We start from the raw sequence: 56,925 nt of genomic DNA, 5'->3' as shown, positions 1-56,925 counted from the left end.
GAATCCGACGTCGGTGAATATCCAGACCATTATTCTCGGCAATATTCTGGCCATCGCACCGGAGGATATTATCCAGCTGGCGGCGATCGGCTTTATCTCGATGGCGATCCTGCTGCTGAAGTGGAAAGACCTGATGGTGACCTTCTTTGATGAAAACCATGCCCGCTCGATTGGCCTGAACACCCGCGGCCTGAAGCTGCTGTTCTTTACCCTGCTGGCCGCCTGCACCGTGGCGGCGCTGCAGACCGTCGGCGCCTTTCTGGTCATCTGCCTGGTGGTGACTCCCGGGGCCACTGCGTGGCTGTTAACCGACCGCTTTCCGCGCCTGCTGGCCATCGCCGTGGCTATCGGCAGTCTGACCAGTTTCTTCGGCGCCTGGCTCAGCTACTATCTCGACGGCGCCACCGGCGGCATTATCGTGGTCGCGCAAACGCTGTTGTTCCTCATCACCTTTATCTTCGCGCCGAAGCACGGCCTGCTGGCCAGCCGCCGCCGCGCCAGGGAGGCCGCATGCTGAACCTGTTCCTGGCCCCGTTCCAGTTTCCTTTTATGGTCAATGCGATAGCAGTTTCGATCATCGTGGCCGTGCCCTGCGCGCTACTGTCGGTGTTTCTGGTGCTCAAAGGCTGGGCGCTGATGGGCGACGCCATGAGCCACGCGGTCTTTCCGGGCGTGGTGCTGGCCTACATTATCGGCATCCCCTTCGCCATCGGCGCGTTTATCGCCGGGCTGCTGTGCGCCGTGACGACCGGTTTTCTCGACGATAACAGCCGACTCAAGCGCGATACCATTATGGGGATTGTCTTCTCCGGCATGTTTGGCGCCGGGCTGGTGCTGTACGTAGCGATCCAGTCCGATGTTCATCTCGACCATATCCTGTTCGGCGACATGCTGGGGATCTCCCTCAGCGATATTGGACAAACGGCTGCTATCGCGCTGGTGATTGCGCTGATTATCGGTCTCAAATGGCGCGATTTTTTGCTGCACGCCTTTGACCCGACGCAGGCCAAAGCCAGCGGCCTGCGCGGCGGACTATTGCACTACGGCCTGCTGTGCATGATCGCCCTGGCCATCGTCGCGACGCTGCAGTCGGTGGGGATTATTCTGTCGATTTCGCTGCTGATTGCTCCAGGGGCGATCGCGCTCCTGCTGGTGCGGCGCTTTATCCACGCCCTGCTGCTGGCGGTAGCGGTGGCCGTCGGTTGCTCGGCGGGAGGGGTGTGGCTGGCGTTTTATCTCGATAGCGCGCCGGCGCCGACTATCGTGGTGCTCTTTTCCGCGCTGTTTGTGGTCGCCTTTGTGGCCAGCACGATCCGGGATAGTCAAAAACAGAGGGCTTCAGCAACCATCCCCGGTGGCGGCTAACGCCTTACCGGGGCTACAAAAGCACGACTTGTCGCCCGGCTGCGCGCCGCGCTGACCAGGGAAAGGCCGCTATTTTTTCGGTTGGTATTTTTCCGGCAGCGTCGGCACCGGCCGCCTGTCGTCCAGCAGATGGCGAATAGTGAGGATCGGGTGGCGCCAGAGCATCCGCGGCCCGGCCCAGCGCATAATCTGCTTCATCTCTTCGCGCTTCGCCGGCTGGTAGCAGTGCACCGGACACTGCTTGCAGGCCGGTTTATTCTCGCCAAACACGCACTTATCAAGGCGCTTGTCGGCGTAGGCGTTCAGCGCCTGGTAGTGATCATTATTGGCCAGCGCCTCGGGACAGCGCCGCTGGTAGAGGGCAATCATCCGCTGAATCGTCAGTTTTTCCCGTTCGATACGCTTCTCCATCTCCCCGCCTTTCGCCTGTTATTAAGATGCATATATTATACACCTTATTGTTCGTGCCCGACCAGCCTCACTGCTTGAGATGCTGGATCAACTGCAGGGCTGCCCCGGACAGAACCCCGAAATGGCTATAGGCATAGAAATCGCGGATAAAAACGCTGCCCTCCACCGCCAGCGGGCGCAGCAGGCCCAGCGCTTCCTCGTGCCGGTAAACCGGGGCTGGCATCGACGTTAACAGATCGCTCTCGCACAGAAAGGCCTTAATGGCCGAGGAGGATGCGCACTCAATCACCGGCTGCGGACAGGGTAGCTGATGGGCACGAAAGATATCCTCAAGGATGTTCATCGGGGTACTTAACGGTGGCGGCATGATCCACGGATAGTCCAGCATCGCCTCGAGGGATAAGTTCGCCGCCTGATGCAGCGGGTGGTGCTGCCTGGCGACGATGCAGATCCGGTCCTGCCAGTTAATTTTACCGCGCACCACGATTTTCTCATCATGCGCTAAGGGGCCGCAGAGGGCGATATCGATGTCGTGCATCAGCAGGAGTTTAAAGAGTTCAGAGTCAATGCGGTCGACGATCCGCAGATGGATCTTGGGATGACGCTGATGGAAAGCCGCCAGCTTATCGATGAAATGGCTGGTCAGCAGGCTGGAAACACAGCCAATCCGCAGGATACCTTTCCCGGCGCCGCGGATGAGCGCAATCTCCTCGCGGGCTTTTTGTTCGGTATTCAGCATCGTCAGCGCATAGGGTAAAAAGGCGCTGCCATATTCGCTCAACGCCATACCGTGTTTGTGTCTTTCGAATAAGGTCGCACTCAGGTCCGCTTCCAGGCTCAATAACAGCCGGCTCAGTCCCGACTGAGTGATCCCCATCTTCTCCGCGGCCAGGGTCATATTGCCTTCGTGAGCGACAGTAATAAACGCCTGAATCTGCTTAAATTTCATTGGCATGATATTTACTCATTGAACAAACGGTTTTTACATTTCCCCTGCGGCCTGTTTTAGCGAATAAATGTCACTATCAACACGCTCGAAAATAGCTACCGCGCATCAGGCAAAACGGATTTATTGACCTCACCACGCACCGCAAAACGAATTTCTGACCCGAAGATAATTTATAATGAGAATATATCACCATGACACAGAACAATATTCTATTAATTTCAGGCGCTATATTACCGGTTATCATTACCGTCATCATCGGCTATATAAGCGGTAAACGAAAAGACTTTAACTGGCAGCAGGCAGGAGACATCAATAAAATTGTGATGCTCTATGCATTACCGCTGAGTATTTTCAGCAATATGGTGATGACGCCGCGACATATTGTCATGACCATGGGCCCGGTTGCGGTGGCCATTATCCTGGCGCTGATTCTGAGCTTCGTCATTCCCTTACTGGTCGCCCGCTATCTGTTTCGACGCGACCTCGCCCTCAGTACGCTGCAGGCGCTGGCCATCGGCTCGCCGGCAGTCCCGTTTATCGGCACCTCAGTGCTGGCCTTTTTATTTGGCACCGTCAGCGCGTCGCTGATCACCGTGTCCAGCATCACGCAAAACGTCTTCCAGCTGCCGCTGGTAATGATTCTGATGTCGGTCGCCACTGGCGATAAAAGCCAGCATATCTCCTTTGGCACACGGGTGATAAACGCCATTAAACAACCTGTGGTCTGGTCACCGGTGATCGCCCTGATCATCGTGCTGGCGGATATTCATATTCCGCAGACTATCTCGATGTCGCTGGGTCTGCTGGGTAAAGCCTCTGGCGGGCTGGCGCTGTTTGCCGCCGGGATCGTACTCTATACACGCAGCATTGTTATCACCACCGCGACCATTATCACCGTTATCGCCCGCAATATTATGGTGCCCGGCGCCTGCTATCTCCTGTTATTAAAAATGGGCTTCAGCATGGAGCAAATAAAGGAAGTCGTATTGACGATGGCTATCCCGGTAGGCTCCATCGCGATAATTATTGCCATGCAGTATAAAACCGGCGAGCAGGAAATGGCCTCGACGATGGCGCTGAGTATTATTGCCTCCATCATTACGATGGGCGGATTTATTTTCTTAACCTTTTAATTACCGCGATAACATCGCGTGAATACGGAGAGAATATGGCCTCTATCACATTATCGGCTGCAGAATTGTTACTGCATCGGCTACAGGCGCTGGACGTGGCATATATTTTTATTAACTCGGGCACCGATTATCCGCCGGTTATTGAAGCCTGGGCAAAGGCCCGGGCGACCGGGCAAAAGGTACCCGAGCTGGTGATCTGCCCGCATGAAAACGCCGCCATCGGCATGGCGCACGGCTACTACCTCGGCACCGGCAAGGTGCAGGCGGTGATGGTTCACACCAACGTCGGGTTAGCCAACGCCGCCTGCGGCGTCATCAATCTCGCCAACAGCAATATTCCGGTGCTGATTTTTGGCGGCCGCACGCCGATTAGCGAACATTCCCACTTCGGCTGCCGCAATACGCCGATTGGCTACGGCCAGGAGATGCGCGACCAGGCGGCGCTGATCCGTGAATCCGTGAAGTGGGATTTTGAACTGCGGCTGGCCGATCAGATCGGCGAGCATGTTGACCGGGCCTGGGCGATTGCCAGCTCCCTGCCGAAAGGGCCGGTCTACCTGAGCTTACCGCGCGAGCCATTGTGCGAGACCTTTGCCATTGATGAGGCCGCGCTGCAGGCCGGTCCTTCGCAGCAGCCGGTCCGCTATGCGCCAGTCCGGGAAGATATCGCCCGCGCCGCCGAGGCAATCGCCTGCGCCAGGCATCCCGTCATCTTCGCCCAGCGTGGCGCCCGAACGGCGGGTGGCTTTGCGCGCCTCAATAGCCTGGTGCGCGAATGGGCGATCCCATTGGTGGAATACTGGGGTACCGAGGTGACCCTGAGCGCCGATAATCCACTGCTCGCCGGGGCTGATCCCAGCGTCTGGCTCGCCGACGCCGATGTGATTCTGGTGGTCGACTCGCAGGCGCCATGGATGATCGCCGAGGGCGACTGTCGCCAGGACTGCACCGTGATCCAGATGGGCCCCGATCCGCTCTTCTCCCGCTACCCGGTGCGCGGCTATCGCGCGGACATCAACCTGGCGGGCGAGACCGATGAAGTCTTCGGTCTGCTGGAGGAGGCGCTGCACCCACTGCAGGCCGCCCGCCAGCGGCATGTGGCGGAGCGGGCGGCATATACGCAGAACCGCATCCAGCAAAAGAAAAACCAGCGCGACGCGCTTCTCCATGCCAGCCAGACCGGGGTCATTACCAAACCCTGGCTCAGCTACTGCCTCGGCCATCTGGCGAATCAACACCGCGGCCGGATCGTTTCTGAACTGACCACGCTGCCACAATTTGCCGGGCTGATCCATGCCGAGAGCTATTACCAGGAAGCGCTGGCCGGCGGCCTGGGCGAAGCCCTGCCTATCGCACTGGGGCTGCAGCTTGCGCGCCAGGAAGAGCTGATTATTGCCGCCGTCGGCGACGGCTCGTACCTGTTCGCCAACCCTGCGGTCTGCCACCATATTGCGGAGGTAATGAAGCTCCCCGTCCTCGTCGTGGTCGGAAATAACGGCGGATGGGGCGCCGTCGCGGGCGGCACCAAAGCGCTCTACCCGGACGGCTACGCCGCCCGCGCGGAGACCATTCCGGCCACCGCCTTTACCACCTCGCCGGATTTCGCCGCGATCGCCGCCTCCAGCCGCGCGGCGGCCCTGTCGGTTTCCCGGGCCGAGGATCTCCCCGGCGTGCTGGAAGAAGCGGTCACCCTCATACGCACCCGCCGACAAAGCGTGCTGGTTGACGTGCAGTTAGCCCGCTAACGGCTTCTCCTCCGGGCGCTTGTCGCCCGGAGGGGGTTGTCACCCCTTCTGATCACCTTTATCCACATGGCCCAGCGGCTTCTCCGGGAAGCAGACATCGCGCACCCGGCGTTTCAGCTCGGCCGCATCCGGAAAACCGCCATCCTGCTTGCGCTCCCAGATCTGCTGACCGTCGACATCGATCGTGAAGATCCCGCCGGTCCCCGGCACCAGCGTCACCGAGGCGATGTCGGTGCTGAAGGTATGTAACAGCTCCTGCGCCATCCAGCTGGCGCGCAGCATCCAGTTGCACTGGGAACAGTAGGTGATGGTGATGGCCGCTTTTGAGTTCATCGTCGTCTCGCTCAGGCTGAAAGGGCAAATTGTAAACAAAGTGCAGTTTAAATGAAGAACACATGATTATTTTGTTGCAAACGATAATACCTATCATTACCATTCGCAATCAACAAATGGAGTAAGACCCCATCCGCAACGGAAAAGACGGAGCAACCTGCAACTCTGGAAGTAACGCGTGAGCCGATACTAATAACGATCAAGGCGTGGCGACTATGTACAAATCGACTCCGTCAGCAGCATGGTGTAAAAAACGCCTGCTGGTGACCTCTTTGCTTGCAGCAATTTATCAGACTTCTGCCATCGCAGCAGACACTTCCGCCGTTAGCGGCGAGGCGGTGGATGACACCTCGGAACAAATGACCGTTACCGCTCCCGCACCGGTGCAGAAAGCCGGTAGCGAACACAGCATCAGCGCTCGGGAGCTGGAGGATAAAGGCGCTAACGATTTTGGCTCTATCATGCGCTATGAGCCGCTCATCAGCGCCACCGGCGCCAGCGGCGGCTCCGGCAACGGTAAAAGCGGCTTCGACCGCGGGGGCTACACCGGCTACAACATTCGCGGTATGGAGAGCAACCGCGTCGGCATCGACGTGGACGGTATCGCCCAACCCAACGCCACCGGCCGCGGCTACGTCGGCCGCGCCGGGCTCAACACCTTCGGCATTGGCCGCGATTATATCGACCCGTATATGTACGGCAGCGTGGATATCCAGTCCGGCGCCACCTCGACGGAAACGGCCAACAGCGCTATCGGGGGGAATGTCTCCTTCCGCCCGAAATCGGCGGATGATTACCTGCGCCCGGGCAAGACCAGCGCCTTCGGCTACCGCAGCGGTTACGACTCTGCGGATCGCAGCTGGCACAACGGGGTGACCGTCGCCGGCGGCGATGAGTTCCTGCGCGGCATTTTGGTCTACAGCCGCCGTGACGGTCAGGAAACCGAAAACAACAGCGGCACCGTCGACGCCTACCCGGCGAACTGGCATTCCGATGCCTTTCTGGCCTCCGGGATCTGGCAGCCTAACGATGAGCACAAGCTGACCAGCACCTTCGACTATTACCATAAAACCAACCACACCCACTACGATACCTGGGACTCCAGCGGCAACAGCACCATCGGCACCGCCAACCAGACCAGCCAGACCCGGCGCTGGGGCCTGAGCCTGAAGGATGACTGGACGCCGATGAACGACTACCTCGACAGCGTCTCCACGAAAATCTACTACCAGCATACCGAAGCCCATGACTGGACTTATATGCCGGACAGCGTCACCCGCAGAATGCAGACGGTGAACTCCAACTATGACACCGACACCTGGGGCCTGCAGACCGCGCTGGCGAAAACCCTGGGCCGCCACGATCTGAGCGCCGGCTTCAACGCCAGCACCAGCAAAACCCAGCGGCCGTTCAGCCAGTCGCCGATCCCCAGCGTTTACAGCGAAATCATGCAGCCGGAGGCAGACAGCCGCAGCTACACCCTCGGCGGCTTTGTCCAGGATAAGATCAACTTCGATCTCGATAGCCACAACTTCGCCATTATTCCCGGCGTGCGCGTGGTGCATCAATCGACTAAGCCGGAAAATCTGTCCGACCTTGCCGCTAACAGCAGCGTGCTGAGCGAATCATCGGTGGCGAATCTGTACGGCAAAAACAGCGATACCCAGGTTCTGCCGTCGTTGACCTTCCAGTACGACCTCACCCCGCGCCTGATGACCTACCTGCAGTACCAGCGCGGCGCGCAGTTCCCCAACGCCAGCCAGCTGTATGGCTCCTGGAACCTCGGCTCCAGCTACGCCGGTAGCCAGCAATATGCCCTGATCGGCAATACCGATCTGAAGACGGAAACCAGCGATAATCTCGAGTGGGGGCTGAAGGGGGAAGTCACCGAAGGCATCACCGTGCGCACGGCGCTGTTCTACAACAGCTATAAGAACTTTATCGCCTATACCCGCTATACCCGCGCCAATAATCCGGGCCAGTTCACGAATGTGCCGTCGAACATCTACACCATTTATCAGGCGGAAAACCGCGATAAAGCCTATATCTACGGCGGTGAGATCAGCACCAAATTTAACTTTGGCACCTGGTTTGAGCAGGTGAACGGCCTGAGCACCACCCTCGCCCTCGGCTATAGCGAAGGGAAATCGAAATCCAGCTACAGCGGCGATAAATACGTCGACCTCGACAGCGTGGCGCCGATGAAAGCCATCGTCGGCGTGGCATGGGACGATCCGGCGAAACGCTACGGCACCGCCCTGACGGCGACCTTTGTCAAAGGGAAACAGGCGACCGCCACCAACCGCGAAAGCTACAGCAACAGCGGATCCACCATCACCGATGCCAGCAGCGACTATATGCGCGTGCCGGGCTACGGCATGCTGGACTGGACCGCGTACTGGCAGGTGGCGAAAAACGTGCGCCTCAATGGCGGGGTCTACAACCTCACCGATCGTAAATACTGGGATTACCTGAGCAGCCGCAATATCGAGACCGGCACCAACCAGGACGCCAACGATAAAGCGCTGGCGGTGATGCCGGGCCGCACCTGGCAGCTGGGCGTCAACGTCGACTTCTGATTGCCCGAATAATAACGCACCTGCCCCCGGCCCGCCGGCCGGGGATATTCATCGTCGAGAAGGATATGATTATGCCAAATGCACACCCTGACCTGTGGCAGCGCTACCAGGCCACCAAAGCGGCCAGTACCGCGAAATATGCCCGCGATATCGCCGCGGAAATGGGGATCAGCGAAGCCGAGCTGACCGCCGCCCGCCTCGGCCACGATGCCGTGCGCCTGAGCGATGACGCCCGGGCGCTGATTGCCGCCCTGGAGCGCGTCGGCGAAACCAAATGCTTCTGCCGCAACGAGTATGCCGTGCATGAGCAGGTGGGCCAGTTCACGCACCAGCACCTCAGCGGCCACGCCGGGCTGGTGCTGAACCCGCGCGCGCTCGATCTGCGCCTGTTCCTCAGCCAGTGGGCCAGCGCCTTCCATCTGAACGATAATGGTCGTCAGAGCATCCAGTTTTTCGACCACCATGGCGACGCCCTGCTGAAAGTCTATGCGACCACGCAGACCGACATGGCGGCCTGGGACACCCTGATCGCGGAACATCGGGTGGCGGTGCCGGCACCGCTGGCCTTGCGCCCGCTGGAGCCGGTGAAATATGCCGATACCGCCGACGGTGCCGCGCTGGAGAACGACTGGCGCGCGATGACCGACGTTCACCAGTTCTTCGGTCTGCTGCGTAAATATCAGCTTTCCCGCCAGCAGGCCTTCCGTCTGGTGAGCGACGACCTCGCCTGCCGCGTGGATCGCCATGCGCTGCCGTCGCTGCTGGAGACGGTGCGCCAGGAGGGCAATGAAATCATGATCTTCGTCGGCAATCGCGGCTGCGTGCAGATCTTCACCGGCGCCCTGGAAAAGCTGGCCCCCATGCGCGGCTGGCTAAATATCTTCAATACCACTTTTACCCTGCATCTGCGCGAAGAGAGCCTCGATGAAGTGTGGGTGACCCGCAAGCCGACCTCGGACGGACACGTCACCAGCGTCGAACTGTTCGCCAAAGACGGCACCCAGATTGCCCAGCTCTATGGCCAGCGCAGCGAGGGCCACCCCGAGCAGGCGCAATGGCGCCAGCAGGTAGATCGCCTGACTCGTGAAGGGCTGCCCGCATGATGCGCTGGTTACTGCTCTTCATCGCTTTCCCGCTGCTGAGCCACGCCGCCGTTGAGCGGCTCGTCACCCTCGGCGGAGATGTCACTGAGATCGTCTATGCCCTTGACGCAGAACAGAGCCTGGTGGCGCGGGACAGCACCAGCAGCTGGCCCCCGGCGGCGCAAAAGCTGCCGGACGTCGGCTACCTGCGGCAGCTGAACGCCGAGGGGATCCTCGCGTTACGCCCGCAGCTGGTATTAGCGAGCGCCCAGGCGCAGCCCTCGCTGGTCTTACACAAAGTACAGGCGAGCGGGGTGAAGGTGGTTAACGTGCCGGGCGGCGAAAGTCTGTCCGCGATCGATAACAAAGTGGCTGTCATTGCCGAAGCGTTAGGCAAAACGGCGGCAGGCAACGCGCTGCGCCAGCAGCTTCAGCAGCAGATCGCCGCCATTCCAACGCAGCCGGTTGCTAAGCGGGTGCTGTTTATTCTCAGCCACGGCGGAATGAATACCCTGGTGGCCGGACAGCACACCGCGGCCGATGGCGCCATTCGCGCCGCCGGGCTGCAGAACGCGATGCAGGGCTTCGACCACTATCGCGCCATGTCGCAGGAAGGGGTCGCCGCCAGCCAGGCGGATCTGGTGGTGATCTCCGCCGATGGTCTCAAAGGGATGGGCGGCGAAGCTGGGCTGTGGAAACTGCCCGGTCTGGCACAGACCCCGGCGGGGCGTCATAAACAGCTGCTGACGATCGACGATATGGCCCTGCTGGGCTTCGGGCCGCGCACACCGCAGGCGATAATCGCGCTGCGAAACAAAGCGGAGCAGTTGCCCTGATGCGCCCTGCCCTCGCCCGCCGTTTGCTGTTGATGACGCTGCTGCTGGTCTTCCTGACGCTGTTTGCCACCACCCTCGGCGCCATGCGCTTGCCGCTGGTCAACTTGCTGCCTTCCGGGGATGAGATGCTGCGCCACATCTGGCTGAGTATCCGTCTGCCGCGGGTGCTGCTGGCCCTGCTGGTGGGCGCGGCGCTGGCCCTCTCCGGTTGCGTGATGCAGGGGCTGTTTCGCAACCCGCTTGCCGACCCGGGCCTGCTGGGCATCAGCAGCGGCGCCGCGCTGGCGGTGGCCAGCTGGCTGGTGCTTCCGTTCTCCACTACGGGGCTGATCGCCCTGTACATGCCGATGCTGGCGGCGTTTATTGGCAGCCTGGCGGTGATGGTGGTGATTTTCATCCTCAGCCGGGCGGAGGAGGGTTCGCTGTCGCGCCTGCTGCTGGTGGGGATCGCCATCAACGCGCTGTGCGGCGCGCTGGTCGGCGTCCTGTCCTGGCTGAGCAATGACGCCCAGCTGCGCCAGCTGTCGCTGTGGGGCATGGGCAGTCTGGGCCAGGCCGAATGGCCGACGCTGCTGGTGGCCGCGACCTTGATTATCCCGGCGGCGCTGGCGGTGTGGTGGATGGCGTCCCGCCTCAATCTGCTGCAGCTTGGCGATGAAGAGGCACACTATCTCGGGGTCAACGTGCAGGCGCTACAGCGCTGGCTGCTGCTGTGCAGCGCAGTGCTGGTGGCCGCCGCGGTGGCCATCAGCGGAGTCATCGGCTTTATCGGCCTGGTGGTACCGCACCTGATGCGCCTGTGGCTGGGGCCGGACCATCGCGGACTGATCCCCGGCTCGCTGTTGGCCGGCGCGATCCTGCTTCTGCTGGCCGACACCCTGGCTCGCACCGTGGCGGCGCCGGCGGAGATACCGGTCGGTCTGCTCACCAGCCTGCTGGGCGCCCCCTGGTTTCTGTGGCTGGTCTTTCGTCGGGAGAACTCCAGACATGGTTAATGAATACTGCGCCCAGGGGCTGGCGCTTCGCCTCGGCCAGCGGCAGATCATCGACAACGTCTCCGTCGCGCTGCGCGGCGGCGAGATGACGGCGCTTATCGGGCCGAACGGCGCCGGGAAATCCACTCTGCTGCGGCTGTTGACCGGCTATCTGACCCCTGACAGCGGCACCCGCCGCCTTGCAGGCAAGCCGCTGGAGGCATGGTCCCCCGAGGCGCTGTCGCGCCGGCGGGCGGTCATGCTGCAGCGAACGGCCCTGCAGGCCGACTGGACGGTGGAAACGGTCATTGCCATGGGACGCTCACCGTGGGGCGCGACGGCGGATCCGGCGGTGCTGGCGGCGGTGATGGCCGTCACCGGCTGCGATGGCCTTGCCGGTCGCCGCTATCCCGGCCTCTCCGGTGGCGAGCAGCAGCGGGTGCAGCTGGCCCGCTGTCTGGCGCAGCTGTGGCGCGACGGCGCGCCGCAGGGCTGGCTGTTTCTCGATGAGCCCACCTCGGCGCTGGATCTTTACTATCAGCAGCACCTGCTGCGTTTGCTCAAACGGCTCACCGCCGGCGGGCAACTGCACGTCTGCGTAGTGCTGCATGACCTTAACCTCGCCGCCCTGTGGGCCGACCGCATCCTGCTGCTCCACCAGGGACATCTGGTCGCCCAGGGCACGCCGCAGGAGGTGATCCAGCAGCCGGTTATCCATCGCTGGTACGGGGCGGATGTCCGCCTCGGCCATCATCCGGACAACGCGGCCCCCCAGGTTTATCTGGCGCCATAATCCCCGCGCGGCGCAACTGGAATCCGGATCGCGCCGCGCTTACGCTTTCGGGCAATAATTGCCTGCATTATATTATTGAGGGTCATTTATATTTAAAATCTATATCAATGGTGTTATAACCCAATAGAATATTTACGACAGCTATTTTTAAATATAAATCATCATTACAGAGAAGATATTTCCCCCATCAATCCAAAAACGACACATTGATTATTTACTGCGCTTAATCAACTCGATACACTGTTTTTCTTACTAATGACAATAGAGGGAAGAAGAAGCATGGCTATTCCGGGTAATATGTGGATATACGACGACGGTGGGGCACTAATCAAAGGTGGTTGTGATGTGTTATCGCCCGTTATGTTCCGTGGTTAGGTTGGATAGGACTTGTAAACTCAATTTATCAAGCTTCAAGGAAAACTCACGAAAATACAAACCAATAGCTCGCCCCAAAGACCGTATACAATGGACATCCTTTTAATGAAAAGCATTCAAGATCAAGTTTTAGACTTGTTTAAAGATGAGATCTCAACCCGTTTAGATAAAAATTGGAAAGAAATCCCATTGGAACTTGATTATGACTTATTTGATGCTCCCGGCGACGATCTGCATGACGCTTTAAATAAATTTGAACAAAAATTTAATGTTGATCTTTCCAGTGTTAAATGGTCGTGTTATTTCCCTTGGGAGAATACGCCAATGCTAACTCGGTGGTTTAAAGTAAAACGGGAAGATGTAGAAAAAACGCGTAAACCTTTAACCATCAAAATGTTTGCCGAATCAGCAAAAGCAGGTAAATGGCTTTACGACTAGCAACCACAAGCCGTTGTCGTAACGAGGTCTGCGGCCAGAAGGCAGAACAACATCGACGGCGAACGTAATGCATGAAGATGATCGCGTGGCGGTGATTCAATCACTGTGACGGTACCCCGCCCCCTCTGCAACTGGAATCCGGATCGCGCCGCGTGCTTTCGTCGGTTTCCCTCACCTGCCCATCTCCGTTATCATGTCTCATCCATGTGATAACGACGACAACAACAAAATCGCAGCCATTTCAAATCAGGGATCTGGATAACACCCCATGAGCACAATTGACAATCTCGACGCCCACACGCCGATGATGCAGCAGTATCTCAAGCTGAAGGCGCAACATCCTGACATTCTACTGTTTTACCGGATGGGGGATTTTTACGAGCTGTTTTATGACGATGCGAAACGCGCGTCACAGCTGCTCGATATCTCACTGACCAAACGCGGCGCCTCCGCGGGCGAACCCATCCCGATGGCCGGCATCCCCCACCACGCCGTGGAGAACTACCTCGCCAAACTGGTCAATCAGGGCGAGTCGGTGGCCATTTGCGAGCAGATTGGCGACCCGGCCACCACCAAGGGACCGGTCGAGCGTAAAGTGGTGCGTATCGTCACCCCGGGCACCATCAGCGATGAAGCGCTGCTACAGGAGCGTCAGGACAACCTGCTGGCCGCTATCTGGCAGGACAGCAAAGGCTTTGGCTACGCGACGCTGGATATCAGCTCCGGGCGCTTTCGCCTGAGTGAACCGGCCGACCGTGAAACCATGGCGGCAGAGCTGCAGCGTACTAATCCGGCGGAACTGCTATATGCGGAAGATTTTGCCGAATCGTCGCTGATCGAGGGCCGCCGCGGTCTGCGCCGTCGCCCACTGTGGGAATTTGAAATCGACACCGCGCGCCAGCAGCTAAACCTGCAGTTCGGCACCCGCGATCTGGTCGGCTTCGGCGTGGAAAATGCCCCGCGCGGCCTGTGCGCCGCCGGCTGCCTGCTGCAGTATGTCAAAGACACTCAGCGTACCTCGCTGCCGCATATTCGCTCCATCACCATGGAACGCCAGCAGGACAGCATCATTATGGATGCCGCCACCCGCCGTAACCTCGAGATTACCCAAAATCTCGCCGGCGGCACCGACAACACCCTGGCCTCGGTACTCGACTGTACGGTGACGCCGATGGGCAGCCGGATGCTCAAGCGCTGGCTGCATATGCCGGTCCGCGATACCGCCGTGCTGGTTGAACGCCAGCAAACCATCGGCGCGCTACAGGAGCGCTATACCGAGCTGCAGCCGGTACTGCGCCAGGTCGGCGATCTGGAACGTATTCTGGCGCGTCTGGCGCTGCGTACCGCCCGTCCACGCGATCTGGCCCGCATGCGCCATGCCCTGCAGCAGTTGCCGCTGCTGCGCGAGCTGCTGGCCGACGTTGACCGTCAGCCGGTGCAAAAATTGCGTGAGAAAATGGGCGAGTTCACCGAACTGCGCGAACTGCTGGAGCGCGCGGTGATCGACGCGCCGCCGGTGTTGGTCCGCGACGGCGGGGTTATCGCCCCAGGCTACAGCGAAGAGCTGGACGAGTGGCGGGCGCTGGCCGATGGCGCCACCGATTATCTCGATAAGCTGGAGATCCGCGAGCGCGAGCGGCTGGGCCTCGATACCCTGAAAGTCGGCTACAACGCCGTCCACGGCTACTACATCCAGATCAGCCGTGGCCAGAGCCACCTCGCGCCGATCCACTACGTGCGCCGCCAGACGCTGAAAAACGCCGAACGCTACATTATTCCTGAGCTGAAGGAATACGAAGATAAGGTGCTGACCTCCAAGGGCAAAGCGCTGGCGCTGGAAAAACAGCTTTATGACGAGCTGTTCGACCTGCTGCTGCCGCATCTCGCCGACCTGCAAACCAGCGCCAGCGCGCTGGCCGAGCTGGACGTGCTGGTCAACCTGGCGGAACGTGCGGAAACTCTGAACTACTGCTGCCCGACCTTTAGCGATAAGCCAGGTATTCGCATCAGCGAAGGCCGCCATCCGGTGGTCGAGCAGGTGCTGAAAGAGCCGTTTATCGCCAACCCGCTGCAGCTGGCGCCGCAGCGGCGGATGCTGATCATCACCGGGCCGAACATGGGCGGTAAAAGTACCTATATGCGCCAGACCGCGCTGATTGCGCTGCTGGCCTATATCGGCAGCTACGTCCCGGCGCAGAAGGTCGAGATCGGACCCATCGATCGCATCTTTACCCGCGTCGGCGCGGCGGATGACCTGGCCAGTGGCCGCTCGACCTTTATGGTGGAGATGACTGAAACCGCCAATATTCTGCACAACGCCACCGAACACAGCCTGGTGCTGATGGATGAGATTGGCCGCGGCACGTCCACCTACGACGGGCTATCGCTGGCATGGGCCTGTGCGGAAAGTCTGGCCAACAAAATCAAGGCGCTGACGCTGTTCGCCACCCACTACTTCGAGCTCACTCAGCTGCCGGAGAAAATGGAAGGCGTCGCCAACGTTCACCTCGACGCGCTGGAGCACGGTGATACCATCGCCTTTATGCACAGCGTGCAGGACGGCGCGGCCAGCAAGAGCTATGGCCTGGCGGTCGCCGCGCTGGCCGGGGTGCCGAAAGAGGTGATCAAGCGCGCGCGGCAGAAACTGCGCGAGCTGGAGAGCATCTCGCCCAACGCGGCGGCGACCCAGGTCGACGGCACGCAGATGTCGCTGCTCGCCGCCCCGGAAGAGACCTCGCCTGCGGTTGAGGCGCTGGAGAATCTTGATCCGGACTCTCTGACCCCGCGTCAGGCGCTGGAGTGGATCTACCGTCTGAAAAGCCTGGTTTAGCAACCCATTAAGGTGAAAAACGGCAGCGCCGCTCAGCGCTGCCGTTTTAGCAAACCAAAAATGGGTGCAAGAGGATGCGTCCTGACAACCCATACGCGGGGTTGCCCCCGCGCGGATGCTACTTCTTCGATTCGTAAGCGAGAACAGCTTTAAACTCAATATTACGCTCTTTAATACTCAGCTCGCATAGTGAGCTGTGAACCAACAGCGTAAATCCCAGTACCGTAATACAGAGTACGATGATTGCCACAAGGGCATATTTTGCCTCCCTGCAAAGAAGAGACTAACATCTGAATTGTCTATGTTCATTCGCTAGCCTCAGTTGATAGAAATATCTCCTGGGGCTTTCGTCTGTCTGGGGTCCTGGTAATGCTCAAGGCCAGACAGCCTCAAGCACCCGCCACTATTCTATACTCGTCAGGACGTGAAATTTATCTGCAAGGAATTAATCAGACGGATTTTATAATAATCTGGAAGCAGGCTCGCAAAGTTATCCCAGTATATTAACCCTTCACGTAATTTTTTAATTTAATGAAAAAATAGCTTCTATAATTGTACTAAATATAAAAAAGGCCCGACTTAGCGGGCCCCTTTCATTAACGCTTATCTTCCGGCAATAGCGGCGGTACGTGTGGCACCTGCGGTGCCTCATCAATATCTTTCTGCGTCATCCGGAACGCTTCCGGATAGTGCTCGCGGCTGGTGCGGCGCAGCGGCTCGGTATTTCGCCAGGTATAAAGACAGTGCTGGCACTGATACACGGTCCAGACCCCTTTCACCGGCGACGTCGCCATCACTTCAATCTTTTCATCGGCGCAACGTGGACAAATCATCTTTTTCTCCTTATTTACGGTTGGCCAGCATAGCGGTCAGTTTTTCAGCCCAGGCTTTGGTTTCCGGCAGATCCTGCACCGGCTGGCTGTAGTGGCCGCGAAGGTCCGGCGCAACCGGGGTGGTGGCGTCGATAATCAGTTTGTCGGTGATGCCCGCCGGGCTGGAGCCTGGGTCAAGTTCAAGGACCGACATGTTCGGCAACTGCACCAGGTCACCCGCCGGGTTAACCTTCGAGGAGAGCGCCCACATCACCTGCGGCAGGTTGAACGGGTCAACGTCTTCATCAACCATGATCACCATCTTCACATAGCCGAGGCCGTGCGGAGTGGTCATCGCCCGCAGGCCCACCGCGCGGGCAAAACCGCCATAGCGTTTTTTGGTGGATATGATCGCCAGCAGACCATGGGTGTACATGGCGTTGACCGCCTGTACTTCCGGGAACTCGGCCTTCAGTTGCTGATACAGCGGCACGCAGGTCGCCGGCCCCATCAGATAGTCAATTTCGGTCCACGGCATACCGAGATAGAGCGATTCAAAAATCGGTTTGCTGCGATACGAGACTTTGTCGATACGCACTACCGTCATGTTACGACCGCCGGAGTAGTGGCCGGTAAACTCACCGAACGGCCCCTCGATCTCACGCTTACGCCCTTCAATGACCCCTTCGAGGATCACTTCCGAACCCCAGGGTACATCAAAGCCGGTCAGCGGCGCGGTGGCGATGGGATACGGGCTCTCGCGCAGCGCGCCAGCCATTTCATATTCTGACTGATCGTATTTCAGCGGCGTGGCGCCCATCAGGGTAATAATCGGGTCGTTACCGAGGGTGATGGCAATCGGCAGATCTTCCCCACGCTCTTCCGCTTTATGCAGATGCAGCGCGATATCATGCATCGGCACCGGCTGCAGGCCGAGCTTGCGCTTGCCTTTCACTTCCATGCGGTAGATACCGACGTTTTGCTTACCGAAGTTGTCAGGATCAAGCGGGTCGCGTGATACGACACAGGCTTTGTCGAGGTAGAAACCGCCGTCACCATCGTTGAGGCGGAACAGCGGCAGAATATCGAACAGGTTGATATCGTCGCCATCAACGGTGTTTTCCGCCCACGCCGGGTTGGCGCGGCGCTCTGGCGTCACCGGGAATTTATCCCAGCGGCGAATGAATTCATCAATCTGCTTTTTCACCGGCGTGTTAGGCGGCAGGCCCAGCGAGATGGCATGGTTCTGCCACGAGCCGATGGTGTTCATCGTCACGCGGGCGTCAGTAAAGCCACGAATATTATCGAACCACAGTGCCGGGGCGCCGTCGCCGATGCGTCCGGTCGCATTGGCGGCCGCCGCCAGATCGGGCTCGGCGTTTACCTCTTCACTGATTTTCAGCAGTTGTCCCTGGTCATCCAGCGCCTGCAAAAAGCTGCGCAAATCATCAAAAGCCATTATTCGATCTCCTGTGCAAATTGTTCTGCCGTGCGCAAGCCGTTCCAGCGACGCGCTTTGTGATAGTCGAGGCCAAACTGATCCAGCACCCGGGTGACGATATGATTGGTGATATCGTCAACCGTCTCCGGGTGGTTGTAGTAAGCTGGCATCGGCGGCACCATCGCCACGCCCATGCGCGACAGCGCCAGCATGTTCTCCAGATGGATCGTGCTGAGCGGCATTTCCCGCGGGACCAGCACCAGCTTGCGCCCCTCTTTGAGCACCACGTCCGCCGCGCGGCCCACCAGCCCTTCGGCATAGCCCGCGCGGATGCCTGCCAGCGTTTTCATACTGCAGGGAATAACGATCATGCCGTCGGTACGAAATGAACCTGATGAAATGGTGGCGGCCTGGTCAGCCGGGCTGTGGGAAAAGTCCGCCAGCGCGGCCACTTCGCGCGCTGTCCAGGGCGTTTCCAGCTCGATGGTGGTTTTGGCCCATTTCGACATCACCAGGTGGGTTTCCACCTCCGGCATATCACGTAGCGCCTGCAGCAATGCCACCCCAAGCGGAGCCCCGGTGGCCCCCGTCATCCCAATAATCAGTTTCATTCCAGACCTCACTCAACTTGTTCGTACACGAACTTTATATTTAAATTACCCTCTCCGGACTGCGATGACAAGATCGTTCGCATACGTGCGCATTTTTAATCAAAAACGCAGAAAGGGTATAAAATGGCGTACGAACGGCTATCATAGAGGTGACAGTTTTGTTACGGAGTATTCATGGAGTTACGAAACGAAGCATTTCACCTGCTGCGCCAGCTTTTTCAACAACATACCGCCCGCTGGCAGCAAGCGTTACCGGATCTGACTAAACCTCAGTACGCGGTGATGCGCTCGGTAGCGGAGCAGCCGGGTATCGAGCAGGTCGTGCTGATTGAAGCGGCGGTCAGTACCAAGGCCACGCTGGCGGAGATGCTCAGCCGGATGGAGGCACGCGGCCTGGTGCGCCGGGAACACGATCCCGCTGATAAACGCCGCCGTTTTGTCTATCTGACCGAACAAGGCGAGGCGTTGCTTAACCGTTCGATTCCGCAGGGCAATGAGATCGATGACGAGTTTCTCGGCCGCCTGAGCGATGACGAACGCGAACAGTTCTCCCGGCTGGTGCGCAAAATGATGGCGCCCTGAGCGGTCAATTAAACGACCTTCTCACGCAGGAAATCGATAAACGCCCGCACCCGGGTCGGCATGTGCTGCGCATCGGGATAAAGGGCATACACTCCTTGCTGTGGGAAATGGTATTCCGACAGGAGCGGCACCAGCTCCCGCTGCGCCACTTTTTCGGCTACCAGCCATGCCGGCAGCAAGGCGATACCGCACCCGGCCAGGGCAAAGCTCATCAGCGCCGTAGCGCTGTCGGCTGAAAAGCGCGGCGCGCTGGCGATGGCGAAATCCACCTCTGTCTGTTGATCCGTTCGCAGCTGCCAGCGCAGCGGCGCCGACAGACGCTCATGAATAATCCAGTCGGCTTGCGCCAGATCGGACAGCGTCTGCACCGGATGGCTTGCCAGCCAGGCCGGAGAGGCGACGGGCAGGATCGCGAAACTGGCTATCCGCGTCGCCCGATAGCGGGAATCGGCCAGCGTACCGAGGCGTATCGCCACATCAAATCGTTCTGAAATGAGGTCCGCATGATGGGAGGACGAAACGTGGCGCACCCGCAGCGCCGGGTGACGACGGGCAAACGCGGCCAGCGCCGGAATGATAACCTGCGCGCCATACTCCGGCGTGGTGGTGATCCGCAGCTCTCCACTTAATCCAGTATGGCTGGCCCGCACCTCATCCTGCAGATTTTCCGCCGCTTTCAGCAGCGCCACCCCACGCTGATAGAACAACGTCCCGGCGTCGGTGAGGCGCAGACGACGCGTTGAACGCAGCAGCAGGGTCACCCCCAGTTCATTTTCCAGTTGCCGCACGTTAAAGCTGACCACCGCCTTGGTCTGCCCCAGCACCGCAGCGGCCAGGGTGAAGCTGCCGGCATCCACCACGGCGATAAACATGGTCACACGCTGAAGATTAAGCATTGTCGTCCGGATGATTGTCAAAAATATTCAGACAGTATATCCCGATTCACCCCGTTTATCCCCCGCAGAACCGGGTTTACAGTAGCCGCCTGTCTGAGGGAGTGAACCATGACCTATCGCCACCGCGTTGCCACCGTTTTTCTGTTCGGCTTTTTTCTCGATTTAATCAATATGTTTATCGCCAGCATCGCCTTCCCGGCCATCAGCCACGCGCTGACGGTTTCCGTCTCTCAGCTGGCGTGGGTCAGCAATGCTTATATTCTCGGTCTGACGGTCGTCGTACCGTTCAGTGCCTGGCTTAGTCAGCGCTGGGGGGCGAAACGACTGTTTTTACTCTCGCTGGGGCTGTTCAGCCTCGGCGCGCTGGCGGCTGGGCTTGCCAGTAGTCTCGGCGAGCTGATTTTCTGGCGGACGCTGCAGGGGATGGGCGGCGGGCTGTTAATCCCCCTTGGCCAGGCATTGACGTGGCCGCTGTTTCAGCCGCATGAGCGGGCGAAACTGTCGGCGGCGGTGATGCTGGTCGGCCTGCTGGCGCCAGCCTGCTCGCCGGCGATCGGCGGCCTGTTAGTCCAGGCCTTCAGCTGGCGCTGGGTCTTTTTCGCCAGCCTGCCTGTGGCTCTGCTAACCTTTGTGCTGGCGGTGCGATGGCTGAACGACAGCCCCGGCCCGGTTCGCCCAACTCGCTTTCTTCCGCTGTCGTTGCTGGCCGATCCCCTGCTGCGCTTCGCGATGCTGATCTACCTCTGCGTACCGGGGATGTTTATTGGCGTCAACGTGGTCGGGATGTTCTACCTGCAACGCGTCACCGGGATGGCGCCGGGGGCCATCGGTGCCCTGATGGTGCCCTGGTCGCTGGCCTCGTTCGCCGCCATCACTTTTACCGGCAGGTATTTCAACCGCTTCGGGCCACGACCGCTGGTGATGGTTGGCTGCTTGCTACAGGCGGCGGGGATCCTGCTGCTGCTGAAGATCGATGCGCACAGCCCGCTGGCGCTGTTGATTCTGGCCTTTACGCTGATGGGCGGAGGAGGCAGCTTATGCAGCAGCACCGCGCAAAGCAGCGCCTTCCTGCATACGTCTGCCGAAGAGATGCCTGACGCCAGCGCGCTGTGGAATCTGAACCGCCAGCTCAGCTTCTTTGCCGGCAGCGCGCTGCTCGCCGTGCTGCTGAGGGGATTTCCGCCGGCCTACGCCTGGCAAATCGTGTTTATTAGCGCCGCCGCCATCACCCTGTTGCCGCTGCTGTTTTGCCTGCGGCTGAATAATCGGGCGATTATCCATCGCCTGCACACCACTCTGGAGAAGTCATGAACCCTTATCTGCAGGAAGTCCTCGACGCCCATGTCCTTATCGAACGCTGGTTAAGCCAGGGGGAAGGAAGCGCTGAGGCAATGATGACACGTTTTGCCGCCGAATTCACCATGATCCCTCCGGGCGGCGAGAAGATGGACTACCCGGCGGTGAGCCGTTTTTTCCACCATGCGGGCGCAACCCGTCCGGGATTACACATCGTGGTGGATCAGGCGAAAATCATTAGCGAGTGGCACGACGGCGCCGCAGTGCTATACCGTGAAAGCCAAACGCTGGCGGATGGCAGTGAGAACGTACGCTGGTCGACGGCGATTTTTCAGCAAGCGGAAGGAAAAATGATCTGGCGTCATCTGCAGGAAACCCGCCTCGGCTAGCGCAAAGAAAAAGGCCCCGACTGTCGAGGGGGCCTTTTTGAGAGAAAAGATCTTATTCGCGGAAGAGCGCTTCGATATTCAGCCCCTGCCCCTGCAGAATTTCCCGCAGACGACGCAGACCTTCCACCTGGATCTGCCGCACACGCTCGCGGGTGAGGCCAATTTCACGGCCCACATCTTCCAGCGTGGCTGCTTCATAACCCAGCAGACCGAAACGACGCGCCAGAACTTCACGCTGCTTGGCGTTCAGCTCGAACAGCCATTTGACGATGCTTTGCTTCATATCATCGTCCTGCGTGGTGTCTTCCGGGCCGTTCTCTTTCTCATCGGCCAGAATATCCAGCAGCGCTTTTTCTGAATCGCCACCCAGCGGAGTATCCACGGAGGTGATGCGCTCGTTCAGACGCAGCATACGGCTGACGTCATCGACCGGTTTGTCCAGCTGTTCGGCTATCTCTTCCGCACTTGGCTCGTGGTCCAGCTTATGGGACAACTCGCGCGCGGTACGCAGATAGACGTTCAGCTCTTTAACAATATGGATCGGCAAACGGATCGTACGGGTTTGGTTCATGATCGCCCGTTCAATGGTCTGGCGGATCCACCAGGTCGCATAGGTCGAAAAACGGAACCCACGTTCCGGGTCAAACTTCTCAACGGCGCGGATCAGGCCGAGGTTACCTTCTTCAATCAGATCCAGCAGCGCCAGACCACGATTGCTGTAACGACGGGCAATCTTCACCACCAGACGCAGGTTGCTTTCAATCATGCGACGGCGTGAAGCGACATCACCACGCAGTGCGCGACGCGCGAAATAGACTTCCTCTTCCGCGGTCAGCAGTGGGGAATAACCAATCTCTCCAAGATAAAGCTGAGTGGCGTCAAGTACGCGTTGTGTTGCGCCTTGCGACAGTAGCTCTTCCTCAGCCAGATCGCTATCACTGGGTTCCTCTTCTACTAAGGCCTTCTCGTCGAAAACCTCAATTCCGTTCTCATCAAATTCCGCGTCTTCATTTAAATCATGAACTTTCAGCGTATTCTGACTCATAAAGGTGGCTCCTACCCGTGATCCCTGAGCAAAGCACCTTCCACGGCACATCAACAAACGACGCCTGGACGATTTCCCCTGCCCTCTCTGCGAGAGTGGCGTAGACACCGCCCTGGCGCCTGTTAGCTGATGCTTCGCTTATCCGTACTTTGCCAAATTATCGCTGCGGTAAGTACTGCAGCGGGTTGACGGATTTCCCCTTGTAACGAATTTCAAAATGTAATCTTGTTGAGCTGGTTCCGGTGCTACCCATGGTAGCGATTTTCTGCCCCGCTTTGACTTCCTGTTGCTCCCGAACCAGCATGGTATCGTTATGAGCGTAGGCACTCAGGTAATCATCGTTGTGTTTGATGATAATAAGATTACCGTAGCCGCGCAGTGCGTTACCGGCATAGACGACACGCCCATCGGCGGTCGCGACAATAGCCTGTCCCTTACTGCCTGCAATGTCGATACCTTTATTGCCGCCTTCCGCGCCGCTAAAGTTCTCGATAACCTTGCCATCAGTCGGCCAGCGCCATGATGAGATCGGCGAACTGGTTGACGTACTGCTTGCAGTCGGCTGGGTTGTGCTCACCGTTGTTGGTGCCGTCACCGGCGCGACAACCGTTGTGGTCGTGGTCGCTGGTTTATTATTAGGCAACATCTTGGTAGCACTCTGTTCACCTGAAGATTCAGAATACGTAATAGTCGGTTGTGAAGCAACCACCGCGGTCGATTTTTGTGCAGAAGTTGTGGTGGCTGTCGCACCGCCGCTCGCCCTTGCGCTGGCCTGAGAAACGGCGTTTTCACCGGTGATCGGCTGGCCTGAGGCGTTGCCGACCTGCAGCACCTGACCCACGTTCAGGGCGTACGGGGCCGCGACATTGTTGCGTTGCGCCAGGTCGCGGAAATCGTTGCCGGTGACCCACGCGATATAGAACAGCGTGTCTCCCCGTCTTACCGTATAGGTACTGCCGCCGGTATAGCTACCTTTCGGAATATCGCCATATTTGCGGTTGTAAACGATCTTACCGTTCACCGTCTGCACCGGCTCCTGCGCCATCGGCGTCGGCTGCGGCTGAATGGTTTGGGTCTGTACCGGCTGGATCGGCTGGATCGGCTGCGCCTGAGGAGCAGACTTGACGCCGGAGGATGGCGGCGTAATCAGCATGCCGGAGTTGGTGCTGGAAGAGGCGGCACCGCCGGCAGAGCTAACCGGCGCTGGCGGATTATTGGTGTTGGTACACCCGGCCAGCCAGAGTGAAACCAGTGAAAGAGCCGCAATACGGCTGACGGTAAATTTGGTGCTTCCCGCGCTCATTTATCCCCCAGGAATATGTTAACTGCCAATATCTTGCTTACCGGGCGGCGCCCGGCCAGGACACTGAAAAATGTGTCCACCCTACGCCTAAAGTCAGGCAAAAAAAACCTGGAATAATCCGGGTCTCAGGCCAGCTCCCCCTTCACCAGGGGAACAAAGCGAACGGCCTCGACGGTATCAATGATAAATTCGTTGCCCCGGCGACGGATCCGTTTGAGAAACTGATGCTCTTCGCCAACCGGCAGCACCAGCACGCCATCGTCATCCAGCTGCGCCAGCAGCGCGGTTGGAATCTCCGGCGGCGCCGCCGTCACAATAATGGCATCAAACGGCGCCCGTGCCTGCCAACCTTGCCACCCATCGCCATGACGGGTTGAAACATTATGTAAATCAAGTTGTTTCAGGCGACGACGCGCCTGCCACTGTAAACTCTTAATCCGCTCCACCGAGCAAACGTGATGCACCAGGTGCGCCAGGATGGCCGTCTGGTAGCCGGAACCAGTGCCGATCTCCAGCACGCGCGACTCCGGCGTCAGCGTCAGCAGCTCGGTCATCCGCGCCACCATGTAAGGCTGGGAGATGGTCTGCCCCTGGCCAATCGGCAGCGCGGTGTTTTCCCACGCTTTATGTTCAAAGGCTTCATCAACAAATTTTTCGCGCGGGACAAGCGCGATCGCCTCGAGGACACGCTCATCGACGATGCCCTGCGTGCGCAGTTGATTCAACAAACTTTCAACACGTTTACTTACCATTGCCCGTCAACCCCGACACGTTCCAGCCAATCGCTGACTACCTCATGCGCCTGATAGGCGGTTAAATCGACGTGCAATGGCGTCACGGAAACATAGCCTTCATCCACTGCCGCAAAATCGGTGCCCGGCCCGGCATCGCGCTTATCGCCCGGCGGGCCAATCCAGTACAGGGTGTTGCCGCGCGGATCTTTTTGCGGGATCACCTGGTCGGCCGGATGGCGGTTGCCGCAGCGGGTCACGCGAATGCCCTTGATTTGATCAAGCGGGAGATCCGGCACGTTGATGTTAAGGATCCGCCCGGTACGCAGCGGCTCGCGGCTTAAGGCGCGCAGAATGGTGCAGGTTACCGCCGCGGCGGTATCGTAATGCTGATAGCCGTTCAGCGACACGGCCAGCGCGGGGAACCCCAGATGGCGGCCTTCCATCGCTGCGGCCACGGTGCCGGAATAGATGACGTCATCGCCCAGGTTGGGACCCGCGTTAATGCCGGAAACGACGATGTCCGGACGTGGGCGCATCAGCGCGTTCACGCCGAGATAGACGCAGTCGGTCGGGGTGCCCATCTGGACGGCGATGTCGCCATTTTCAAAGGTAAACGTACGCAGGGATGATTCCAGCGTCAGCGAATTCGAGGCTCCGCTGCGGTTACGATCGGGTGCAACAACCTGGACCTCGGCAAACTCCCTTAAGGCCTTTGCCAGGGTCTGTATCCCCGGCGCATGGATCCCGTCATCGTTACTCAGCAATATTCGCATAGTCACCCGTTGTATTGATAAGCTCCCTGACCACGCTGGTGGCGAAGCTGCCCGCCGGCAGCCAGAAACGCAGTTCAACGGTTACGTCATCCCACCAGTTCCAGCTAAGCTGCTGCGGATAGAGGAGCATCGCCCGGCGCGCCGCCTCAACTTTCTCCCGCACCAACAGCGCCTGCAGCGACGTTTCTTCGGCGATGGCGGCCTGCTCGGCGGCCAGAGCGTCGCGCTGGCTTCCCCAGTCGCCGCTGCCCGGCAGCGCAGCCGTGATCATCAGTTCGCGGTTGTTCACCCGCGCCTGCGAAACCTCGAGTTCTTCCGGTGTGACGACAAACCAGCTCCCACGCCCCGCTAATTGTAGCGCATCGCCATCAACAACCTGATTAAATTCCGTTTTTTTTAATCTAATACTGACTTGCTGATTAAACAACGCACTGCGGGCCGCCGACAACCAAAAACTGCGCTTATTGCGATCGCGCACCGGCGCGTCGCTTTCCGCCCAGCGCAACGCGCCCTGCAGATTACTGCCGCCAATGCCAAAGCGCTGCGCGCCGAAATAGTTCGGTACGCCCCGTTCAGCGATGGCCTGCAGACGCGTCTCCACGTCCTGTCGATCGCTAATCTCGCGCAGGATCACGGTAAACTGGTTGCCTTTCAGCGCGCCTAAACGCAGCTTACGCTTATGGCGGGCATATTCCAGTACCTGGCAGCCCTCGAGCTGAAATTTGCTCAGGTCCGGCATCTCTTTGCCGGGCACCCGCGCGCACAGCCACTGCTCGGTGACGGCGTGCTTATCCTTTTGCCCGGCGAAGCTCACTTCACGGGCGTGGATCTTGAGGAATTTCGCCAGCGCGTCGGCGACAAAGCGCGTATTGCAGCCGTTTTTCAGGATCCGCACCAGCACATGTTCGCCTTCGCCGTCCGGCGCAAAGCCCAGATCCTCCACTACCAGAAAATCTTCCGGATTGGCTTTCAGCAGCCCGCTGCTCTGCGGCTTGCCGTGCAGCCAGGTCAGTTGGTCAAAGGCGATCATTTTTCGGCCTTACGCAGCAGCGCGACCGCTTCGCAGGCGATCCCTTCCCCGCGGCCGGTGAAGCCCAGCTTCTCGGTGGTGGTCGCTTTCACGTTGACGTCGTCCATATGGCAGCCGAGATCTTCAGCGATAAAGACGCGCATCTGCGGAATATGCAGCAGCATCTTCGGCGCCTGGGCGATAATGGTGACGTCGACGTTGCCGAGCGCATAGCCTTTGGCCTGAATACGACGCCACGCTTCGCGCAGCAGTTCGCGGCTATCGGCGCCTTTAAACGCCGGATCGGTATCGGGGAACAGTTTGCCGATATCGCCGAGCGCCGCGGCACCCAGCAGCGCGTCGGTCAGCGCATGCAGCGCGACGTCGCCGTCGGAGTGGGCCAGCAGCCCTTTTTCATAAGGAATGCGTACCCCGCCAATAATGATTGGGCCTTCACCGCCAAAAGCGTGTACGTCAAAACCATGTCCAATTCGCATTAAGCTTTCTCCTGGTGTCGGGAACGGGTGAGGTAAAATTCAGCCAGCGCCAGGTCTTCCGGGCGCGTCACTTTAATATTATCCGCGCGACCGGCGACCAGCTGCGGATGGAAGCCGCAGTACTCCAGCGCCGAGGCTTCATCGGTGATGGTCGCCCCCTCGTTCAGCGCCCGGGTGAGGCAATCCACCAGCAGCTCGCGAGGGAAAAATTGCGGGGTCAGCGCATGCCACAGGTCATTGCGATCGACGGTATGGGCGATAGCGGTTTTGCCCGGTTCGGCGCGCTTCATGGTGTCACGAACCGGCGCCGCGAGGATCCCCCCGACACGGCTGGTTTCGCTGAGCGCCAGCAGGCGGCTGAGGTCGTCCTGATGCAGGCAGGGGCGCGCGGCGTCATGCACCAGCACCCACTGCGCCTCCGGCAACGCCTTCAGGCCCGCGAGCACGGAATCGGCGCGCTCGGCGCCGCCATCCACGACGGTAATTTGCGGGTGCTGCGCCAGCGGTAGCTGGCTGAAGCGCCGATCGCCGGGGCTGACGGCAATTACCACGCGCTGGACGCGCGCATCCGCCAGCAGCGCAGCGACCGCATGTTCGAGAATCGTTTTGTTACCGATTGAGAGATATTGTTTCGGGCATTCCGTTTGCATGCGGCGGCCAAAACCGGCTGCCGGCACCACGGCGCAAACGCCCGGAAAAGTGGCTGCCATGTTGTTATCCTGGGCCTGGTTATCGATTGTTCTGCTGTTGCCCCGATGCCTGGTTGCGTTTAGACGCATCCGGTACCAGACGATAGAAGGTTTCGCCCGGGCGGGTCATACTGAGTTCATTGCGCGCGCGCTCCTCGATCGCTTCCTGCCCGCCGTTGAGGTCGTCAATTTCGGCAAATAGCTGATCGTTGCGTGCTTTTAATTTGGCGTTAGTCGCCTGCTGGGCGGTGACGTCGTCGTTAACCCGCGTGTAGTCGTGCAGGCCGTTTTTACCGAACCACAGCGAATACTGTAGCCAGACCAGCAAAGCTAATAATAGCAGCGTTAGTTTACCCATCCTGCCCCCTGACAAACGGCATCATCATCCCAAAACTCGCCCGGGTACGCTACCAGGGCGCGCGGACGATGCCGCGTAACGCGGGGACTGTACCATATTTTTGCTGCCGATACCCATGCTTGATTCATACCAGAAACGGGTTATCCCAACAGCCAGAGGAAGAGTAGCGCAAACATCATCCCGACGGTCAGGATGGTCGCGCTGGCGCTATAGAGCAGCTTGCCATTGAGCAGAGAGTGCAGCGCAATACCGATCACTACCGCCACCGGCATCAACGCCAGGAAGAACGGCCAGGTGTAAAGGAGGAAGAAGAGCGTATTACTGCCATAGAGAAGGAAGGGAATACCCAGCGCCAGCAGCCATGAAATAAAGCCCACGGCAGCGCCCGACAGAGACCAGGTGGTCTCGTCGCCGATCGCCGGAGGCGGTTCTGAACGAATAATACTGAGGTTCTGGGTATTGCGCATATCGAATCCTGTAGACCGGGCAACCGGCACCCCTCGATGCCGCTGCCGTTTCAGGATCTGATAATATCGCTCTGTTGCAGCAGGTCTAATAGTTGGTGCACCAAATTTGTTACCAATTGTTCACCATCCAGATGAATTTCCGCCTTTTCCGGTGCCTCATAGACCGAGTCTATGCCGGTGAAATTGCGTAATTCCCCTGCCCGCGCCTTCTTGTACAACCCTTTCGGATCCCGCGCCTCGCAGATGGCCAGCGGGGTATCGACGAACACTTCGATGAAGCGTCCCTCCCCCAGGCGCTCGCGCACCATCTGCCGTTCCGCGCGGTGTGGTGATATAAATGCCGTCAATACCACCAGACCGGCATCGACCATCAGCCTGGCCACTTCGCCGACGCGGCGAATGTTCTCTTTGCGATCCTCATCACTGAATCCCAGATCGCTGCACAGGCCATGGCGCACATTGTCGCCGTCCAGCAGATAGGTGCTGACGCCGCGCTCATGCAGCGCCTCTTCCAGCGCCCCGGCGACGGTGGATTTACCCGACCCCGAAAGGCCGGTAAACCACAGCACCACGCCGCGATGGCCGTGATGCTGTTCCCGCTGCTGCTGGGTCACAGGATGGGCATGCCAGACGACGTTTTCGTCATGCTGGGCCATTATTGGCCTCCCAGCAGGTCGCGGGCGTCCCAGTGAGGGAAGTGTTTACGGATCAGCTGGTTCAGCTCCAGCTCAAAGGCGCTGTACGGCGATGCCGACGTCGACGCCTGCAGGTGCGGCTCGTTGACCATCCCGGCGCCCACAGTGACGTTGGTCAGGCGATCGATAAAGATAAGCCCGCCGGTCACTGGGTTTTGCTGATACGGATCCAGCACTAAAGGTTCGTCAAAGGTCAGCTCCACCAGCCCAATGCCGTTCAGCGGTAGAGACTCGACTTCACGTTGGGTCAGGTTGTTAATATCGACCTGGTAGCGGATAGCGTCGACGCGAGCGCGAGTCTTCTTCCCGGCGATTTTAATGTCGTAGCTCTGCCCCGGGGTCAGCGGCTGCTCGGCCATCCACACCACGTCGATGCTGGCGCTTTGCACCGCCGGCAGCGAGGCTTGCGCGTCAACCAGCAGGTCGCCGCGGCTGATGTCGATTTCATCTTTCAGCACAATGGTAATGGCTTCGCCGGCGGCAGCTTCCTGCAGGTCGCCGTCGAAGGTGACGATACGCGCCACGCTCGATTCGACGCCCGACGGCAGCACCTTCAGACGCTGGCCAACGGTAACCGTACCGGAGGCGACCGTGCCGGAGAAGCCGCGGAAATCGAGGTTCGGACGGTTAACATACTGCACCGGGAAGCGCAGCGGCTGGCTCTCGACCACCCGCTGGATCTCCACGGTTTCGAGGACTTCCAGCAGGGTCGGACCGCTGTACCACGGGATGTTCGCGCTCTGGCTGGCGACGTTATCGCCTTCCAGCGCCGACAGCGGCACAAAACGGATATCGAGGTTGCCCGGCAGCTGCTCGGCAAAGGTCAGATAATCTTCCCGGATCTCGTTGAAGCGCGCTTCGCTAAACTCGACGAGATCCATTTTGTTGACCGCCACCACCAGGTGTTTAATGCCCAGCAGCGTAGAGATAAAGCTGTGACGGCGGGTCTGGTCGAGCACGCCTTTGCGCGCATCGATCAGCAGGATCGCCAGGTCGCAGGTTGACGCGCCGGTGGCCATATTGCGCGTGTACTGCTCGTGCCCCGGGGTGTCGGCGATGATAAATTTGCGTTTTTCGGTCGAGAAGTAGCGATAGGCGACATCGATGGTGATGCCCTGCTCGCGCTCAGCCTGCAGGCCGTCCACTAGCAGCGCCAGGTCCAGTTTTTCACCCTGGGTACCGTGACGCTTACTGTCGTTGTGCAGAGACGACAGCTGGTCTTCATAGATCTGGCGAGTATCGTGCAGCAAACGGCCAATTAAGGTGCTTTTGCCGTCATCTACGCTGCCGCAGGTCAGAAAACGCAGCAGGCTCTTGTGCTGTTGCGCGTGCAGGTAAGCTTCTACGCCGCCTTCATTAGCAATTTGTTGGGCAATTGTGGTGTTCATGGCGGCTCCTTAGAAATACCCCTGACGTTTCTTCAGCTCCATCGAGCCGGCCTGGTCGCGGTCAATCACGCGGCCCTGACGTTCACTGGTGGTTGATACCAGCATCTCTTCAATAATTTCCGGCAGCGTCTGCGCTTCAGACTCCACTGCGCCGGTCAGCGGCCAGCAGCCAAGGGTACGGAAACGCACCATCCGTTTTTCAATCACCTCGCCCGGCTGCAGATCGATACGGTCATCATCGATCATCATCAGCATACCGTCGCGCTCCAGCACCGGGCGCTCAGCAGCCAGATACAGCGGCACGATTTCAATATTTTCCAGATAGATGTACTGCCAGATATCCAGCTCGGTCCAGTTGGAGAGCGGGAAGACGCGGATGCTTTCGCCTTTGTTAATCTGGCCGTTGTAGTTGTGCCACAGCTCTGGACGCTGATTTTTCGGGTCCCAGCGGTGGAAGCGGTCGCGGAAGGAGTAGATGCGCTCTTTCGCGCGGGATTTCTCTTCGTCGCGACGCGCGCCGCCGAACGCGGCGTCAAAGCCGTATTTGTTCAGCGCCTGCTTCAGGCCTTCCGTTTTCATGATATCGGTATGCTTAGCGCTGCCGTGGACGAACGGGTTGATGCCCATCGCCACCCCTTCCGGGTTTTTATGCACCAGCAGCTCACAGCCGTAGGCTTTGGCGGTATGGTCACGGAACTCATACATCTCACGGAATTTCCAGCCGGTATCGACGTGCAGCAGCGGGAACGGCAGGGTTCCCGGATAAAACGCTTTGCGCGCCAGATGCAGCATTACGCTGGAATCTTTCCCGATGGAGTACATCATCACCGGGTTAGAAAATTCGGCGGCCACCTCACGAATAATATGGATGCTTTCCGCCTCCAGTTGCCGCAGGTGAGTGAGTCGTTTTTGGTCCATAACCGTTCCTTAAGCCAGATTGACCACCGAAGAGTTAAACCCCTCGGCGGATGATGTATGTTGAAACCAGGCGAGCTGCTGATGCAGCTGCACCACTTCGCCCACCACCAGCAGGGCGGGCATCGGGGCGTCTTTCGCCAGGTGTTCGAGTTGTTGCAATGTGCCGGTTATCGTCTGCTGATCGTCGCGGGTACCGCGGGAAATCACCGCGACCGGCGTAGTGCTGTCGCGACCGTGGGCGATCAGCTGCGCGCTGATTTCTGCCGCCTTCATGGTGCCCATGTAGATCGCCAGCGTTTGTTGGCTCTTCGCCAGCAGCGACCAGTCGAAGGGGGCGCTGTCCGGCTTATAGTGGCCGGTGACAAAGACGGCGCTTTGCGCATAATCGCGATGGGTCAGCGGAATACCGGCGTAGGCCGTCGCCCCGGCGGCGGCAGTGACGCCAGGCACCACCTGGAACGGGATCCCCGCTTCGGCGGCAGCCTGCAGCTCTTCTGCGCCGCGGCCAAAAATAAACGGATCCCCGCCCTTCAGACGCACGACGGTTTTCCCTGCCTTCGCCGCCGCCACCAGCAGCTGATTGGTTTCATGCTGCGGCACCGAGTGCTCGCCGGCGCGTTTGCCGACACAGATTAACTCGGCATCGCGGCGCACCAGCTCGAGAACCGGCTGGGTCACCAGATGGTCGTGGAAAACCACGTCCGCCTGCTGGATCGCCTGCAGACCACGAAGGGTCAGCAGCCCGGCATCGCCCGGGCCGGCGCCCACCAGAATAATTTCTCCCGTCTCGCGTTCGGGCTTATCCAGCTCATCCTGCAGCGCCTTTTCCGCCTCCGCATGATTGCCCGCCACCATCAGGCTGGCAAAGCGGCCGGTGAAGACGCGTTCCCAGAAGCGACGACGCGCTTCGGTGGTCGTCAGACGGGTTTTCAGATGGTTACGCCAGTAGCTCGCCGATTCCGCCAGCCGCCCGAGGTTCGTCGGCAGCAGCGCTTCAATTTTCTCGCGCAGAATGCGCGACAGCACTGGCGCTTTGCCGCTGGAGGAGATCGCCACCAGCAACGGCGAACGGTCAACGATAGAAGGGAAGACAAACGAGCACAGCGCCTGGTTATCCACCACATTGACCAACCGGTAGCGCGCGTTAGCCGCCGCAAACACCCGCTGGTTAAGCGTCTCGTCCTCTGTGGCCGCAATCACCAGAAAGACATCATCCACCAGCGACTCGCTAAATTCCGTCGCCCGCCAGCTAAGCGCCTGGCGCGCCGCCAGATCGGCCAGCGCCGGAGAGAGCGTCCCGGCGACCACCTGCACCTGCGCCTGGGCGCGCAGCAGGAATTTAATCTTGCGTTCAGCAATCTCACCGCCGCCGATCACCAGCACGGGCCTTTGTTTCAGTTCGGCAAAAAGGGGCAAGTAATCCACGGCGCAACAACTCTCTTACAATCAGCGATACTGCGACTATAGGGTGCGCCTCAGAGCAAATGAAATTACGAAATGGAATGAGTTGTGACGCAAAGGAATAACGCTGTGGAAATACAAATATCAAAAAGTGCTTAACGCGCTATTTCTCCGCTATTTAAGAGCAATTGAAATTGTTTAACCGCGGTCACAGTTTCATACTGTACGCGTCAAATTGTCTTGTTCGTGTAAGGACCCCTTATGTTTTCCGCGTTGTGCCGCCGTCTGCTTCCTCTGGCGCTCGGCACCGGTTTTGTTTTCGCCGCCGCCCCCGCATTCAGCGCGCTGGGCGACACCGCCAGTAGCCAGGCCCGTCATATCGCCACCGTCTTCCCGGGACGAATGACCGGAACACCAGCCGAGATGTTGTCAGCCGAGTACCTCCGCCAGCAGTTCGCCCAGATGGGTTATCAGAGCGACGTGCGCAGCTTCAATACCCGCTACATCTATACCGATAACAATCAGCGTAAGAACTGGCATAACGCCACCGGCAGTACGGTGATCGCCGCCCATGAAGGCCAGTCCCGCCAGCAAATCATTATTATGGCGCATCTCGATACCTACGCGCCGCAGAGCGATAAAGACGTGGAGAACAACCTTGGCGGCCTGACGCTGCAGGGAATCGACGACAACGCGATGGGGCTCGGCGTGATGCTGGAGCTGGCGGATCATTTAAAGAATATCCCCACCCGCTATGGCATTCGCTTTATCGCCACCAGCGGTGAAGAGGAAGGTCGTCTCGGGGCGCAAAATCTGCTGCAGCGCATGAGTGAGGCGGAAAAGAAAAATACCCTGCTGGTGATCAACCTCGATAATCTGGTGGTGGGCGATAAGCTTTACTTCAACAGTGGCCGCCGCACGCCGGCCTCGGTGCGCAAGCTTACCCGCGACCGCGCGCTGGCTATCGCCCGCATTAAAGGGATTGTCGCAGCGACCAATCCAGGACTGAACCCAGAATTCCCGAAAGGCACTGCCTGCTGTAACGACGCCAGCGTCTTCGACAGCGCGGGGATCCCGGTGCTGTCGGTCGAGGCAACCAACTGGTCACTCGGCAAAAAGGATGGCTATCAGCAGCGCCAGAAATCCCGCGCCTTCCCGGACGGCACCAGCTGGCATAGCGTGCAGATTGATAATCAGCAGTATCTCGACCACGCGCTGCCGGGACGCATAGAACACCGCAGCCGCGAGGTAGTGAAAGTGATGCTGCCGCTGGTGAAAGAGCTGGCGAAGGTGGAGAAGAAAAGCTGATACGCACAAAAGAACGCGCGGTATCACCCGCGTGTTCTTCTTGAATTATCACCCAAAGAAAGCGCTAACAGCTTATCCCTCGTGCAATCCGCACTCGCGTTTAAGCCCGAAGAACCGGGTCTCTTCTTCTGCCATGCCTGGCTCCCATTTGCGGGTGGTGTGGGTATCGCCTACCGACAGATAGCCCTGATCCCACAGCGGGTGGTATTTCAGCCCGTGCTTTTGCAGGTACTGATATACCGTCCGGTTATCCCAGTCGATAATCGGCAGCACCTTGAACACCCCGCGCTGGATAGCCAGCACCGGTAAGGTCGCCCGGCTACCGGACTGCTCGCGGCGCAGACCAGCGAACCAGGTCTGGGTATTGAGCTCTTTCAGCGCCCGGTTCATCGGCTCGACTTTGTTGATCTCATTGTATTTCTCAATGCCCTCAACGCCCTGCTCCCACAGCTTACCGTAACGCGCCTCCTGCCAGGCGGCGCTCTCCTGCGCCCGATAGACCTTCAGGTTCAGCTTGAGCTTGTCGGTTAACTCATCGATAAACTGATAGGTTTCCGGAAACAGATAGCCGGTATCCGTGAGGATCACCGGAATATCCGGGCGCAGCTGATTCACCAGGTGCAGACTCACCGCCGCCTGAATGCCAAAGCTGGAAGACAAAGCATACTCGCCAGGCAGATTTTCCAGCGCCCACGCTACGCGTTCTTCGGCGCTGAGCTTCTCCAGCTTAGCATTGGTCTCCGCCAGCGCCAGGATACGTTCCACTTTCGGCAATGCATTAAGCGCGTTTAGATCGAGTACGGACATATAAACCTCGTTTGCCTGTTATGCCGGGCGGCACTGCGTTTGCCCGGCCTACGGGTTTTGTAAGCCCGGACGCTACGCGCCACCGGGCACCAGGATGTTATTCCCAGAAATCGCGGGCTGGGTCGAGCACCGGGCGAATGATGCCCGCACGCACCGTAAAGTCGCCGAAGCCTTCACCCGCTTCACGCTCTTTCGCCCAGCGCCCTACCAGTTCGTCTAGCGAGTCGAGAATTTCCGACTCGGTAATATTTTCACGGTACATCCGCGGGATGCGGGTGCCGCTGCGGTTACCGCCAAGGTGCAGGTTGTAGCGGCCTGGCGCTTTGCCCACCAGCCCCACTTCCGCCAGCATCGCGCGACCACAGCCGTTCGGGCAGCCGGTGACGCGGGTGACGATATGCTCATCGCTCACGCCGTGCTTGTTCATCACCCCTTCCACCTTGTCGATAAACGACGGCAGGAAACGTTCGGCTTCCGCCATTGCCAGCGGGCAGGTCGGGAAGGAGACGCAGGCCATCGAGTTTTCGCGCTGCGGAGTAACGGCATTCATCAGACCATGATCCCGCGCCAGCTTCTCGATCCGCGCCTTCTGATCTTCCGGTACGCTGGCGATGATCAGGTTCTGGTTGGCGGTGATGCGGAATTCGCCTTTATGGATCTTAGCAATCTCCAGCAGGCCAGTCTTCAGCGGGCGTCCCGGATAATCGAGAATGCGGCCGTTTTCAATAAACAGCGTCAGGTGCCATTTGTCATCAATCCCTTTCACCCAGCCGATGCGGTCGCCGCGGCCGGTGAATTCGTACGGACGGATCGGCTCAAACTTAATGCCAGCCCGGCGCTCCACTTCCGCCTTGAAGGTTTCGACGCCAACGCGCTCAAGGGTGTACTTGGTTTTCGCATTCTTACGGTCGGTACGGTTGCCCCAGTCGCGCTGGGTAGTCACGACCGCTTCCGCCACCGCCAGAGTATGCTCCAGTGGCAGATAGCCGAATTCGCTCGCCGTGCGGGCGTAGGTTTTCTTGTTGCCGTGTTCGATAGAGAGACCGCCGCCCACCAGCAGGTTAAAGCCCACCAGCTTGCCGTTTTCGGCGATCGCCACGAAGTTCATGTCATTAGCGTGCAGATCGATATCGTTCTGCGGCGGGATCACCACCGTCGTTTTAAACTTACGCGGCAGATAGGTCTGACCGAGGATCGGCTCTTCGTCGGTAGTCGCGACCTTTTTCTGATCCAGCCAGATCTCGGCATAAGCGCGGGTACGCGGCAGCAGATGCTCGGAGATCTTTTTCGCCCACTCGTAGGCCTCAGCGTGCAGCTGCGACTCATGCGGGTTGGAGGTGCACAGCACGTTACGGTTCATATCGTTGGCGGTGGCCAGCGCGTCCAGCCCTACCGAGTGCAGCATCTGATGCACCGGCTTCACGTTCTTTTTCAGAATACCGTGGAACTGGAACGTCTGCCGGTTGGTCAGGCGAATACTGCCGTAAATGGTGTTGTCAGCGGCAAACTTATCGATCGCCTTCCACTGGGTAGTGGTGATCACCCCGCCCGGCAGACGGCAGCGCAGCAGCATCGCATGACGCGGCTCCAGCTTCTGGGCGGCGCGTTCCGCGCGGATATCGCGATCGTCCTGCTGGTACATGCCGTGGAAACGGATCAGCAGGAAGTTATCACCTTTAAAACCGCCGGTCAGACCGTCGTTTAAATCTTCCGCAATGGTGCCGCGCAGGTAGTTGCTCTCAAGCTTCATGCGCTCGGCATCGGTCAGTTTACCTTCGACCACTAAAGGCCCCGGATGTTTTTCGCTCATTAGTAGACATCTCGCTGATAACGGCGCTCAACGCGCAGCTCACTTAAAAATTCGTCCGCCGCTTCGGCGTCCATCGCGCCGTATTCGGCAATCACTTCCAGTAAAGTATGTTCCACGTCTTTCGCCATACGATTGGCGTCGCCGCAGACATAAATGTGGGCGCCATCATTGATCCAGCGCCACAGCTCGGCTCCCTGCTCGCGCAGTTTGTCCTGCACGTAGACTTTTTGTTGTTGATCGCGGGACCAGGCCAGATCGATACGGGTCAGCAGACCTTCCTTCACATAGCTCTGCCACTCCACCTGATAGAGGAAATCTTCAGTGAAGTGCGGGTTGCCGAAGAATAACCAGTTCTTGCCTTGCGCCCCGTCCGCTGCGCGCTGCTGCATAAAGGCGCGGAACGGCGCAATACCGGTGCCCGGGCCAATCATGATCACCGGCGTCTCCGGGTTAGCCGGCAGACGGAAGTTGTCGTTGTGTTCAATAAAGACGCGGACTTCGCCATCTTCTTCCACGCGGTCGGCGAGGAAGCTGGAGGCACCGCCAGCGCGGGCGCGACCTTCAATTTCATAGCGCACTACGCCTACGGTGACATGTACTTCGCTTTCCGCTTCCGCCTGCGAGGAGGCAATCGAGTACAGGCGCGGCGTCAGCGGACGCAGCAGACCGATTAACGCCTCGGCGTCCAGCTGTGCCGGGGAGAAACGGACCATATCGATGATCGGCGTCGCAGCAGCATACTGCTGCAGCTGAGCTTTATCTCCCACCAGCGGCAGCAGCGATTCGCTGCGGGTCAGGGTGGCGTAGTTTTCGACGATAGTCGCGGTGTTAACCGTCAGCTCAAAATGCCACTCCAGCGCTTCCGCCAGCGGCAGAGTTTTGCCATCAACGGTTACCGGCTCGTCACCTTTCAGCCACAGCAGCTCCACCAGCTCTTTGACCAGCTGAGGATCGTTTTGATACCAGACGCCCAGCGCGTCGCCCGGCTGATAGCGCAGACCGGAATCACCGAGGTCAATTTCAATATGGCGCACATCTTTTTCGGAATCGCGGCCAGTGATTTTCTGGTTGACCGACAGGGTCGCCGACAGTGGAGCCTCTTTGGTGTACGGGCTGGTATGGATGTCGTTCACCGCGCCGCTGGTGGCCAGCTGAGCGGGCGCGGCAACTGGCGCACGGGCTTTCAGCACCTCAACGACGCGCGCGCGCCATTCCGCAGCCGCGGTCTGATATTCGACGTCGGCATCGACGCGATCGAGCAGGCGTTCCGCGCCGAGCTCGGCCAGCTTGCTGTCGAAATCTTTGCCGGACTGGCAGAAGAATTCATAAGAAGTATCGCCGAGGCCAAAGACAGCGAACGCGGTCCCGTCCAGCTTCGGCGCTTTTTTCGAGAACAGGAACTTATGCAATGCGACCGCTTCTTCCGGCGGCTCACCTTCCCCCTGGGTGGACGTCACGACCACCAGCAGTTTTTCCGCAGCAATTTGTTTGAATTTATAATCGCCTGCATTCACCAGCTTCACGTTCAGCTTCGCTGCCAGCAGATCGTCGCGCAGCGCTTCGGCGACGCGACGGGCGTTGCCGGTTTGCGAGGCGGAAATCAGCGTGATCGAGGGCACCTCAGCGGCCTGGACAGGAACGGCCACAGCCGCGCCGGACTGCTGATTCAGCACGCCCCAGAAATAGCCAGACACCCAGGCAAGCTGGGTAGGCGTGAAGTCAGTGGTGGCCGCCTGAAGGCGCGCCAGTTGCTCCGGGTTGAGCGGCAGCAAGTTGGAAGGTGAGGCCTGTGTCGTCATGCGTCGTTTGTTCCAGTAAGCAAAGCTGTTATTCGCACCCTGTCAGCGCGACAAAAACAGAAGAGAATAGAAGGGTAACGGTGCTGATAGTAACAATTAAAGAAGGGATGGAAATAATAAATAACCAAATGGACTAACCTGTTTTAGTTGTAGTTATTAACAACAAAATCGATTAAATAACCACATGAAATATAACCATTTAATCCAGATAACCCAGATAAATGTGTCCATTTTCTGTTCAGGGCCGTTTTAGTTAATGCGAAAAAATGTGCTTTCCGGTACCCTACGGCGGTTTTTTTCGTCCTGTTGAGAGTCAATGATGTCCACCACGCTGTTTAAAGATTTCACCTTCGAAGCCGCCCACCACCTGCCGCACGTTCCGGAAGGACACAAATGCGGTCGCCTGCATGGCCACTCCTTTATGGTGCGTCTGGAGATCACCGGTGAAGTCGATCCCCATACCGGGTGGATCATGGATTTTGCCGAGCTGAAGGCCGCCTTCAAGCCGACATACGATCGCCTGGACCACTATTATCTGAACGATATCCCCGGTCTGGAAAACCCCACCAGCGAAGTGCTGGCGAAATGGATCTGGGATGAGATGAAACCGCGGGTACCGCTGCTGAGCGCCGTGATGGTCAAAGAGACCTGCACCGCTGGCTGCATCTATCGCGGCGAGTAAGCGAAAAAAAAGCCCGGTCAGTACGCTGCCGGGCTTTTTTTCAGGCAATATTCAAATACTTGTGCGTCTGCATGGACAGGCGCCAGTTGCGGGCGATGCAAGTGTCGATACACAGGCGCGTCGCGTCTTCTTTCTGACTGATCGGCTGCAGGGCGATGATCCGCGGTTTGTCATCGCTCAGCGTTTCCAGCAGTTCGTCCAGCGCTTCGATGTCGCGGACGCGCCCTACCGGATGCTTGATCTCATCCGCCCGCTGCAGAGCCTGAGACAGCACATCATACCCGCCACGCATATTGACCTTAGGGGATACCGTCACCCAGGTGTTGTGGCTGCAGCGCACTTCATGGGTGCCGCTGGTTTCAATCTGACAGCTAAAGCCGTTTTGTTCCAGAAGCGAGGTTAACGGCGTTAAATCATGAATGCAGGGTTCACCGCCGGTAATGACCACGTGGCGGGCAGTCCACCCCTGACGTCCAATAATCGCCAGCAGATCCTCGCTGCTTGCCGGACCCCATTTATCACTCTCTTTAGTTTTCGCCAGAATGCTGAACAACGACACTTCCCGATCGGCCAGCTTGTCCCAGGTATGCTTGGTGTCACACCACGCGCATCCTACCGGGCATCCCTGCAGACGAATAAAAATGGCAGGCACGCCAGTGAAGTAACCCTCGCCTTGCAGGGTCTGGAACATCTCGTTAATCGGGTACTGCATAGTCATCTCTGTTTAGGGTCATAAACGTCCATTATCGCAGATTTCAGCGCACAGGTCTTGTCCTGCGCTGCGATCCCTTTTTTACCCATCCGTCAATATCCGTGTCGGGAATAATATTATTGATTAAAAAAGCAATCTTTTCTTTTGGCTTAGTTTATTAGCATGATAAGAATTAAAATAAATAGCATTCTGACGCGTGGGCGGAAAATATGTAACAGAAAATGTTATCCCTGTCATTCCGGATAAAATAAAAGTTCCAGAGATCAAAACAAAAAACCTTAAAATTCAGTTGTGTACAAACAGATACATGAAAGAGTGAATTATCTATCTGATCTGAGAGTCTAATTCAATCCGCCGGTGATAATAACCTTAAACTGGTCTTAATAAAGCCCTGAACGGGCCCCTTTTTTATTTAATCGTCGTTTACTTTTGCCCGCCTAGAATCCCGCAGACCAACCATAATGAGATAGCGTTTATGACCACATTATTAATTACCGGCGTTACGGGGTTTCTGGGCGGTGCCGCGTTAGAGAAAATACTCCATCAGGAAACCCGGTTAGACCTGCTGCTGCTGGTGCGTGCTGATAGCCCCGAGGCAGGCCTCGAACGGGTCAAAGAGAACATGCGTAAGTTCAATATTGCCGAGGAGAAGCTGGCGATGCTTCACCCGCAGCATATCCTGCTGGGCGATCTCGCCTCTCCGGAGCATTTTCTTAACGATCCGCGCCTCGATCAGGTGACACATGTCCTCAACTGCGCCGCTGTCGCCTCATTTGGCAGCAACCCGCTCATCTGGAAGGTTAACGTTGAGGGTACGTTGCGCCTGGCGCAACGGATGGCGCAGGTTGAGGGTCTACAGCGTTTTCTGCACGTCGGCACAGCCATGTCCTGCTCACCTGAGCCGGATTCACTGGTCGCCGAAAGCGCGGAGTTTCGGGAACGCGCTGAGCACCTGGTGGAATACACCCACTCGAAATCGACCATCGAGCAGTTGATGCAGCAGCATTGCCCTACGCTGCCGCTGGTCATTGCCCGCCCCTCTATCGTGGTGGGTCATACTCATCACGGCTGCCGGCCTTCCAGCAGTATTTTCTGGGTGTTCAGCATGGGGCTGATGCTGCAGAAATTTTTATGTTCCATGGAAGACCGAATCGATGTCATCCCGGTGGACTACTGCGCTGATGCCCTGCTGATGCTGCTTAACCAGCCGCTGGCCCACGGCGAGGTGGTGCACATCTCTGCCGGGGAGGAGAATAGCGTGAAGTTTGCCGAAATCGACCGGGCGATGGCCCAGGCACTGGAGCAGGCCCCGGTAGGGGATAAGTACGCCCAGGTCAGCTATGAAACGCTGGTCAAAATGCGTCGTGAACTGAAAGGGATCTTTGGGCCATGCAATGAACGTCTGATGCTGAAAGCCATGCGTTTATATGGCGCCTTCGCCACGCTGAACGTGCGCTTTAGCAACGACAAGCTGTTGAGCATGGGAATGCCAAAACCACCGCGCTTTACGGATTACATCGACCGCTGCGTGGAGACCACCCGCGGGCTGTCTATCCCCCAGCAAATGGCCGTCGATTTTAAATGATGGCTGACGGCGTAAAAAAAATGCCAGCCCTGAGGCTGGCATTTTTATTTCACAAAGACAGGATTAAGCCTGGCCTTTGATCTCTTTACGACCGTTGAACGGCGCTTGCTCACCCAGCGCTTCTTCGATACGAATCAGCTGGTTGTATTTAGCAACGCGGTCAGAACGGCTCATAGAACCGGTTTTGATCTGGCCTGCAGCGGTACCGACAGCCAGGTCAGCGATGGTCGCGTCTTCAGTTTCACCAGAACGGTGAGAGATGACAGCGGTGTAGCCAGCGTCTTTCGCCATCTTGATTGCAGCCAGAGTTTCGGTCAGAGAACCGATCTGGTTGAATTTGATCAGGATGGAGTTAGCGATGCCTTTATCGATACCTTCTTTCAGGATCTTGGTGTTGGTTACGAACAGGTCGTCACCAACCAGCTGGATTTTGTCGCCCAGTACTTTGGTCTGGTATGCGAAACCGTCCCAGTCAGATTCGTCCAGGCCATCTTCGATGGAGACGATCGGGTACTGTTTGGTCAGATCTTCCAGGAAGTGAGTGAACTCTTCAGAGGTGAACGCTTTGTTGCCTTCGCCAGCCAGAACGTATTTACCATCTTTGTAGAATTCAGATGCTGCGCAGTCCATCGCCAGGGTGATGTCTTTGCCCAGCTCGTAGCCAGCTGCTTTAACCGCTTCAGCGATAACAGCCAGTGCTTCGGCGTTAGAACCCAGGTTCGGCGCGTAGCCGCCTTCGTCACCAACGGCAGTGTTCATGCCTTTGGACTTCAGCACTTTCGCCAGGTGATGGAACACTTCAGAACCCATGCGTACGGCTTCTTTCAGGGTCGGCGCGCCAACCGGCTGAATCATGAATTCCTGGATATCGACGTTGTTGTCAGCGTGCTCACCACCGTTGATGATGTTCATCATCGGAACCGGCATGGAGTATTTGCCCGGAGTGCCGTTCAGTTCCGCGATGTGCGCGTACAGCGGCAGGCCTTTGGACGCTGCAGCTGCTTTGGCGTTTGCCAGAGAAACAGCCAGGATAGCGTTCGCACCGAAGTTAGATTTGTTTTCAGTACCGTCCAGGTCGATCATGATCTTGTCGATGCCAGCCTGATCTTTAGCATCTTTGCCCAGGATTGCCTGAGCGATCGGGCCGTTTACCGCAGCAACAGCTTTGGTTACGCCTTTACCCAGGAAACGGGATTTGTCGCCATCGCGCAGTTCCAGCGCTTCGCGGGAACCAGTAGAAGCACCTGACGGAGCAGCTGCCATACCGACGAAACCACCTTCCAGGTGTACTTCGGCTTCAACAGTCGGGTTACCACGGGAGTCGATGATTTCACGACCGATGACTTTAACGATTTTGGACATTAGGTTTTCCTCAGTACAAGTTAAACTAAAACTCCAGACAAACAATGCACCCAGTTGGGTGCATTGCCGTTCTAACTCTTTTACTTCGCCTGACGCTTCTGGTACTCGCTCGCGGCTTTCACAAAGCCGGCAAACAGCGGGTGGCCGTCACGCGGCGTCGAAGTAAACTCCGGGTGGAACTGGCAGGCAACAAACCACGGATGGTTCGGCACTTCGATGATCTCGACCAACTGATCATCCCCGGAACGGCCCGCAACGCGCAGACCAGCAGCTTCAATCGGTTTCAACAACATGTTGTTGACTTCGTAGCGGTGACGATGGCGCTCGGTGATAGTCGGCTCGCCATACAGCTGACGAACCAGAGAATCATCATCCAGCTGGCACTGCTGCGCACCCAGGCGCATGGTGCCGCCAAGATCGCTCTTCTCAGAACGAACCTCAACGTTGCCTTCTTCGTCACGCCATTCGGTAATCAGCGCCACCACCGGGTACTTACAGTCTGGCACAAATTCCGTAGAGTTGGCGTTTTCCATGCCCGCTACGTTGCGCGCGAATTCAATCAGCGCAACCTGCATACCCAGGCAGATGCCCAGATAAGGAATATTGTTCTCACGCGCATAGCGCGCGGTGGCGATCTTACCTTCTACACCGCGGTAGCCGAAGCCGCCCGGGATAAGGATCGCGTCCAAATTCTTAAGGATTTCGACGCCACGCGTTTCCACATCCTGCGAATCGATCAGCTTGATGTTGACGGTCACGCGATTTTTCAGACCACCGTGTTTCAGCGCTTCAATCACCGACTTGTAGGCATCCGGCAGTTCAATGTACTTACCGACCATACCGATGGTGACTTCGCCTGCCGGATTGGCTTCTTCATAGATTACCTGTTCCCATTCGGCCAGGTTTGCTTCCGGACAAGTTAAGCTGAATCGTTTACAAATATAATCGTCCAGCCCTTGAGATTTCAACAGGCCCGGAATTTTATAAATGGAATCGACGTCTTTCAGAGAAATCACAGCCTTTTCCGGAACGTTACAGAACAAAGCAATTTTCGCACGTTCGTTGGCCGGAACTGCGCGGTCTGAGCGGCAGATCAGGATATCTGGCTGAATACCGATGGAGAGCAGCTCTTTCACGGAGTGCTGGGTCGGCTTGGTTTTGACTTCGCCCGCGGCGGCCATGTACGGCACCAGGGTCAGGTGCATAAACAGGGTATGCTCGCGGCCGATTTCTACCGCCATCTGACGAATGGCTTCGAGGAACGGCAGGGATTCGATGTCGCCTACAGTACCGCCGATTTCCACCAGCACCACGTCATGGCCTTCGCCACCCGCCAGTACGCGCTCTTTGATAGCGTTGGTGATGTGCGGGATAACCTGAACGGTCGCGCCCAGATAGTCACCACGACGCTCTTTACGCAGTACATCAGAGTAGATACGGCCGGTGGTGAAGTTGTTGCGACGCGTCATCTTGGTACGGATGAAACGCTCATAGTGGCCCAGGTCCAGATCGGTTTCTGCGCCGTCTTCAGTAACGAACACTTCCCCATGCTGGATTGGGCTCATGGTGCCCGGATCGACGTTGATGTACGGATCCAGTTTCATGATGGTCACGTTGAGACCACGGGCTTCAAGAATGGCTGCCAGGGAGGCTGCGGCAATGCCTTTACCCAGAGAGGATACGACCCCGCCGGTCACAAAAATATAGTTCGTTGTCATGCTGAACCTGAGAAGTTAGGGTAAAACGATGGAATAACCAGGACGGGAAAGTAGTATACCCGAACATGCGTGACGCCACAAACTTTCATTCTCCCCTCCCCTTCGTTCTTCAAGTTGCACCTGTGTTGCGACTCGAACAACTCGAAGAGGCAGGCTACATGGTGTTTCAACGACATAACGGAAAGAGAAAATAGACGCTTTTGGCGAAATGTTTTTGACGTAAATCAAGCGCTTGTTATTTATAAAATCACACAAATCGCGCTTGATCACGAAAACTCGTTAGAGATCAGTTTCCTGGCGCTTTACTTCCTGCCACACTTCTTCCATGGTATCGAGGTCGACACCGGTCATTTCGAGGCCGCGGGCGGCGACAATGCGCTCGACTTCACGGAAGCGACGCTCAAATTTGAGGTTCGCTTTCTGCAGCGCGACCTCGGCTTTGACGCCCAAATGACGGGATAAATTCACCGTGGCAAACAGCAGATCGCCGACTTCCTCTTCCAGTTTTGCTTCATCCACCACCGCCTGCTGCGCTTCATGCATCACTTCATCAATTTCTTCATGCACCTTGTCGAGCACCGGTCCCAGCGAGGTCCAGTCGAAACCGACCGCCGAGCAGCGGCGCTGGATTTTATGCGCGCGCATCAGCGCCGGCAGGCTATGGGGAATGTCGTCCAGCGCCGAATGCTGGGCTTTTTCCGCCCGCTCCGCGCTTTTGATCTGCTCCCAGCGGGCCAGGACTTCGCTGCTGTTTCCTGCGGTAGCATCAGCGAAAATATGGGGATGGCGACGCTCCAGCTTGTCGCTGATGGCGGCGCAGATATCGTCAAAGTTAAAGCGTTCCTCCTCCTGCGCCATTTGCGCATAGAACACCACCTGGAACAGCAGATCGCCCAGCTCACCGCGCAGGTCGTCAAAATCCTCTCGCGAAATGGCGTCCAGTACTTCATAGGTTTCTTCGAGGGTATACGGGGCGATGGTGGCGAAAGTCTGCTCTTTATCCCACGGGCAGCCGTTTTCCGGGTCGCGCAGGCGGCGCATGATGCCGAGCAAGCGGTCAATTTGAGTCATGTGACAATCCTGGAAATGTAAAAAATAGTCGACCGGATAAGGCGTTTAGACCTTATCCGACGTTGCGAAATTGCCGGATGGCGGCTTCGCCTTATCCGGCCTACAGACGAATTAACCGCCGTGCAGACGGCGCGCGTCAATGACATCGGGCACCTGGTTGAGCTTACCAAGCACCCGGCCCAGCACCTGCAGGTTGTAAATCTCAATGGTCATATCGATGGTTGCCAGCTGCTGACGGGTATCGCTCCGGCTGGCGACACCCAGCACGTTCACCTTCTCATTGGCGAGGATGGTGGTGATATCGCGCAGTAACCCGCTGCGATCGTTCGCCTCCACTCTGACCACCAGCGAGTAGCCCGCCGAGTAGCTTTCACCCCATACCGCATCGACGATGCGCTCCGGGGCATGCGACTGCAGTTCAGCCAGCTGATCGCAGTCGGCGCGATGCACGGAAATCCCGCGCCCCTGGGTGATAAAGCCGACGATCTCATCGCCCGGGATCGGCTGGCAGCAGCGGGCAATATGGTGCATCAGGTTGCCTACCCCTTCCACCACCACCCGGCCATTGTCCTTGGTGCGGTTCTGTGGGGCGTAGGTTTTCTGCTGCAGCTGCTTCAGCGCGGCCGCATCCTGCTCAGCGGCGCTCGGTTTATTGAACTGCGCCTGCAGGAAATTGACCATCTGGTTGAGACGGATATCGCCGCCGCCGATGGCGGCCAGCAGTTCATCGAGCTCGTTGAAGTTGTAGCGCGGCAGCAGGTGTTTTTCCGCATCCTTAAGGCCGATGCCCAGATGCTCCAGCTCGTCGTCGAGGATCTGCCGCCCGGCGAGAATGTTCTTGTCGCGGTCCTGCTTACGGAACCAGGCGTGGATCTTGGAGCGTCCGCGGCTGGTGGTCACGTAACCGAGGTTAGGATTCAGCCAGTCACGGCTCGGGTTCGGCTGCTTCTGAGTAATAATTTCAATCTGATCGCCCATCTGCAGCTGGTAGGTGAACGGCACGATACGGCCGCCAATTTTGGCGCCGATGCAACGATGGCCGACGTCGCTGTGGATATGGTAGGCAAAGTCGAGCGGCGTCGACCCCGCCGGCAGGTCCACCACGTCGCCTTTCGGCGTAAAGACATAGACCCGATCGTCGAAGACCTGACTGCGCACTTCGTCGAGCATTTCGCCAGAGTCGGCCATCTCTTCCTGCCAGGCAATCAGCTTACGCAGCCAGGCGATGCGGTCCTCATAGCCACGGCCACCGCCGGTGCCCGCTCCCGCGCCCTCTTTGTACTTCCAGTGCGCGGCCACGCCAAGCTCAGCATCTTCATGCATCTGCCGGGTGCGAATTTGAATCTCCACCGTCTTGCCGCTCGGGCCCAGCACCACGGTATGAATAGACTGATAGCCGTTGGGTTTCGGGTTGGCCACGTAGTCATCGAATTCATCCGGCAGGTGACGATAGTGGGTATGGACGATCCCTAGCGCGGCGTAACAATCCTGCAAACGCTCGGCCACGATGCGCACCGCGCGAACGTCAAACAGCTCGTCAAACGCGAGGTGTTTTTTCTGCATTTTGCGCCAGATGCTGTAGATGTGTTTCGGCCGGCCATAGACTTCCGCCTTGACGCCTTCGGCTTTCATCTCCGAGCGCAGGTGGCCGACGAACTCGTCGATGTAATGCTCACGGTCGATACGACGTTCGTGGAGCAGTTTAGCTATACGCTTGTATTCTGCCGGATGCAGATAACGGAAGCAGTAATCTTCCAGCTCCCACTTCAGCTGGCCGATACCTAAGCGGTTCGCCAGCGGCGCATAGATATTGGTGCACTCTTTCGCCGCCAGTACGCGTTCATCTTCCGGCGCGTCTTTGACCTCGCGCAGATGCGCGATCCGCTCAGCAAGCTTGATGACCACGCAACGGAAATCGTCAACCATCGCCAGCAGCATGCGGCGAATGTTATCCACCTGCTCGGAAGATACCGAGTCGGTATGGGTGGCTTTTAACTGGCGGATAGCGGCCATGTCCCGCACCCCGTGAATCAGGGTCACGACCGATTTACCCACGCTCTCCTGCATGACCTCTTCACTGACGACTTCACCGTCCGCCAGTGGAAACAACAGCGCCGCGCGCAGCGTATCGAGATCCATACTCAGGGTGGACAGAATCTCCACCATTTCGACGCCACGCCACAGCAGCAGGTCTGCCTGCGGGTGTCCTTGCGTTTTTTCGCGACAATAATCCCAGGTTTCGGCTAAGCGCTCACACGACTGCTGGCTGGAAATCCCCAGACTCGCGATCCATTTCTTCGGGTCAAATTCACCAGCTTTATTAAGATGTGCACTTCTTACCGCAACCATTGTCCTCTCCTTAAGGGACCGGCCTGCCGAAGTCGGCAAGCCTCAACTTTCTACATGTCATCCTGCAGGTCGCGTCAGCATTGACGGCCAGGGTAGCTCTTCTGCGACGTTGTGAATGACCTTATGTAAGCCTGCGCTCAAACAACACCATTGATTCCAGATGACCGGTATGCGGGAACATATCCAGCATCGCCAGGCGTTGAATCTGATATCCAGCCTGCAACAGGGTTTCGCTGTCTCGCGCCAGCGTCGCCGGATTGCAGGAAACATACACCACCCGCCGCGGTGCCAGTTTTATAATATGCGGCATCACGCCCGGCGCGCCGGCGCGGGCCGGGTCCAGCAGCACTTTATCAAAGCCGTGCTTCGCCCAGGCCTGACGGGTGACATCCTCTTCCAGATTTTCATGGAAGAAAGTGACATTTGATAAACCATTGAGGGCGGCGTTTTCCCGCCCCTTTTCTACCAGCGCGGGCACCCCTTCCACCCCCACCACGTGGGCGGCGCGAGTCGCCAGCGGCAGGGTAAAATTGCCCATTCCGCAGAACAGATCCAGTACCCGGTCCTCTGGCTGCAGATCCAGCCATTCCAGCGCAGTACGCACCATCTGCTGATTCACGCCGTCGTTGACCTGGATAAAATCCCGCGGACTGAACACTAAGCGTAGTCCGTCTGAGGTATACCATGGCGCTTCGCCATGAATATGTTCCAGTATCTCGCTTTGCGGCGCGAGGTACAGGGAAAGACCGTGAGTTTGCGAAAAGCGTTCCAGTTTTTCCCTGTCGCCCGCTGGCAGGGCAGCGGTATGGCGCAGCACCATCAGCGGGCCGTTGTCCGCCTGCACCAGCTCGACGTGGCCGAGGTGGCGTAATGCGCTCAGCGCGCTTAAGCACTCGCGCACGGCAGGCAGCAATGCCTCAAGTTGGGGCACCAAAACAGGGCATTGCACCACATCGACGATCGCTTTGGCGTTGGCCTGGCGAAAACCCATCTGCAATTGTTGGGTCTTTGGCTGATAATTCAAGCTTAAGCGCGCGCGACGGCGGTAGCCCCACGGCACGCCGGCGATGACCTCATCCACCTCACGCTTCATCAGCCGCGCCAGCGCGGCGCGTTTACTTTGCTGCTGAAGCACGACGCTGGCATGCTGTTGTTGGCAGCCGCCGCAGACGCCAAAATGCGGGCAGCGCGGCGCCTGGCGCTGCGGGCTGTCGGTTAGACGGCGTTTCACCTGGGCGCGGGCGTACTGTTTTTTGTCTTCCACCAGCACCACCTCGGCCTGCTCCTGCGGCAGCACACCGCTCACGAACAGCGCCTTCCCCTGGTGGCGGGCAACGCCCTGACCAAAGGGATCGAGGTCATTGACTGTAACGGTTATGATCTGGCGCGTCGTCACACGCCGTTTTGCAGAGTAGAATTGCGCCATCGTAGAGAGTTGTCTCAATCAAATAAAACGAGCTCGTTCAGGGCGGCAGTGCCGCGAAGCGCACCGACGCGCACAGAACGATGATGTCTATATTCTCCCATAATGGAACCGCATGACCAACTACAGCCTGCGTGCTCGCATGATGATTCTGATACTGGCGCCAACCGTCCTGATTGGGCTGTTGCTCAGTATTTTCTTTGTTGCTCATCGTTATAACGACCTGCAACGCCAGCTGGAGGACGCCGGCGCCAGCATTATTGAGCCGCTGGCGGTCTCCAGCGAATATGGCATGAATTTGCAAAACCGCGAATCCATCGGCCAGCTGATCAGCGTCCTGCATCGGCGTCATTCGGAGATCGTGCGGGCCATCTCGGTGTATGATTCGCATAACCGGCTGTTTGTCACCTCCAATTACCAGCTCAACCCCAGCGAACTGCAGATCCCGAAAGGCGAGGCATTTCCCCGCCGTCTCAGCGTCATCCGCGACGGCGACATCATGATCCTGCGCACGCCGATCGTCTCGGAAAGCTATTCGCCCGATGAGTCCCCCGAATCTGACGCCAAAATGCCGGGCAATATGCTGGGCTACGTCGCGCTGGAGCTGGATCTGAAATCAGTCCGCCTCCAGCAGTACAAAGAGATTTTCATCTCCAGTGTGATGATGCTGTTCTGCATTGGCATCGCGCTGATCTTCGGCTGGCGCCTGATGCGCGACGTCACCGGGCCAATCCGCAATATGGTCAACACCGTCGACCGCATCCGCCGCGGACAGCTGGACAGCCGGGTCGAGGGCTTTATGCTCGGCGAACTGGATATGTTGAAAAACGGCATTAACTCGATGGCCATGTCGCTGGCGGCGTATCATGAGGAGATGCAGCACAACGTCGACCAGGCGACCTCCGATCTGCGGGAAACCCTTGAGCAGATGGAGATCCAGAACGTTGAGCTGGACCTGGCGAAAAAGCGCGCCCAGGAGGCGGCGCGCATTAAGTCTGAGTTCCTGGCCAATATGTCCCACGAACTGCGCACCCCGCTCAATGGGGTGATCGGCTTTACCCGCCTGACGCTGAAAACCGATCTCAACGCCACGCAGCGCGACCACCTGACCACCATCGAACGTTCGGCCAATAATCTGCTGGCGATCATCAATGACGTGCTCGACTTTTCCAAGCTGGAGGCCGGGAAGCTGATTCTGGAGAGTATTCCGTTCCTGCTGCGCACCTCGCTTGATGAAGTGGTCACCCTGCTGGCGCATTCCGCGCACGATAAAGGGCTGGAACTGACGCTGAACATTAAGAACAATGTGCCGGATAACGTCATTGGCGATCCGCTGCGTCTGCAGCAGATTGTGACCAACCTCGTGGGCAATGCGATTAAATTCACCGAGCACGGCAATATCGACGTGCTGGTGGAGCAGCGGGCCATCAGCAACTCGCGGGTACAGATCGAAATTCAGATCCACGATACCGGCATCGGCATCCCCGAGCGCGACCAGTCCCGACTGTTCCAGGCCTTCCGTCAGGCCGATGCCAGCATTTCACGCCGTCACGGCGGCACCGGGCTTGGGCTGGTGATCACCCAGCGTCTGGTCAAAGAGATGGGCGGCGATATTTCGTTCCACAGTCAGCCGAACCGCGGCTCCACCTTCTGGTTCCATATCAGCCTCGATCTCAACCCGAACGCCATTCCGGATATGTTGAACACCGACGGGCTGACGGGCAAACGTCTGGCCTATGTGGAAGCCAACGCGACGGCGGCGCAATGTACGCTGGAGATGCTGGCCGCCACGCCGCTGGAGGTGATCTACAGCCCTACCTTCTCCTCGCTGGCGGAAGCGCAGTACGACATTCTGCTGGTCGGCATCCCGGTCTCAATGCGCGATTTGTCGCCGCACCGGGAGAAATTAGTCAAAGCCTGCGCGATGTCTGACAACGTGCTGCTCGCTTTGCCATGCCATGCCCAGGTCAGCGCCGAAGCCCTGAAGCGCGACGGCGTCGCTGCCTGCCTGTTGAAACCGCTCACCACCACCCGTCTGCTGCCGGCGCTGGTGGCTACCAATCATGCGCCGGCTTCCGCGCCGTTGACGCAGGCCGACAGCCATAAGCTGCCGATGACCGTGATGGCCGTCGACGACAATCCGGCTAACCTGAAGCTGATTGGCGCCCTGCTGGACGACCTTGTGCAGCAGGTGATCCTCTGCGACAGCGGCCAGCAGGCCGTGGACCAGGCCAAGCGGCTGCAGATGGATCTGATCCTAATGGATATTCAGATGCCGGATATGGACGGCATCCGCGCCTGCGAGCTGATTCATCATCTGTCACATCATCAGCAGACCCCGGTGATTGCAGTCACCGCGCACGCCCTGGAGGGCCAGCGGGAGAAGCTGTTGAGCGCCGGCATGAACGATTATCTGGCGAAGCCGATTGAAGAAGAGAAACTGCACGCTCTGCTGCTGCGCTATCAGCCCGGCCTGCACAGCGTCGCTCCGGCGGCGCTACCGCCCGCAGAGCCGGTCATCGACCATAACCTGACGCTTGACTGGCAGCTGGCGCTGCGTCAGGCCGCCATGAAGCCGGATCTGGCGCGGGAGATGCTGCAGATGCTGATCGCCTTTATGCCGGAGGTGCGTAATAAAGTGGAAGAGCAGCTGGTCGGCGAGCAGCCGGAAGGGCTGGTGGATCTGATCCACAAGCTGCACGGCAGCTGTAGCTACAGCGGCGTGCCGCGGCTGAAAAAGCTCTGTCATACCCTGGAGAGTCAGCTGCGGGCGGGTACCGCCGCCGAGGATCTGGAGCCGGAGCTGCTCGAGCTGTTAGACGAGATGGATAATGTGGCCCGCGAAGCTTGCCGGATGGGAGTGTAAACCCCGGATAGCGGCGCTACGCGCCTCATCCGGGCTACGCCCTACGGTCCAGTACTCGGTTGGTAGCCCCGGTAAGCGTAAGCGCCACCGGGGATGGTTCCCGGCTCGCAGTGTTACGGTCCAGTACTCGGTTGGTAGCCCCGGTAAGCGTAAGCGCCACCGGGGACGGTTCCCGGATCGCAGTGTTACGGTCCGGTATTCGGTTGGTAGCCCCGGTAAGCGTAAGCGCCACCGGGGACGGTTCCCGGATCGCGGTGCTACGGTCCGGTATTCGGTTGGTAGCCCCGGTAAGCGTAAGCGCCACCGGGGACGGTTCCCGGATCGCGGTGCTACGCACCTTATCCGGGCGACAAATACCACTACGCCAGCCGGGTTACCGCTTACCGCCCATCTGCAAAACCGCGGCGACGTTACGCGCCGTCATCCGCAGGTTGGCGGCGGCATTGGCCAGCGCTTCATCCAGGGTACAGATGGTATATAACACGCTGAATACCGCATCCAGCCCGTGCTGATGCACCACCCCGACATCGGCGGTAAGGCTGCCGGCAATCCCAATCACCGGGACGTTAAAACGCTTCGCCACCTTCGCTACCCCCACCGGCACCTTGCCGTGGATCGTCTGGCTATCGATACGCCCTTCGCCGGTGATCACTAAATCGGCATCCGCCACCCGCGTCGCCAGCTGCAACGCATCGGTGACGATCTCAATGCCCGGGCGCAGCGTTGCGCCACAAAACGCATACAGCGCCGCCCCCATGCCGCCCGCTGCGCCGCCGCCTTCCAGGCTCAGCACATCGATATCTAAATCGCGGGCGATAATCCGGGCATAGTGCAGCAGGCCGCTGTCGAGGCGGTCGATCATCTGCGTCGTCGCCCCTTTTTGCGGGCCAAACACCGCGCTGGCCCCCTGCGGGCCGGTTAGCGGGTTGGTGACGTCGCAGGCAACCTCAATCCGGCAATCTGCCAGCCGCGGATCGAGTTCGCTAAGGTCGATACGCGCCAGCGTCTCCAGCGCACCGCCCCCGGAGGCGATTTGCTGGCCGTCGGCGGTCAACAGTTTCGCCCCCAGCGCCTGCGCCATCCCGGCGCCACCGTCATTGGTCGCACTGCCGCCAATGCCAATAATGATCTGCCGCACGCCGGCGTCCAGCGCGTGGCGGATAAGCTCCCCGGTCCCCCAGGAGGTGGTTAGCAGCGGATTACGCTGCGCCGGCGGGACGCTCTCCAGCCCGCTGGCTGCCGCCATTTCGATAAAGGCGCACTGGCGATCGCCGGACAGCCCATAAAATGCCTCAACCGGTTCACCCAGCGGCCCGGTGACCGTCAGCGGAACCTGATGCCCGCCGGTCGCCGCCACCATGGCTTCCACCGTCCCTTCACCACCGTCGGCAACCGGCAGCTTGACGTACTCCGCGTCAGGATAAATCTCGCGAAAGCCTTGCTCTATCGCCGTGGCCACTTCCAGCGCGCTCAGACTCTCCTTCCAGGAATCCGGTGCGATCACTATTTTCATGTGCTGTCCTTACTCTGAGCCAACCCCTGGCGCTGTCGCGCAATGCCGGCCCCCGCAGAGGCCGGCGGCCATTTAGCGCACCATGCATGGACGCTTGTTGTCAAAGGTCCAGCCCGGGATCAGATACTGCATCGCCATCGCATCGTCGCGGGCGCCAAGACCATGTTTCTTATATAGCTCATTTGCCTGCATCACGCGGTCCATATCCAGCTCAACCCCCAGGCCCGGGGTACTCGGTACCTGCACCATACCGCCTTTTATTTCAAAAGGTTGTTTGGTCAGACGCTGGTTGCCCTCCTGCCAAATCCAGTGGGTATCAATCGCGGTGATTTTGCCCGGCGCCGCTGCCGCGACGTGGGTGAACATCGCCAGCGACACGTCGAAGTGGTTATTGGAGTGCGATCCCCAGGTCAGGCCGAACTCATGGCACATCTGCGCCACACGCACCGACCCCTGCATGGTCCAGAAGTGCGGGTCAGCCAGCGGGATATCCACCGACTGCAGGGACAAGGTATGGCCCATCTGTCGCCAGTCGGTGGCGATCATATTGGTCGCGGTCGGCAGGCCCGTCGCGCGGCGGAACTCGGCCATCACTTCGCGGCCGGAAAAGCCCTGTTCGGCGCCGCACGGATCTTCCGCATAGGCCAGCACACCTTTCAGCTGTTTACCTATCTGAATGGCTTCATCAAGCAGCCAGGCGCCGTTGGGGTCGAGGGTCACGCGCGCATCGGGGAAACGCTTCGCCAGGGCGCTGATCGCCTCAGCTTCTTCAAAACCGGCCAGCACGCCGCCCTTCAGCTTAAAGTCGTTGAAACCATATTTTTCATACGCCGCTTCCGCCAGGCGGACCACCGCATCCGGCGTCATCGCCTCTTCATGGCGCAGGCGATACCATTCGCACTGCTCATCCGGCTGGCTCTGATAGGCCAGCGGCGTGGCGTGGCGGTTGCCGACAAAAAACAGATAGCCCAGCATTTCGACTTCGCTGCGCTGCTGGCCATCGCCAAGCAGGGAAGCGACATTGACGCCAAGGTGCTGGCCCAGCAGGTCCAGCAGCGCCGCTTCAATCCCGGTTACCACGTGAATGGTGGTACGCAGGTCGAAGGTCTGCAGGCCGCGGCCCCCGGCGTCGCGGTCGGCAAACTGATTGCGCACCGCGCCCAGCACATTCTTGTACTCGCCCAGCGTTTTGCCCACCACCAGCGGCGCGGCATCTTCCAGGGTCTGGCGGATTTTTTCGCCGCCGGGGATTTCGCCGACGCCGGTATGCCCGGCGTTATCTTTGATAATCACGATATTGCGGGTGAAGTACGGGGCGTGCGCGCCGCTCAGGTTCATCAGCATGCTGTCATGGCCGGCAACCGGGATCACCTGCATGGTCGTAACAACGGGCGTTGAAGTGAAAGTCGTCATAGCATCATCCTTTTTAATTAGTGGCGGCCGAAAACGGGACGTTTGCGGTCGAATGTCCAGCCGGGGATCAGGTACTGCATCGGGCCTGCGTCGTTGCGCGCGCCGCCCGGCAGCGCTTTATAGGCCTCATGGGCTTTGCGCACCTGCTCCCAGTCAAGTTCCACGCCGAGTCCCGGCGCGTCTGGTACGGCAATGTTGCCGTGAATAATCTGCAGCGGATTTTTGGTCAGGCGCGCGTCGCCCTCCTGCCAGATCCAGTGGGTGTCAATGGCGGTGGGGTTGCCCGGCGCGGCGGCGCCGACGTGGGTAAACATCGCCAGGGAAATATCAAAGTGGTTGTTGGAATGGCAGCCCCAGGTCAGCCCCCAGTCGTCACACAGTTGCGCCACCCGTACCGCGCCGGAGAGCGTCCAGAAATGCGGGTCCGCCAGCGGGATGTCGACGGCATTGAGCATCACCGCATGGCCCATTTCACGCCAGTTGGTGGCGATCATATTGGTGGCGACCGGCAGCCCGGTGGCACGACGGAACTCGGCCATCACCTCCCGGCCGGAGAAACCTTGCTCGGCGCCGCACGGATCTTCGGCATAGGTCAGGACATCCTGCAGCCCTTTGCACAGCGCGATGGCCTCATCCAGCAGCCAGGCGCCGTTCGGGTCGACGGTGATGCGCGCATCCGGGAAACGCTTTTTCAGCGCCCGGGCGGTGTCGATCTCCTGCTCGCCGGGCAGCACGCCGCCTTTCAGCTTAAAGTCTTTGAAACCGTAGCGATCCTGGGCGGCTTCCGCCAGACGTACTACCGCCTCGCTGCTCAACGCCTGCTGATGACGCAGGCGGTACCATTCATGATCGCCCGGCGTATGGTCCAGATAGCCAAGGTCGGTTTTCTGCCGATCGCCAATATAAAACAGGTAGCCCAGCACGGTGACGGCATCACGCTGCTTACCCGGCCCCAGCAGCTCGCAGACCGGCACCTTCAGCACTTGACCGAGCAGGTCGAGCAGCGCCGCTTCCAGCGCCGCCACCGCGTTAACCTTCAGTTCGAATGTCCACGCCCCTTTGCCAAAGGTATCGAAATCCGCCGCCTGATTGCCTTTATGCACCTGCTGCACCACGCGATTGAGCCGGGCGACCTCCTGGCCCACCACCTGCGGGATCGCCGCCAGCAGCGTCTGGTAGATAACCTCCCCGCCGGGCGCTTCGCCAACGCCGGTATGGCCGGCATTATCGGTCAATACCACGATATTGCGGGTAAACCAGGCGTTGTGCGCCCCGCCGATGTTCAGCAGCATGCTGTCGTGCCCGGCCACCGGAATGACCTTCATCTCTGTGATAATCGGGCTGGATTGGGTCGTCATGA

52 protein-coding genes and 2 pseudogenes (2 of these 54 only partly in view) are annotated in these 56,925 nt (G+C 58.6%); 20 read left to right on the top strand and 34 right to left on the bottom strand.

The window, feature by feature from the left end; translation table 11 throughout:
• On the top strand, positions 1-517 hold the 3' portion of the coding sequence (sitC, locus tag CWM58_RS09485; protein WP_032731146.1) for an iron/manganese ABC transporter permease subunit SitC. The gene continues 332 nt to the left of window position 1, outside the view; only the last 517 of its 849 coding nucleotides appear in the window; its start codon lies off the left edge, out of view; it ends in the stop codon at positions 515-517.
• Positions 511-1,365 (top strand): metal ABC transporter permease, encoded by an 855-nt coding sequence (locus CWM58_RS09480; protein ID WP_100680811.1) that lies wholly within the window; start codon positions 511-513, stop codon positions 1,363-1,365. Before sitC ends, CWM58_RS09480 begins: the two co-directional genes overlap by 7 nt.
• Before the next feature lie 69 nt (positions 1,366-1,434).
• Here the strand turns inward: CWM58_RS09480 and CWM58_RS09475 are convergent, their stop codons facing one another.
• Both CWM58_RS09475 and CWM58_RS09470 read right to left on the bottom strand, forming a co-directional pair.
• Positions 1,435-1,776 (bottom strand): nitrous oxide-stimulated promoter family protein, encoded by a 342-nt coding sequence (locus CWM58_RS09475; RefSeq protein ID WP_100680810.1) that lies wholly within the window; start codon positions 1,774-1,776, stop codon positions 1,435-1,437.
• 67 nt (positions 1,777-1,843) lie between these two features.
• Entirely contained in the window at positions 1,844-2,731 is an 888-nt protein-coding gene (locus CWM58_RS09470; RefSeq protein ID WP_100680809.1) for a LysR substrate-binding domain-containing protein, read from the bottom strand.
• A gap of 185 nt (positions 2,732-2,916) precedes the next feature.
• Between CWM58_RS09470 and CWM58_RS09465 the strand changes: the two genes are divergently transcribed.
• Both CWM58_RS09465 and CWM58_RS09460 read left to right on the top strand, forming a co-directional pair.
• A complete protein-coding gene (locus CWM58_RS09465; protein ID WP_100680808.1) occupies positions 2,917-3,858 on the top strand; it encodes an AEC family transporter in 942 nt (313 codons plus the stop codon).
• A gap of 35 nt (positions 3,859-3,893) precedes the next feature.
• Entirely contained in the window at positions 3,894-5,603 is a 1,710-nt protein-coding gene (locus tag CWM58_RS09460; protein WP_100680807.1) for a thiamine pyrophosphate-requiring protein, read from the top strand.
• A gap of 39 nt (positions 5,604-5,642) precedes the next feature.
• Here the strand turns inward: CWM58_RS09460 and CWM58_RS09455 are convergent, their stop codons facing one another.
• Complete coding sequence (locus tag CWM58_RS09455; RefSeq protein WP_002915045.1) at positions 5,643-5,936, bottom strand: SelT/SelW/SelH family protein; 294 nt, start codon at positions 5,934-5,936, stop codon at positions 5,643-5,645.
• Between the two features lie 215 nt (positions 5,937-6,151).
• Here CWM58_RS09455 and CWM58_RS09450 point away from each other — a divergent pair, with 215 nt between their 5' ends.
• From CWM58_RS09450 to mutS, 9 genes and pseudogenes are all read left to right on the top strand, one after another.
• Complete coding sequence (locus CWM58_RS09450) at positions 6,152-8,515, top strand: TonB-dependent receptor domain-containing protein (protein WP_100680806.1); 2,364 nt, start codon at positions 6,152-6,154, stop codon at positions 8,513-8,515.
• Positions 8,516-8,586: 71 nt separating this feature from the next.
• The gene (locus CWM58_RS09445; RefSeq protein WP_100680805.1) at positions 8,587-9,618 is read left to right on the top strand and encodes a hemin-degrading factor; all 1,032 of its coding nucleotides are present in this window, start codon (positions 8,587-8,589) and stop codon (positions 9,616-9,618) included.
• Positions 9,615-10,433, top strand: a complete 819-nt coding sequence (locus CWM58_RS09440; RefSeq protein WP_100680804.1) for a heme/hemin ABC transporter substrate-binding protein — start codon at positions 9,615-9,617, stop codon at positions 10,431-10,433. Before CWM58_RS09445 ends, CWM58_RS09440 begins: the two co-directional genes overlap by 4 nt.
• A complete protein-coding gene (locus CWM58_RS09435; RefSeq protein WP_100680803.1) occupies positions 10,433-11,428 on the top strand; it encodes a FecCD family ABC transporter permease in 996 nt (331 codons plus the stop codon). The genes CWM58_RS09440 and CWM58_RS09435 overlap by 1 nt, the downstream gene beginning before the upstream one ends.
• The gene (locus CWM58_RS09430) at positions 11,421-12,200 is read left to right on the top strand and encodes a heme ABC transporter ATP-binding protein (RefSeq protein WP_100680802.1); all 780 of its coding nucleotides are present in this window, start codon (positions 11,421-11,423) and stop codon (positions 12,198-12,200) included. Before CWM58_RS09435 ends, CWM58_RS09430 begins: the two co-directional genes overlap by 8 nt.
• Positions 12,201-12,479: 279 nt before the next feature.
• A pseudogene (locus CWM58_RS09425) lies at positions 12,480-12,548 on the top strand (type VI secretion system tube protein Hcp); the annotation flags it as partial.
• Positions 12,548-12,681, top strand: a pseudogene (locus tag CWM58_RS29250) (STM2901 family protein); the annotation flags it as partial. The pseudogenes CWM58_RS09425 and CWM58_RS29250, both read left to right, overlap by 1 nt.
• Entirely contained in the window at positions 12,666-13,013 is a 348-nt protein-coding gene (locus tag CWM58_RS09420; protein ID WP_008806210.1) for a DUF1493 family protein, read from the top strand. The pseudogene CWM58_RS29250 and the gene CWM58_RS09420, both read left to right, overlap by 16 nt.
• A gap of 268 nt (positions 13,014-13,281) precedes the next feature.
• Positions 13,282-15,843 carry a DNA mismatch repair protein MutS gene (gene mutS / locus CWM58_RS09415; RefSeq protein ID WP_040968832.1) on the top strand — a complete coding sequence of 854 codons (2,562 nt, stop codon included), beginning with the start codon at positions 13,282-13,284 and terminating at the stop codon, positions 15,841-15,843.
• A gap of 118 nt (positions 15,844-15,961) precedes the next feature.
• Here the strand turns inward: mutS and CWM58_RS09410 are convergent, their stop codons facing one another.
• From CWM58_RS09410 to CWM58_RS09395, 4 genes are all read right to left on the bottom strand, one after another.
• The gene (locus CWM58_RS09410; RefSeq protein WP_009485527.1) at positions 15,962-16,093 is read right to left on the bottom strand and encodes a Hok/Gef family protein; all 132 of its coding nucleotides are present in this window, start codon (positions 16,091-16,093) and stop codon (positions 15,962-15,964) included.
• Positions 16,094-16,439: 346 nt separating this feature from the next.
• Entirely contained in the window at positions 16,440-16,676 is a 237-nt protein-coding gene (locus CWM58_RS09405; protein WP_061153527.1) for a non-oxidative hydroxyarylic acid decarboxylases subunit D, read from the bottom strand.
• A gap of 10 nt (positions 16,677-16,686) precedes the next feature.
• On the bottom strand, positions 16,687-18,114 hold the full coding sequence (locus tag CWM58_RS09400; protein ID WP_100631349.1) for a non-oxidative hydroxyarylic acid decarboxylases subunit C: 1,428 nt from the start codon (positions 18,112-18,114) through the stop codon (positions 16,687-16,689).
• Positions 18,114-18,707: a non-oxidative hydroxyarylic acid decarboxylases subunit B gene (locus tag CWM58_RS09395; protein WP_002915099.1), complete on the bottom strand. Its 594-nt coding sequence runs from the start codon at positions 18,705-18,707 to the stop codon at positions 18,114-18,116. The genes CWM58_RS09400 and CWM58_RS09395 overlap by 1 nt, the downstream gene beginning before the upstream one ends.
• 174 nt (positions 18,708-18,881) lie before the next feature.
• On the opposite strand from CWM58_RS09395, the gene CWM58_RS09390 reads away from it, so the two are divergent.
• Positions 18,882-19,289: a MarR family winged helix-turn-helix transcriptional regulator gene (locus CWM58_RS09390; protein ID WP_061153525.1), complete on the top strand. Its 408-nt coding sequence runs from the start codon at positions 18,882-18,884 to the stop codon at positions 19,287-19,289.
• A gap of 8 nt (positions 19,290-19,297) precedes the next feature.
• On the opposite strand, the gene CWM58_RS09385 is transcribed toward CWM58_RS09390, so the two are convergent.
• Positions 19,298-20,185, bottom strand: coding sequence for a LysR family transcriptional regulator (locus CWM58_RS09385; protein WP_100680801.1), 888 nt, complete (start codon positions 20,183-20,185; stop codon positions 19,298-19,300).
• 108 nt (positions 20,186-20,293) lie between these two features.
• Between CWM58_RS09385 and CWM58_RS09380 the strand changes: the two genes are divergently transcribed.
• Positions 20,294-21,496 carry an MFS transporter gene (locus CWM58_RS09380; protein WP_100680800.1) on the top strand — a complete coding sequence of 401 codons (1,203 nt, stop codon included), beginning with the start codon at positions 20,294-20,296 and terminating at the stop codon, positions 21,494-21,496.
• Positions 21,493-21,870 carry a DUF4440 domain-containing protein gene (locus CWM58_RS09375; RefSeq protein WP_100680799.1) on the top strand — a complete coding sequence of 126 codons (378 nt, stop codon included), beginning with the start codon at positions 21,493-21,495 and terminating at the stop codon, positions 21,868-21,870. Before CWM58_RS09380 ends, CWM58_RS09375 begins: the two co-directional genes overlap by 4 nt.
• Positions 21,871-21,922: 52 nt before the next feature.
• Here the strand turns inward: CWM58_RS09375 and rpoS are convergent, their stop codons facing one another.
• The 13 genes from rpoS to cysG form a co-directional block, all read right to left on the bottom strand.
• Positions 21,923-22,915: an RNA polymerase sigma factor RpoS gene (rpoS, locus tag CWM58_RS09370; protein WP_002915106.1), complete on the bottom strand. Its 993-nt coding sequence runs from the start codon at positions 22,913-22,915 to the stop codon at positions 21,923-21,925.
• Positions 22,916-23,072: 157 nt separating this feature from the next.
• Entirely contained in the window at positions 23,073-24,218 is a 1,146-nt protein-coding gene (gene nlpD / locus CWM58_RS09365; RefSeq protein WP_100680798.1) for a murein hydrolase activator NlpD, read from the bottom strand.
• A gap of 125 nt (positions 24,219-24,343) precedes the next feature.
• Entirely contained in the window at positions 24,344-24,970 is a 627-nt protein-coding gene (locus CWM58_RS09360; protein ID WP_002915108.1) for a protein-L-isoaspartate(D-aspartate) O-methyltransferase, read from the bottom strand.
• Complete coding sequence (gene surE, locus CWM58_RS09355) at positions 24,964-25,725, bottom strand: 5'/3'-nucleotidase SurE (RefSeq protein ID WP_100680797.1); 762 nt, start codon at positions 25,723-25,725, stop codon at positions 24,964-24,966. Before surE ends, CWM58_RS09360 begins: the two co-directional genes overlap by 7 nt.
• Entirely contained in the window at positions 25,706-26,755 is a 1,050-nt protein-coding gene (gene truD, locus CWM58_RS09350; protein ID WP_100680796.1) for a tRNA pseudouridine(13) synthase TruD, read from the bottom strand. The genes surE and truD overlap by 20 nt, the downstream gene beginning before the upstream one ends.
• Complete coding sequence (gene ispF, locus CWM58_RS09345; RefSeq protein ID WP_100680795.1) at positions 26,752-27,231, bottom strand: 2-C-methyl-D-erythritol 2,4-cyclodiphosphate synthase; 480 nt, start codon at positions 27,229-27,231, stop codon at positions 26,752-26,754. The genes truD and ispF overlap by 4 nt, the downstream gene beginning before the upstream one ends.
• Complete coding sequence (gene ispD / locus CWM58_RS09340) at positions 27,231-27,941, bottom strand: 2-C-methyl-D-erythritol 4-phosphate cytidylyltransferase (protein ID WP_074387742.1); 711 nt, start codon at positions 27,939-27,941, stop codon at positions 27,231-27,233. Before ispD ends, ispF begins: the two co-directional genes overlap by 1 nt.
• 19 nt (positions 27,942-27,960) lie before the next feature.
• Positions 27,961-28,278 (bottom strand): cell division protein FtsB, encoded by a 318-nt coding sequence (ftsB, locus tag CWM58_RS09335; protein WP_002915156.1) that lies wholly within the window; start codon positions 28,276-28,278, stop codon positions 27,961-27,963.
• A 140-nt stretch (positions 28,279-28,418) separates the two neighbouring features.
• The gene (locus CWM58_RS09330; RefSeq protein WP_100680794.1) at positions 28,419-28,745 is read right to left on the bottom strand and encodes a DUF3561 family protein; all 327 of its coding nucleotides are present in this window, start codon (positions 28,743-28,745) and stop codon (positions 28,419-28,421) included.
• Positions 28,746-28,795: 50 nt separating this feature from the next.
• Positions 28,796-29,401 (bottom strand): adenylyl-sulfate kinase, encoded by a 606-nt coding sequence (gene cysC / locus CWM58_RS09325; RefSeq protein WP_002915158.1) that lies wholly within the window; start codon positions 29,399-29,401, stop codon positions 28,796-28,798.
• The gene (gene cysN / locus CWM58_RS09320) at positions 29,401-30,828 is read right to left on the bottom strand and encodes a sulfate adenylyltransferase subunit CysN (protein WP_100680793.1); all 1,428 of its coding nucleotides are present in this window, start codon (positions 30,826-30,828) and stop codon (positions 29,401-29,403) included. The genes cysC and cysN overlap by 1 nt, the downstream gene beginning before the upstream one ends.
• Before the next feature lie 9 nt (positions 30,829-30,837).
• Positions 30,838-31,746 carry a sulfate adenylyltransferase subunit CysD gene (cysD, locus tag CWM58_RS09315; protein ID WP_061153518.1) on the bottom strand — a complete coding sequence of 303 codons (909 nt, stop codon included), beginning with the start codon at positions 31,744-31,746 and terminating at the stop codon, positions 30,838-30,840.
• Between the two features lie 9 nt (positions 31,747-31,755).
• Positions 31,756-33,162 carry a siroheme synthase CysG gene (gene cysG / locus CWM58_RS09310; RefSeq protein ID WP_165785758.1) on the bottom strand — a complete coding sequence of 469 codons (1,407 nt, stop codon included), beginning with the start codon at positions 33,160-33,162 and terminating at the stop codon, positions 31,756-31,758.
• 246 nt (positions 33,163-33,408) lie between these two features.
• On the opposite strand from cysG, the gene CWM58_RS09305 reads away from it, so the two are divergent.
• On the top strand, positions 33,409-34,455 hold the full coding sequence (locus CWM58_RS09305; RefSeq protein WP_100680791.1) for an aminopeptidase: 1,047 nt from the start codon (positions 33,409-33,411) through the stop codon (positions 34,453-34,455).
• Positions 34,456-34,527: 72 nt separating this feature from the next.
• Here CWM58_RS09305 and cysH read toward each other — a convergent pair whose 3' ends face one another.
• The 3 genes from cysH to cysJ form a co-directional block, all read right to left on the bottom strand.
• A complete protein-coding gene (gene cysH, locus CWM58_RS09300) occupies positions 34,528-35,262 on the bottom strand; it encodes a phosphoadenosine phosphosulfate reductase (protein WP_008806238.1) in 735 nt (244 codons plus the stop codon).
• A gap of 97 nt (positions 35,263-35,359) precedes the next feature.
• Entirely contained in the window at positions 35,360-37,072 is a 1,713-nt protein-coding gene (cysI, locus tag CWM58_RS09295; protein ID WP_061153512.1) for an assimilatory sulfite reductase (NADPH) hemoprotein subunit, read from the bottom strand.
• The gene (gene cysJ, locus CWM58_RS09290; RefSeq protein ID WP_100680790.1) at positions 37,072-38,871 is read right to left on the bottom strand and encodes an NADPH-dependent assimilatory sulfite reductase flavoprotein subunit; all 1,800 of its coding nucleotides are present in this window, start codon (positions 38,869-38,871) and stop codon (positions 37,072-37,074) included. Before cysJ ends, cysI begins: the two co-directional genes overlap by 1 nt.
• A 316-nt stretch (positions 38,872-39,187) precedes the next feature.
• Here cysJ and queD point away from each other — a divergent pair, with 316 nt between their 5' ends.
• A complete protein-coding gene (queD, locus tag CWM58_RS09285) occupies positions 39,188-39,553 on the top strand; it encodes a 6-carboxytetrahydropterin synthase QueD (RefSeq protein WP_012967329.1) in 366 nt (121 codons plus the stop codon).
• Between the two features lie 40 nt (positions 39,554-39,593).
• On the opposite strand, the gene queE is transcribed toward queD, so the two are convergent.
• Positions 39,594-40,265 carry a 7-carboxy-7-deazaguanine synthase QueE gene (queE, locus tag CWM58_RS09280; RefSeq protein ID WP_008806241.1) on the bottom strand — a complete coding sequence of 224 codons (672 nt, stop codon included), beginning with the start codon at positions 40,263-40,265 and terminating at the stop codon, positions 39,594-39,596.
• Positions 40,266-40,740: 475 nt separating this feature from the next.
• Here queE and CWM58_RS09275 point away from each other — a divergent pair, with 475 nt between their 5' ends.
• Positions 40,741-41,850, top strand: a complete 1,110-nt coding sequence (locus CWM58_RS09275) for an SDR family oxidoreductase (RefSeq protein ID WP_074387736.1) — start codon at positions 40,741-40,743, stop codon at positions 41,848-41,850.
• Positions 41,851-41,913: 63 nt separating this feature from the next.
• On the opposite strand, the gene eno is transcribed toward CWM58_RS09275, so the two are convergent.
• The 5 genes from eno to rlmD all read right to left on the bottom strand — a co-directional run bounded on the left by eno (position 41,914) and on the right by rlmD (position 49,776).
• Positions 41,914-43,212, bottom strand: coding sequence for a phosphopyruvate hydratase (gene eno / locus CWM58_RS09270; RefSeq protein WP_061153500.1), 1,299 nt, complete (start codon positions 43,210-43,212; stop codon positions 41,914-41,916).
• 80 nt (positions 43,213-43,292) lie between these two features.
• Positions 43,293-44,930 carry a glutamine hydrolyzing CTP synthase gene (pyrG, locus tag CWM58_RS09265; protein ID WP_061153499.1) on the bottom strand — a complete coding sequence of 546 codons (1,638 nt, stop codon included), beginning with the start codon at positions 44,928-44,930 and terminating at the stop codon, positions 43,293-43,295.
• Between the two features lie 279 nt (positions 44,931-45,209).
• On the bottom strand, positions 45,210-46,001 hold the full coding sequence (gene mazG, locus CWM58_RS09260; protein WP_100680789.1) for a nucleoside triphosphate pyrophosphohydrolase: 792 nt from the start codon (positions 45,999-46,001) through the stop codon (positions 45,210-45,212).
• 111 nt (positions 46,002-46,112) lie between these two features.
• Positions 46,113-48,350, bottom strand: a complete 2,238-nt coding sequence (gene relA, locus CWM58_RS09255; RefSeq protein ID WP_061153497.1) for a GTP diphosphokinase — start codon at positions 48,348-48,350, stop codon at positions 46,113-46,115.
• Between the two features lie 121 nt (positions 48,351-48,471).
• A complete protein-coding gene (rlmD, locus tag CWM58_RS09250; RefSeq protein ID WP_100680788.1) occupies positions 48,472-49,776 on the bottom strand; it encodes a 23S rRNA (uracil(1939)-C(5))-methyltransferase RlmD in 1,305 nt (434 codons plus the stop codon).
• Between the two features lie 112 nt (positions 49,777-49,888).
• Here rlmD and barA point away from each other — a divergent pair, with 112 nt between their 5' ends.
• Positions 49,889-52,639: a two-component sensor histidine kinase BarA gene (gene barA, locus CWM58_RS09245; protein ID WP_100680787.1), complete on the top strand. Its 2,751-nt coding sequence runs from the start codon at positions 49,889-49,891 to the stop codon at positions 52,637-52,639.
• A gap of 373 nt (positions 52,640-53,012) precedes the next feature.
• On the opposite strand, the gene CWM58_RS09235 is transcribed toward barA, so the two are convergent.
• From CWM58_RS09235 to CWM58_RS09220, 4 genes are all read right to left on the bottom strand, one after another.
• Positions 53,013-54,152, bottom strand: coding sequence for a glycerate kinase (locus CWM58_RS09235; protein ID WP_032731169.1), 1,140 nt, complete (start codon positions 54,150-54,152; stop codon positions 53,013-53,015).
• Between the two features lie 72 nt (positions 54,153-54,224).
• Complete coding sequence (gene gudD / locus CWM58_RS09230; RefSeq protein WP_100680786.1) at positions 54,225-55,565, bottom strand: glucarate dehydratase; 1,341 nt, start codon at positions 55,563-55,565, stop codon at positions 54,225-54,227.
• 17 nt (positions 55,566-55,582) lie between these two features.
• Positions 55,583-56,923, bottom strand: coding sequence for an enolase C-terminal domain-like protein (locus CWM58_RS09225; protein ID WP_100680785.1), 1,341 nt, complete (start codon positions 56,921-56,923; stop codon positions 55,583-55,585).
• Positions 56,920-56,925 carry the end of an MFS transporter gene (locus CWM58_RS09220; RefSeq protein WP_061153492.1) on the bottom strand. It continues 1,353 nt past the right edge of the window, so the window shows 6 of its 1,359 coding nt (coding positions 1,354-1,359); the start codon falls outside the window, past its right edge; its stop codon occupies positions 56,920-56,922. The genes CWM58_RS09225 and CWM58_RS09220 overlap by 4 nt, the downstream gene beginning before the upstream one ends.

Origin of the sequence: Klebsiella sp. H-Nf2 (assembly GCF_002806645.1) — a bacterium.
In the GTDB taxonomy this organism is placed as follows: Bacteria; Pseudomonadota; Gammaproteobacteria; order Enterobacterales; family Enterobacteriaceae; genus Klebsiella; species Klebsiella variicola.
Note: the sequence above shows the minus strand (reverse complement) of the source record. Positions and strands in the feature narration are given on the sequence as shown.

Excerpts from the sequence above, each read along its gene's own strand:
- cysD (WP_061153518.1), bottom strand. The coding sequence starts at position 31,746 with ATGGACCAAAAACGACTCACTCACCTGCGGCAACTGGAGGCGGAAAGC.
- mazG (WP_100680789.1), bottom strand. The coding sequence starts at position 46,001 with ATGACTCAAATTGACCGCTTGCTCGGCATCATGCGCCGCCTGCGCGAC.
- CWM58_RS09390 (WP_061153525.1), top strand. The coding sequence starts at position 18,882 with ATGGAGTTACGAAACGAAGCATTTCACCTGCTGCGCCAGCTTTTTCAA.
- CWM58_RS09455 (WP_002915045.1), bottom strand. The coding sequence starts at position 5,936 with ATGAACTCAAAAGCGGCCATCACCATCACCTACTGTTCCCAGTGCAAC.
- cysI (WP_061153512.1), bottom strand. The coding sequence starts at position 37,072 with ATGAGCGAAAAACATCCGGGGCCTTTAGTGGTCGAAGGTAAACTGACC.
- CWM58_RS09435 (WP_100680803.1), top strand. The coding sequence starts at position 10,433 with ATGCGCCCTGCCCTCGCCCGCCGTTTGCTGTTGATGACGCTGCTGCTG.
- CWM58_RS09400 (WP_100631349.1), bottom strand. The coding sequence starts at position 18,114 with ATGGCTTTTGATGATTTGCGCAGCTTTTTGCAGGCGCTGGATGACCAG.
- CWM58_RS09305 (WP_100680791.1), top strand. The coding sequence starts at position 33,409 with ATGTTTTCCGCGTTGTGCCGCCGTCTGCTTCCTCTGGCGCTCGGCACC.
- CWM58_RS09405 (WP_061153527.1), bottom strand. The coding sequence starts at position 16,676 with ATGATTTGTCCACGTTGCGCCGATGAAAAGATTGAAGTGATGGCGACG.
- barA (WP_100680787.1), top strand. The coding sequence starts at position 49,889 with ATGACCAACTACAGCCTGCGTGCTCGCATGATGATTCTGATACTGGCG.
- CWM58_RS09330 (WP_100680794.1), bottom strand. The coding sequence starts at position 28,745 with ATGCGCAATACCCAGAACCTCAGTATTATTCGTTCAGAACCGCCTCCG.
- CWM58_RS09450 (WP_100680806.1), top strand. The coding sequence starts at position 6,152 with ATGTACAAATCGACTCCGTCAGCAGCATGGTGTAAAAAACGCCTGCTG.
- CWM58_RS09420 (WP_008806210.1), top strand. The coding sequence starts at position 12,666 with ATGGACATCCTTTTAATGAAAAGCATTCAAGATCAAGTTTTAGACTTG.
- relA (WP_061153497.1), bottom strand. The coding sequence starts at position 48,350 with ATGGTTGCGGTAAGAAGTGCACATCTTAATAAAGCTGGTGAATTTGAC.
- CWM58_RS09275 (WP_074387736.1), top strand. The coding sequence starts at position 40,741 with ATGACCACATTATTAATTACCGGCGTTACGGGGTTTCTGGGCGGTGCC.
- nlpD (WP_100680798.1), bottom strand. The coding sequence starts at position 24,218 with ATGAGCGCGGGAAGCACCAAATTTACCGTCAGCCGTATTGCGGCTCTT.
- queD (WP_012967329.1), top strand. The coding sequence starts at position 39,188 with ATGATGTCCACCACGCTGTTTAAAGATTTCACCTTCGAAGCCGCCCAC.
- ispF (WP_100680795.1), bottom strand. The coding sequence starts at position 27,231 with ATGCGAATTGGACATGGTTTTGACGTACACGCTTTTGGCGGTGAAGGC.
- CWM58_RS09460 (WP_100680807.1), top strand. The coding sequence starts at position 3,894 with ATGGCCTCTATCACATTATCGGCTGCAGAATTGTTACTGCATCGGCTA.
- CWM58_RS09470 (WP_100680809.1), bottom strand. The coding sequence starts at position 2,731 with ATGCCAATGAAATTTAAGCAGATTCAGGCGTTTATTACTGTCGCTCAC.
- CWM58_RS09225 (WP_100680785.1), bottom strand. The coding sequence starts at position 56,923 with ATGACGACCCAATCCAGCCCGATTATCACAGAGATGAAGGTCATTCCG.
- CWM58_RS09440 (WP_100680804.1), top strand. The coding sequence starts at position 9,615 with ATGATGCGCTGGTTACTGCTCTTCATCGCTTTCCCGCTGCTGAGCCAC.
- cysJ (WP_100680790.1), bottom strand. The coding sequence starts at position 38,871 with ATGACGACACAGGCCTCACCTTCCAACTTGCTGCCGCTCAACCCGGAG.
- CWM58_RS09445 (WP_100680805.1), top strand. The coding sequence starts at position 8,587 with ATGCCAAATGCACACCCTGACCTGTGGCAGCGCTACCAGGCCACCAAA.
- ispD (WP_074387742.1), bottom strand. The coding sequence starts at position 27,941 with ATGGCAGCCACTTTTCCGGGCGTTTGCGCCGTGGTGCCGGCAGCCGGT.
- mutS (WP_040968832.1), top strand. The coding sequence starts at position 13,282 with ATGAGCACAATTGACAATCTCGACGCCCACACGCCGATGATGCAGCAG.
- rlmD (WP_100680788.1), bottom strand. The coding sequence starts at position 49,776 with ATGGCGCAATTCTACTCTGCAAAACGGCGTGTGACGACGCGCCAGATC.
- CWM58_RS09385 (WP_100680801.1), bottom strand. The coding sequence starts at position 20,185 with ATGCTTAATCTTCAGCGTGTGACCATGTTTATCGCCGTGGTGGATGCC.
- truD (WP_100680796.1), bottom strand. The coding sequence starts at position 26,755 with ATGATCGCCTTTGACCAACTGACCTGGCTGCACGGCAAGCCGCAGAGC.
- CWM58_RS09465 (WP_100680808.1), top strand. The coding sequence starts at position 2,917 with ATGACACAGAACAATATTCTATTAATTTCAGGCGCTATATTACCGGTT.
- CWM58_RS09375 (WP_100680799.1), top strand. The coding sequence starts at position 21,493 with ATGAACCCTTATCTGCAGGAAGTCCTCGACGCCCATGTCCTTATCGAA.
- cysC (WP_002915158.1), bottom strand. The coding sequence starts at position 29,401 with ATGGCCCAGCATGACGAAAACGTCGTCTGGCATGCCCATCCTGTGACC.
- surE (WP_100680797.1), bottom strand. The coding sequence starts at position 25,725 with ATGCGAATATTGCTGAGTAACGATGACGGGATCCATGCGCCGGGGATA.
- CWM58_RS09395 (WP_002915099.1), bottom strand. The coding sequence starts at position 18,707 with ATGAAACTGATTATTGGGATGACGGGGGCCACCGGGGCTCCGCTTGGG.
- queE (WP_008806241.1), bottom strand. The coding sequence starts at position 40,265 with ATGCAGTACCCGATTAACGAGATGTTCCAGACCCTGCAAGGCGAGGGT.
- cysH (WP_008806238.1), bottom strand. The coding sequence starts at position 35,262 with ATGTCCGTACTCGATCTAAACGCGCTTAATGCATTGCCGAAAGTGGAA.
- gudD (WP_100680786.1), bottom strand. The coding sequence starts at position 55,565 with ATGACGACTTTCACTTCAACGCCCGTTGTTACGACCATGCAGGTGATC.
- CWM58_RS09235 (WP_032731169.1), bottom strand. The coding sequence starts at position 54,152 with ATGAAAATAGTGATCGCACCGGATTCCTGGAAGGAGAGTCTGAGCGCG.
- rpoS (WP_002915106.1), bottom strand. The coding sequence starts at position 22,915 with ATGAGTCAGAATACGCTGAAAGTTCATGATTTAAATGAAGACGCGGAA.
- ftsB (WP_002915156.1), bottom strand. The coding sequence starts at position 28,278 with ATGGGTAAACTAACGCTGCTATTATTAGCTTTGCTGGTCTGGCTACAG.
- eno (WP_061153500.1), bottom strand. The coding sequence starts at position 43,212 with ATGTCCAAAATCGTTAAAGTCATCGGTCGTGAAATCATCGACTCCCGT.
- cysN (WP_100680793.1), bottom strand. The coding sequence starts at position 30,828 with ATGAACACCACAATTGCCCAACAAATTGCTAATGAAGGCGGCGTAGAA.
- CWM58_RS09380 (WP_100680800.1), top strand. The coding sequence starts at position 20,294 with ATGACCTATCGCCACCGCGTTGCCACCGTTTTTCTGTTCGGCTTTTTT.
- CWM58_RS09475 (WP_100680810.1), bottom strand. The coding sequence starts at position 1,776 with ATGGAGAAGCGTATCGAACGGGAAAAACTGACGATTCAGCGGATGATT.
- pyrG (WP_061153499.1), bottom strand. The coding sequence starts at position 44,930 with ATGACAACGAACTATATTTTTGTGACCGGCGGGGTCGTATCCTCTCTG.
- CWM58_RS09480 (WP_100680811.1), top strand. The coding sequence starts at position 511 with ATGCTGAACCTGTTCCTGGCCCCGTTCCAGTTTCCTTTTATGGTCAAT.
- CWM58_RS09360 (WP_002915108.1), bottom strand. The coding sequence starts at position 24,970 with ATGGTAAGTAAACGTGTTGAAAGTTTGTTGAATCAACTGCGCACGCAG.
- CWM58_RS09430 (WP_100680802.1), top strand. The coding sequence starts at position 11,421 with ATGGTTAATGAATACTGCGCCCAGGGGCTGGCGCTTCGCCTCGGCCAG.